Here is a 56,240-nt window from a genome sequence, read left to right as displayed (position 1 = left end):
TAAAAGTCGATCCTCTCCTCTGTAGTCAATTATTACTTTGCACTAATCCATATAAGAAATGAATCAGGTTTGACAATATGAAAATCGTATCGGTGATCAACTATAAGGGCGGGGTCGGAAAGACCTCGTTGACTGCAAATCTTGCAGCAGAACTTGCTTGGCAAGCGAAACGAGTTCTCATGCTTGATCTTGATCCCCAGACGAGCCTGACTTTTTCTTTTATTTCACCTAGTATTTGGGAAAAGAATTTTTCAGAGAAAAAAACAATTAAAACGTGGCTCGAATCTTTTGATGGACCTAAACCCATCAATTTGGACACACTAATACATACGCCGACACGGGCACGTGCAGCGCTTAGGGGACGAGGGAAATTAGATATTATTAGCTCGCACCTGGGCCTCATTAATGTCGATCTAGAATTGGCGACAAAATTAGGTGGTGGCACTATCGCGCAGGTCAAAAAGAACTTCATAAATCTTCATCGAATGCTTTCAGTCGGTCTAAGAACGATTAATCCATCAGCATACGATGTAGTTCTAATTGATTGCCCTCCAAATTTTAATATCATTACCAAAATGGCAATTATTGCTTGTGACTTTATCCTCGTTCCTGCCCGACCGGATTTTCTTTCAACTATGGGTATTGACTACTTGATACGGAACGTAAATGGGCTGATAAAAGATTACAACGATTTTGCCAATATGACGCATGGTGATAAATTTGACGTAATTGATCCCAAGATACTCGGCGTCATATTCACGATGATCCAAGAATACGGAGGCGGACCGATGGCGGCGCATACGCAATTTATGAATCGGGTGAGGAGCATGAGTGGAATTTCCGCGTTTCCAAGCTATATTAAACGAAATGACACGCTATTTGCTGATGCTCCCGAGTTGGGGGTTCCGGTGGTTCTAAACGGCTATGATTCAGGGACTCATCAGAGCGTTGTGGATGGCCTTGAGAACGTTACGGCTGACTTCAAGAAACTTTTAGGGATATGAAAGGCGACAACCCCTTTGATGGGACGGTTGAACAAACTGCCCGCCTACTTAGAGCGTTAGCCACCCTTGTCGAGAAATCCAGCCCAGAGGAGATAGCTACGCTTCTGAAGGGCAAAGCATTGCTTGCAATTGTAGAGAAAACGTCTATTCCTCGTTCGAATGCTGTTTCGCCCAGTTTGCCATCCCCAGCATTTTCTGATCTACATGAAGTAGCGCAAACACTGCAAACGCTCAATTCGCGGGAAGAAGGCTTTTCGTTACTGTCGTCGCTTTCACTGTCGCGCCGGCAACTTGAAGGACTAGGACGACTCCTTGGTACCCCCATAATGAAGACAGACAACGTGGATCGTCTTACCCAAAAAATTATTGAGGCAAGTATCGGGTCGAGATTGAATTCAATGGCTATCCGGGGTGACAGTATTGAACCGGCGCCATAACAGGCGGCTCTCATTACTCCTCCGCCGATGAAAATATCCTTTTTGAGTTAGCACCTGCGTTATCCGTACAGTTATTGACAGGACTCCAAGGGGTAAATAGAACCTGAGATAGCTCGATTACTACCGGACTCTCATTCGCTAACTCATTAAGCTTGAGCGGCCTTTTTAACTTATTCGGTTCGGATTTATGCCGAATAGTCCATGTATGAATCCGGGTAGGGAATACAGTGTTTTCCCAAGCTATCCCAATCGTTTCCTCGCCCTTGGGCTCCCTGTAACGGTTAGGCTCATCATTCCATTGCTTGGCCAGCGATATCGGGCTGTCTTTTCGTTTGGCGTTTGGCCCACCCATCAGCATCACGAAACGGTCCCATTCGCCTTTGTCAGCCGCGTCTCTCAACTTTTCTAACTCTTTAGTTACACCCATTTCGCCCATGCGTCGTAGCTCACGCCATAACGTTACAGGCGGCCCACCAATCTGCTGAAACTGGCGTATGCCCCAAGTGCTCGCCCATATCTGCGAGCGGTACCTCCCACACTTCTGCTTCCGAGATTGCCGTTTCAAGCAACTGGTAGCAGGCCAGCGCATAGTCGCTGCCGGGGTTTTGCATTCCGCGTTCCTTTGCCACCTCAACCATGGCATTCAAAATTGAACCGTAATCGTGTTTCTTATCCATTTTCCCGTTCCTTCAATATTCCCCCAGTATTTCAATGGAATCTCTGTGGCGCTCGATATTCTGTTTCCAGCCCTTGATAAGCGCTTCCTGCCGGCGAGGATCATGCGAATGATAATCGGCCACCTTGAATGTTGGATCGGTGATCCACTTCTTATGCCGCGCAATCTGGTTTTCAAAGCTACGTATCCCTTTCGACAGTTGTTCTTCGCTAAGTTCGTGTTGCCGTCTATACCAGCCGCTATGTTTGCCGCCTGTTTTTCTATTTCATATGCGCTAACCATGCACCTTTATGAACCAAGAGGAAGCTCTATGACCACCTCAAGTCCTGACGAATCCCGCACAGCGTTCAGCGTCAGAAGTCCGGCGTGAAGCAGAACGATCTCACGAGCAATCGCAAGACCAAGCCCGCTCCCACCGGAGCGGGAGGATGACGTTCGATAAAAACGCTCAATGGCTTGTTGCCGTTGTTCATCAGGAATCATCGGCACCGCTCTTCAATCCAAGGATGCGTTGATTAACCCCATCTCTGGCGGTAAGAATCGGAACGGGTGTTGAATCCCGCCATCCGCGCAGCATCCGCAGCAATTCCATTCCGTCAAGATCTGGTAGTTCGAGGTAGAGAACCACGAGATCATAGGTGCCGACTGACAATGCTGTTACCGCCTCCGAAGCGTTGCTAACCGGATCGATTCCATATCCCGCAAAGGACAATGCCTGAATCAGCGTATCTCGAAGATCATCGTCATCTTCGATCAGCAAAAGTCTCATAGAAAATACACTCGTTAAAGAACATCTGATTATCACATACCAGGCTGTGCTCTTTTAGCTGTACTTGGTCCTCACCAGATGGTGCTTACTCCATTGGTCAGAGGCTGCCGCGCATCATTTCATCGGCTGAGCCCCAGTCGAGCTATCCAGTCATTTGTGACTTGTAAGAACTTTTTAAGGTTAGGTTCATTATGCTTTTACTAATTTACCGGGATTGCCTCGGTAGTACAGATTTGATCAATGGCTACATTCCCCATGAGGTGACTATGGACCGGAATCACGAGAATTGGCGTTCATTCTGGACGCTTGAGATAACTTCCCGAACGGCAGTACATCAATCCGGCGTCATAGCCCGAGTAACCCGCTCGCCAGATAATGCAAAAGTTGTCAGTATTTTCATTGAAAATACTGACAATTTGGATTTATCCCGCTGGGATTTGGGGGATATTTCCAGGCAAGCAATAGCATTATTACCGGAAAGAAGTTTTGAACGTGCTTGAAGGCGTATGAAGGGCATTTTCGTAGTGCAAGAATTATCCGGACAGATAGGCCGTCACCGTGCTTATTGATCCGATCAGAAAATACTATGAATCTCGTCATTCTGGGCTTGACCCGGAATCAGTCCAAACCAATAATGGCGCGCTTTGAACGTCACTAAGATATGCACTCCGGAGTACGAGTTGATTGTGAGCGAGCCGATGTGCTTAATCTTCTGAGCAATGTGTTGCCTGCAGTACGAATTGTGCTGGGGATCATGCTGTTTTCGTGTATATCAGCAATGCTTCACGCAGCTTCTTTCACGGTTCAGCCAGAATCTGCAAAAGAGGAATTTTCCATCACCGAACAACAGGCGATTGCACTGTTCTATCAGCGCAACCTCGGCTTGATCGCAGCCAGCCTCAACATCGATAACGCCAGGGCCCGGGAAATCATCGCCGCAGCGATTCCCAATCCGGTATTCAGTTTTACAGTTCACGAACTGGCCCCAAAGGCATTCGCGCCGGAAAGCCGTCACCTGGCAGTCCCCGCGTATTTACCGCAGATTCAGCAGCTTATAGAAACGGCCGGGAAACGGCGTTTACGGATAGAAAGCAGCGAGCTGGCTGCCGAGGCTGTGAACTTCGACGTGCAAGACGTTGCACGCGTGCTCACAAACACCGTGCGGCGCAGTTTTTACAATCTCCTGTTGGCCCAGAAGACGATCAAGGTTGCACGGGATAACCTCGAGCATTACCGGGAAATTCTGAGGGTAAACGAAATACGGCTCAAGGTAGGCGATGTTGCGGAGATGGATTTCGTTCGTATCGAGGTTGAAAGCCTCAAGGTTCAAAGCGATCAGGATCAGGCAAGGGCTGCATTGAATCAGGCGCGGGCCGACCTGCTATTGCTGCTGGGCTGGCCTGAAAGCAGCGTAGAAATCAATGCCGTCGAAACCTGGCCTCAAGCAACGCCTGAGATTGCGCTGGCGAGGCAGGATCAATTGGTTGAACGTGCGCTGGAACGGCGTCCGGATATGCGCGCTGCAAGGGTACGCATCGCCCAGGCGCGAAAAGTGCTCACACTCGCCCAACGGCAGGTCATTCCCGATGTGACAATAAGCGCGTTCTACGATCAGGATCAGGGTAACCAGTTTCCGCGTACTGGCGGCGTGGGTATCAGCATACCAATCCCTTTGTTCTACCAGCAAAAAGGTGAAATTTCCCAGGCTCGCGTAGGCTTGACTTCCAGCGAACTGGCATTAAGGCAGGCCGAGTATGACGTGCGCGCGGAAGTCATGAAGGCCTCGGCAGCCTGGCAAAGCGCCGACGCCATAGCACGACGCTTTGAAACTTCCGTGGTCAAAAAAATCGAGGCATTGCGCAAGGCACAGGAAATTGCTTATCAAAAAGGGGCAGTGGGAGTGCTGGATCTGATCGATGCTGAGCGAAGCTATCGGGCAATCATGCTGGATTATTATGCCGCGCTGGCAAACCGCAGCAAAGCCTGGGCGGATTTGCTGATGGCATATGGTGAGGAAACCGGAAATTCCCACCGTAATTCTTCGGACCGGGACGACTGGCGATACGCTCGTCCCCAACGGGTAAATCCTGGCAAGTAGTCAGACCGTTTCCTATCAGAAGCCAATTCATGTGCCCTTTCCTGACCTTCAGTCTGCCTCTTGCATGGCGCTGTTATGAAACTGGTATGCAGGGTTTGAACTATTGAAATGAACGTGAAGTTACGCCTTACCATTCAACTCTCGGCAGGACTATTGAGTCTGTCGCTGCTGGCCTGTCAACAACAAAACAATGGCGAACCGCCACAGGCACGCGTTCTTCCTCCTGCGGACGAAGTGGTACTCCGGTCGGAATCACCCAAGCGTCAATATATTGAGGAAGCAATTGTCGAACCAGTCCAGCGCCCATTGATGGATCCCGTCACGGGCAAGATTACCTACGACGAAGTTCGTACTGCTCGTGTCTCCTCGCCCATTGCCGGACGGGTAATCGGCGCCATTACCCCGTTGGGAACATCGGTTCGCGCAGGCGATACACTGGCGGTCCTGGATAGCCCGGACCTGGGAGAGGCGCAATCTGCTTACGCGGCGGCCATGGCGGATCTGAATCTCGCCGAGAGGAATTTTCAGCGATTACAGGAGTTGTATGATAACGGCATTGCGCCGCGCAAGGAGTACGAGCAGGCCGAAGATAATCTGACACGCATGCGCAGCGAGGCCGAACGGGCCAGACTCAAGCTTGCAAACCTGGGGGCGCGTCCGGGACGAATGGATAACCGCTTTTCCCTGCACGCACCCATTCCGGGAACGGTCACGGAACGCACTATCAATCCCGGGATGGAAGTCAGGCCGGACCTTGCTGCACCGCTGTTTGTCATTTCCGACCTACGACAGTTATGGGTGCAGATGGATATTTTCGAGAAGGATATCGGCCTGATTCATGTGGGTACCAAAATTCTGCTTAAGGTGCCGGCGTATCCCAACGAGAATTTTATCGCGACCGTCAGCTACATCAGTCAGGTGGTGGACGAAACTTCGCGTACTGTGAAAGTACGCTGCATCCTGCCCAATACGGACGGCCGCCTGCTGCCTTCCATGTTCGCTGCCATTGAAGTGCAAAGCGACCCGGGCGATCTGGCAATCGTCGTGCCACTGACGTCATTATTTACCGAGAACGAGTCCGACTGGGTGTACGTGAATATTGGCGATTATCACTACCGCCAGCGCCCGGTTAAAGTAGGTTTACGCCTCAAGGACCGCGCGGTAATTCTCGAGGGTTTGAAGCCTGGCGAACACTTTGTCGTACACGGCGCGCTGTTGTTGCGCACCGAGCAGGACACCGAGCATCAAACCGGGGAAAGCCACCCGTGACTTATAAAATCATTGCGTTCTGCCTGCAGCAGCGCCTGCTGGTCCTTATCGCTGCGGGATTGCTGGCGGCCATCGGCCTGTTATCGTTCGAGCGCCTGCCAATACAGCCCTTCCCCGACGTTCAGAATGTTTTCGTACAGGTCGTGACGCAATATCCGGGCCAGGCGCCGGAAGAGGTGGAGAAACTGATCACGCTGCCGATCGAAAAGGAAATGAACGGATTGCCTGACCTGATCAACATACGTTCAGTATCCATTTTCGGCTTGTCGGTGGTTACCCTGACCTTTGATGACGCTGCAGAGGATTATTTTTCACGGCAGCAAGTGCTGGAGCGGTTGAAATCAGTTAGCCTGCCAGCGGATACCAGGCCTCTGCTCGGGCCCCTGTCAACCGGTATAGGCGAAATCTATCGTTACCGTATCCAGGCGCCTGGCGTTCCCCTCGTGGAACAGCGCGCGCTGCAGGATTGGGTGATCGAACGCACGCTCCGGTCTGTCCACGGTGTGGCCGATGTGGTGGCCTTCGGCGGCGGCATCAAGGAATACCAGGTTCAGGTGGACCCAAACAAGCTCAAGAATTACAAGCTGACGATTACCGACGTCTATGCGGCCATTAACGCCAACAACGCCAGTATCGGTGGCGGCTATATCGACCACGGCAGCGAAGCATTGGTGGTTCGTGGCGCCGGGCTGCTGAGATCACTGGAAGAAATCGGCAATATCGTTATCGCCAGCAACCAGGAGGGCGTGCCTGTTTTTGTCAAGAATGTTGCCGAGGTAGTCATTGGCCCTGCGCCGCACACTGGGCTGGTCGGTTTCAACGAGTACGACAATGTGGTTGAAGGCATTGTCCTCCTTATCAAGGGCAAGGATGCCAATGAAGTATTGAAAGGCGTCAAGGCCAAAATCGAGTTTCTTAATGGCCACGGACTGCCGCCCGGTATCAAGATCATTCCCTTTTACGACCGAACTGAACTGGTGCGGCACACCGTTCATACGGTCGAACACAATATGTTGCTCGGCGCAACACTCGTGCTGGCGATACTGGTTATTTTCCTTCGCCGGTTCTGGGCTGCGGTAGTGGTAATCATCGTCATTCCGATGTCCTTGCTGTTTGCGTTTATCCTGATTGAAACCTGGCACATCTCCGCCAATCTCATTTCGCTTGGCGCGATCGACTTCGGTCTTATTGTGGATGCGGCGATCGTGCTGGTCGAAGCTGTCATGGTCAAGGTAACGCTGGAGATGCGCCAGCACGCTACTGTGGCGCACATGCGGCAATCGATGCTCATCACCGCGGCGGAGATGTCCCGACCCATGCTTTTTTCCCAAGCGGTCGTGATTGTCGCTTTTCTGCCGATTTTTACCTTTCAGCGCGTTGAGGCGAAAATCTTCTCTCCGATGGCCTATACGCTCAGTTTCGCCATGCTGGGCTCCCTCATCATTAGCCTGACCCTGATACCCGTACTATTGAGTTATATGCTGGGGCCAAAGCTCGCGGAGACGCATAATCCCCTGGTGCACACCATGGAACAGCGCTACCACAAATTCCTGGAAGCGGTATTGGCGAAGCCCAGGAAATTATTTGCGACCGCCGGCATCGCGCTGGCTTTGTCACTGGCTTCTGCGCCGCTGATCGGCACCGAATTCATGCCCAAGCTCGATGAGGGGAATATATGGCTGACCATCACCTTGCCCACGCCTGTTTCATTGGACAGGGCAAAACGGCTGGAGGAAAAGATACGGGCAAGCATACTCGAATTCCCCGAGGTCAAGTCGGTGCTCACACAACTTGGGCGCCCGGAGGATGGCACCGATCCCAAAGGTTTTAATAACCTGGAACTTCTCATCGATCTCAAGCCGAAGGAAACTTGGCGGTATGGCAAGAAAGACGATCTGGTCAAGGCCATGAATAAGCGCCTGCAAGTGTTCCCTGGCCTGCTGCTTAATTTCTCCCAGGTGATTCAAGACAATGTCGAAGAGGCGATTTCCGGCGTCAAGGGCGAAATCGCCATCAAGATTTTTGGTCAGGACCTAAAAATCCTCCAGGAGAAAGCCAACCAGATAACAGGAATTCTGAGAACTATAAGAGGTGCCACCGATGTGGCTGCTGAACAGCAATCAGGACTGGCTCAGCTCGTTATCTCCATAGACCGGACTAAAATTGCCCGCTATGGTATTAATATTTCCAACATAGAAGATGTAATCGCCATGGCCGTCGGCGGCAAGGCGGCAACGCAAATTCTTGAAGGAGAGCGCCGCTTCGATGTCACCGTGCGGCTGACGGCGGTGACGCGTGATTCCGTGGGAGCGATTGAAGACATAATCGTTCTCTCGCCTAATGGCGGTCGCATTCCACTGGCCGAGCTGGCTGAAATCAAGGTCAATCAGGGTGCTTCTCGTATCAGCCGGGAGGATAATATGCGACGTATCGCCATCAAATGTAACCTGATTGGACGCGATCAAGGGAGTTTCGTAGCAGAGGCGCAAAAAAAAGTCGCGCAGCAGGTTCAACTCGCGCCAGGTTACGACATTGTCTGGAGCGGCCAGTTCGAGAATCAGCAGCGCGCGATGAAACGACTGTCGTTTATTGTGCCCGTCAGTCTGATCCTGATTTTCCTGTTGCTGTTCTGGACATTCCGGTCAGCCAAGCATGCATCGCTCATTGTCATGAATGTACCGTTCGCGCTGATTGGCGGCCTGATCGCCCTCCTGCTGACAGGCATTCACTTAAGCGTGTCGGCAGCGGTAGGTTTTGTTGCCTTATTTGGCATCGCCGTGCAAAATGGAGTGATCCTGATATCCAAGGTCAACCTGCTCAGGCGGGAGGGGCTTCCTCCACATGAAGCCGTTCTGCAAGGCTCCATCAGCCGCCTGCGACCTGTCGTGATGACGGCCCTCGTGGCAATGCTGGGGCTATTGCCTGCCGCGCTTTCCACCAGCGTGGGGGCGGAAGCTGTCAAACCTTTCGCGACGGTCATTATTGGTGGACTCATGAGTTCCACCATTCTTACCCTGACCATGCTTCCTGCGCTCTACTCGAATTTTGAAGAATAACCACAACACACTGCCCTCATGAAAGAAATCCGCGCATACATTGAACCCTTCATGTTATCCAAGGTAACGCAGGCGTTACTTGAAATTCCGGATTTCCCAGGCATGAGTGTCTCGGATTGCTATGGCTTTGGCAGAGAGCGGATTGCTGATAGCAGTTTCGATCCTTATATGCCGAAAAAACGCATCGAAATTTTTGCTTCCGATGAGCAGGTGGACGATATTTTCAGCACGGTTATGCACGCCGCCAATACCTATCAGGACGGCGCAGGCAAAATTTATATCATAGACGTGGGCAGAAGTGGGAACATCAGCAGCGGAGAACGTCATCAGGAAGATTCCCCTTCCTGACAGAAGTAACGATCATCAAAAAGATGCTGTTTTCATGTTTTTAATCCATTATCTGTAGTAGTTCAGATTTGCTGACCGTATCGCCCACCTGCGCCACCTTGTTGCACATATGACTCGTCGCTGCAAGCCCTCTAAAAAAAGAAACCGACCTGCTACAAATCATCTGCGGGAACGCGCTCCTGCGCTCCAATGTCTTGATTAGCGTAAGAGCCAGCCATCTGGCGGCAGCTCTCGGCGCACTCGCGGCAGATTTTGATACACTCTTCCATGTCACCCACCTGTTCACAACTCCTGGCACAAGCTTCACAGGCTTCGGCGCAGACTCCACAGAGTTGGCTGCTTAAAGTGGAATTGCTCAGCATGAAATTGGCCGAGGTCTGACAGATCTCGGCACAGTTCACCATGAGCCGCATATGCTCCGGGGAAACATGCTTGCCACCTGACTCCAGGCAATGGGTCATCGCTTCGTGCAGGCATGTTTGATGGCAGCGATTACACCTGTCGATGCATGACTGCATTTTGGAATCGAAAGTATGGGTCATGCGAAGCCTCCTTTAAATTGGTAAATAAGCTAAATCCTGATCCTGCTTCTATGGAAAATCCGTGCGATGACAAACAGACATATCGGGATTAGGCGCCGGAACAAACACGCCAGAGCTCTGATCAGGCGTTTGGAAGATGAAGCAAAGTAACTGGGCTACCAAGAGCTATACCTCAAAACGGAGTACAGCAGGAATTTCTATGAGCAGCTTGGTTGGAAAGTTTTTGAGATAATTTCAGGAATGACCTCCGGTATCGTTCCTGATGAACAAGACTCTCCCCGTGCATTGCTTGATCGTACCGTACACTAGCTTAAGTCCAGCCTGCCTCTTTACCGGCTTCTTTCACTATCATGTTGTATCTCTATCTCTTTCTCGCCGCGTTTCTGGCATTTTCACTTAGCGCGTTTTGTGGAGGGGGTGCCGGATTATTGCTGATTCCAATCCTTGGCTATTCTCTTCCAGTAAATCAAGTTCCAGCAGCACTTACTCTCGGAGCCGCAACAAGCTCATTTTCCAGAATCTGGATATTTTTTAAAGCCATTCGTTGGGATATGGCTAAACTGTTTTTGCCAACAGCTATGGTAGGAGTGGTTTTAGGCGTAGAAATGCTAAGTTATCTGGAGCCGATGTATTTAGAGTTGTGCATGAGCATATTTCTTATCTCTAATCTTCCCTGGCTTTTTAGAAAACAGGAACAAAAGCACGCCGTATTGTTTCCTATTCCATCATGGCAGCTCAGAATGGTCGGTTTTTTGACTGGTTTTGTTTCTGGTTTGACCGGTGCGGTGGGTGTCCTGTTTAACCGTTTTTATTTTCGCTACGGTCTGGACAATCATGAAATTATTGCAACCCGTGCTGCGAATGAAGTCTTATTGCATTTAATCAAGCTTTATCTTTATGCCGCATTGGGTTTGTTTCAGCTAAAAACCATAGGAATCGGCCTGATAGTCGCGCTATCCGCCGTTCTATCCTCTAGCTTCATGAAATTCGTCTTGCCTAGGGTATCTAGAGGGCTATTCATGCGGGTTGGCTACAGTGCCATGGTGATCTCTGGCATATTGATGCTGAACAGTGCGGTTGTTCATATCAAACTTGCAAATGATCCTCATCTTAGAGTGATTTTTCTGGCTGAAGAACTAGGTGCCAGATTGACCTGGAAGAAGTTGATCTATTCGGTAGAGTTTGATTACAACAAAGGATTAGAGTTCGAAAGAGTTGTTCCCCTGTCATCTCTTTCGATCGAACGACAACGCTACGTCCAATCCTTGCAGGACGGAGCCGCAAAAATTGTTATCGAAAAAGTGTATACCTTGACAACAATATCCTATGAGGTCAATTATTTTGATGAGCAAAATCGTTGGATTAAGAAAATCGAATTCGATTGAGAGCATCAGCAGGGCGACTGAGTAATGCTGCAGCCAAGGGTTCTCCTCAAGCTCCTCCGAATAGCAAACAGAACAAACAAAGTAAGACGGCCTTCAGAAAACCGCTTGCATTTCTTGGAAGTGAGGATAGAAGTATTTCGATCGACTGAGCAATGCTCATTTTGAAACCAGATCCTGACTCAGTCGGTTTTTTTGTTTCTGCCTTTTCTTAATCAGCTGCTTTTCGTACTTCGGAGCGCAGCGCAAAGCCGATGCTAGGGCCTTCAGGGTTTATCCAGAATACGGTGTTTTCTGGAAAGCCCATGAGCAATTCTTGATGGAAATGGCGCTTCAAAAGATCGTGGGGATAATTGCTGGAAAAATTTCTTACTCGTTTGACATGTCCTGTATGCGTTCTCGTATAGACGGCGTAATTAGGCATAACTCCTTCCCAGTTGTATCGAAGCTTCTATTTTGACGGCGGTTTATTGCAGTATTAATGCAGATGGTGAAGCTTCACGGGGTCAACATTTGAAATTAACGATTGGGCATAGCTTGACTGGCGCGCTGGGGAAAGGAAACGATCTGTCCGATGGTGCTGAATAAGGTGGTAATTCAAGGCGATCTCGGCGGCGGCGCTAGCTAACAGGGAGGATTTCGGCGAAAACGGTTTGAAGCTTTGATCTAACAAAGAGTAGATTGAGTCACATTATGAATGCGAACACCTGGTAATACCTGGTAGAGGGGACTCGGATAGCAAGGCAATGGGTAAAGCATTTCAACAATCTACCAGTGCTGAATGCTTTGTCGGACGAGAAAAAGCCTCCAAAAGAGGAGGCTGTGACAAAAGGACTATCTACTTAAAAGGTTATTTGCTTCTTGCGGCTCCGAATAACCGTGCCTATCAGTCCCAAGCCGGCCAACAGCATCGCAACGGACTCGGGTTCAGGAACAGTAGTGACCTCAAAGCCAGTGAAACCTATCTCCGCTGAACCGGTGTATGGGTTACTAACGATCCCGTGGTCAAAATCTATAGCGGTTCCTACAAACCATCCGGGTAATGTTGAATTCGATCCGTTCGTAAAACTCAGAATTGTACCTTCTGCCGGTGGATCGAAACTGGATTGACTAGAGTCGATTGCCAAAAAAATATCCGGACCCGAAGGATTTGGGTTTTCCAGGAATCCGACTTTTTCCGGCACCAACTGTGTTACCGAAAATACTGCTGTCCTGCGTTCTTGCATGTTCTCGGTTAGAGATATTGTGTACCTGTTAATTTCAAATCCTGCATTAAAAATTCTTGTTTCTCCACTAGCCATGGTGACATCATCTGCGGCATTGCTTGGTTGAAGAATCACCCTATTATTATTGTTTTTGTCGAGTACTACGAGGTCCGATAGTACACGTGGAAATACACTATTGTTTTTGACCTCTATAAACGGTCCCGCCATTGCCGATGACCCAGCAGTTATCATGCCCCCCAGCACCAGCAGGGGGATAAATAGTCTTTTCACAGTGTCCTCCTTTAGAGAAATTAAGGAAAGAATTGTCCTTGCTCGCCTTTTGGTGCTGCGGTTGATCTAATCCTCAATATTTCCTGAGCAAGGACTATCTACAGAACGAGAGTTAATCAAGATTTTGATCGCTCTCAGAGTTATTAATAGCAGATAAAGGCCAGTTCATTTTGTAATCATTTTCCCGGGTGAGCTACATGGTGCCTCGAAAGCCTCAACCGCAATGACCTGCCATAGCTCCCATTCTCACTCCGGATTAGCTTCATGCAATGCTCGCAAGGCATGTAACTGGGCAACCACAGCGGCGCCTTCGCCTACAGCGGCAGCGACCCGTTTGGTTGAGTTGGCACGTACATCGCCAATGGCGAATACCCCTTGTATCGAAGTTTCGAGCGGTAGGGGTTGACGGCCATTTTCCGAATACGCCGACTGCTCATGGTCGGCAGACGAGAGATCCAGGCCAGTACAGACAAACCCCTTGTCATTTAATTTAACACCGCAATTCTCAAGCCACAGGGTGTTCGGATCAGCCCCCACGAAAAGGAAAATATGCTGGGTTGATTTCGTTTGTATACTGCCGTTTTGGTGATGGCGCCAATGAACGGCGCTCACTCCTTCTTCTTCACTGCCTTCGATGGCAACGATCTCGGATTGCGTATGCAAGGTAACGTTCGCCAGGGACCCGATACGGTCGATGAGATATTTCGACATGCTTCTTGCCAGATCAGCTCCGCGAATCAAGTGATGTACATGCGCCGCGTGGCTCGCCAGGAATACTATGGCTTGTCCAGCCGAATTGCCGCCTCCGACCAACACCACTTCTTCCTGCCGGCATAGCGCGGCCTCAATCGGCGAAGCCCAGTAATGGATGCCGCGACCTTCGTATTTATCGAGTTCGGGTATGGCGGGACGGCGATATTTTGCACCTGTGGCGATAACCACCGTTTTTGCAGAAACCTTGACACCACAATCCAGTTTGAGCGCGAGTGGAAAGCGGGTGCAATCAAGTGACGTCACTTCGACGGGGACCACCATTTCGGCACCAAATTTCTGTGCCTGAACATAAGCGCGTCCCGCGAGCGCCTGACCGGAGATACCAGTCGGGAAACCAAGGTAATTTTCGATTCTTGCACTTGCGCCCGCCTGGCCGCCGAATGCATGGGTGTCGAGCACAAGTACGGAGAGGCCTTCCGATGCAGCATATACCGCGGCGGCAAGACCAGCGGGACCAGCGCCAACGATCACGACGTCGTAGACACGGTCCGCGTTCAGATTGATGTATAAGCCGAGGCGATGCGCAAGCTCCCTTTCGCTCGGGCATTTAAGGACCGTTCCATCGGGACAGACAACCAGCGGCAATTCATTTGAACGCGGCCGGTGTAGCTTCATCACATCTTCTGCAACACTATCGAGTGCCGGATCCAGTACCAGATGGGGATGACCATTCCTTGAAAGAAATCCCTGCAACCGCACCATATCCGCCCCGCCGGGAGGACCGATCAGTAGCGGGCCGCCTCCGCCGATTTCGATCAGTCCCACGCGTCTCAGGATCAGAGCCCTCATGATGCGTTCTCCAACCTCAGCCTCGGCCACAACCACTGCCCGCAAGGAGGGCGGATCTATCATCAATGCCTCGACCACCTCAAGGGCACGCCCATAGGCAAGAGGAGGATGGCCCGACAGCTGGCTAACTTCGCCCGTGAAGTCGCCCGGTCCGCCTTCAATTATGGGAATCTCGATGCCGAGGCCATTTTTGCGTGTGATCAGAATGCGTCCGCGCAGCAAAACGAACATGCCGGTCCCGCGCCTGCCGGGTTCGAATAATAGCTCACCCGGCTGCCAGGTGCGCACCGTGCCAAAGTGCCGCAGCCGGGTAATTTCATCCGGGGCAAGCTTGGGAAATATCTGCTCGCGGCGCGACGCCAGGCTTGGCGGCAATGGAAAATTCGCCGTGTCGAGTGGGGCGTCGCTCGCTTGATCAGCCCCTGGTGGGAGCAAGCTGTCAGGGATTTTTTTCATCGTGATACCGGATCCTTCTTGAGAACCATGATCCATGGTTATCCGCCAGTTTTACTGTGTCATAAGAAGCATTATAGTCCGTGACCTATGCGCCGTTTTGCTTGCGTCGCCCGTCCGCGTTCCATAAGATAGCCACCCCGAGGATCGCTGATACTATTGAAGCGATAAACACTGCGATCTTGGCTGCGGCAAAATCAGTCAGTGTGGGGAATGCCTGGCTCGCGATAAACAGCGACATGGTGAAGCCGATCCCTGCAAGCGCCCCGGCTCCGGTTAATTGCCGCCATGAGTATTCGCCAGGCTTGGTGGCAATTCCAAGCCGCACAGCGATAGCCGATACCGACACCAGTCCCAGGGGCTTGCCGATCACCAATCCGAAGATAATCGCAAGCATAAGAGGTTCGTGGCCCATGAGGGTATCCGGGATAACCGCGACTCCTGCATTGGCCAAGGCGAACAGCGGCAGCACAAGATAGCTCGACCTGGCACCGGCATTGCGCAGCAGGCGATCGGCGGGCGATTCCAGGCGGTCATGGATTGCGTCGAGCGCCCGCAGCGCCGGAAGCGAAGGGCCATGCCGCAAGACCTCACCGCTACGTCGCGCCTCGGTAGTCAGGATCGCATCCGCCTGGACCATCATCGTCGCCAGATTCGGGGGCGGTCTTGTCGGAATGAATAGCGCCAGGATCACGCCCGCCATAGTGGCGTGAAGTCCGCTTGCGAGCACACAGGCCCAAAGCAGGACGCCCAGAAAGACATAGGGTGTGACACTGTAAATGTGGAAGCGGTTGAGGAGAGCCAGCACCCCGATAATGACCGCAGCGCCCACAAGATAGCCGAAGTTCATCGTGCCGGAGTAAAAGATTGCCACGACGACGATTGCTCCAATATCGTCGACGATAGCTGCAGCTGTCAGGAAGATGCGCAGCTCAGCCGGGACGCGGTTTCCCATCATCACGATCAGCGCCACGGCAAACGCCGTGTCGGTTGTCATCGGAACCCCCCATCCATGCGACCAGGCTCCCACGGGAATCAATAGCAGGTAAAGGATCGCCGGCACCACCATGCCGCCGATGGCCGCAGCAACCGGCAAGGCCCCTGATCGTACGCTGGCGAGGTGGCCGACTGTAAATTCGCGCTTGATTTCCAGCCCCACGACTAGAAAGAAGATCATGAGCAGACCGTCATTGATCCAATGGAGTAAGGACATCTTGAACTCGGCGCTACCGAGTGAAACACCCAGATACAGCTCCCACAGTGCCGTGAAGGAGGGCCCAAGGCCGGAATTCGTAAGAACCACAGCAAGGATCGTTGCCAGTAAGAGCAGGATACCCGCGGAAGGCGCCCAGTCGGCAAAGTCGAGGGCGACACCCCGCAATCGGTTCCCTGGCGAACCGAGCATCGCATCGGCGAAAGAGTTTTCATCCCATGGGTCATCATAGCGCCGACCATTGATAAAGAATGTCGGCGTGACCAAAGCGTGACTGACCTGGGCGCTCTTTACGTCCATCTGGACACGCGCTTTAGCGCGCTCATCGGCTTCTCTGGCTTTAACAGGATCTGGCAAGGGCACCCCCAGATCGTGGGCAACCGCAATCAAATCCTCCTCTGTCAACGTCTCAGAACGTGTCATCAACGCGATGTGGGCATTCCAAAAGCTTTTGGTATCTTTCGTATGCTCCACTAGCTCGGCAGCGCGGAGAGCGATATCGCTTCCAGCTAGAGGGTAATGCCGAAATACATAACGAAGGCGATCGCCCAGCTGATCACGAACCTGAGCGATTCTTTCATTCGCAGCACGGCAATATTGGCATGCGTAGCTTCCGTACTCCACCAAGGTTATTTCGGCGTTCGCTGGCCCGAGCGTATGGTCGTAGTCGTTATCGACCGGACGATCGAGCTTGCTGCTTAATTTCACCTCTGACACTGAATGGCCTCACTCAATGGACAATATTCGCAATTACTTCGTCTTTGGCTGAGTAGCTAATGAAAAATATTATAGTAGTAGCTCCGGAAAATCGGACGCCATGGCGTGCTCAAGAGATTCAAGGCCGGGTAGAGCCGATAAGCATTAGCCCCCGATTTATCGCATCTCTACACCTTTATTCGTTTAGTGCGGATCACGCCCTGCCAACATCCTCATCCTGCTTCTTCTCTGAGGAATCGACCTGGTCATCGTTAATACCTCGCCTGTTCACTATCATACCTACAAAATCTTCCTGCAATTTTCCCTGCTACACTTGAAAATAGTTACCGGCTCTGGTTGACGATGAATTTTCGGCATTTCTTTTGCGGTTTAACTCACCGCTATTGTTCGTCCGGTGCCAGAAAAAATTAATCGCACGACAAAGATAATCAGGATTTTATGCCGTCGAACAAAAAGCCAAGCAAGTTAGAGAGTGTGAGCCGCGCGTTGCGAACCTTGAGCGCCGGCAATCGTACCCTGCTGCGTTCGTCAGACGAGCAGGAGCTTCTTCGCGAAATGTGCCGGGTCATCACTGAGCAAGGCGGTTATCGCCTTGCCTGTGTCGGATATGCACAAAATGATGAGAACAAATCCATCCAATGGATGGAATGCGCCGGAATGGATAAGGAGCACCTTCAAGCGCTGCTTCCTTCCTGGGCCGCTTCAGATGTTGACCGGACTGCGTTCAGTACCGCAATCAGCACAGGCAAACCCAGCATAGTAAGGCGCATCCTTGCCGATCCCGCCCACACCACTCCAGTCCACGCCCGGCTAATGGAGTTTGCAAGAACGAGAGGGTACGCCTCGGTGACAGCGTTTCCACTTCAGCTAGAGGGAGAAATACTGGGCGCGATCGTAATAGCAGCCGCCGACCCTGATGGATTCGATGACGAAGAACTCAAGCTACTTAACGAGCTGGCCGACGATCTCGCCTATGGGATCACCGGCTTGCGAATGCAGATCGAGCACCACAAAGCTCAAGAGGCCATTGCTCACCTTGCATACCACGACTCCCTTACTGACCTGCCGAACCACACCTACTTGCATAAGCATCTGGAAGAAGCAATACAGCTTGCCAAGCTTCAACATCACCCTTTGGCACTGCTCTATTTTGAAGTCGGGCAGTTCCATGAAATCAATGAAATCCTCGGCCACCGCTCCGGAGACCAACTGGTCCAACAACTGGCACAGCGTCTAGCCCAGGTTGCCAAGCCCGACGAGTTTTTGGCGCGTATAGGCGAAGCTGCGTTTGCCTTGTTGCTCCCGATCACTGGGGCGGATGGCGCAGCCAGAGAAGCGCAGCGGTTTCTTGAAGTTTTGCATGAACCAGTGGAGATATCGGGGCTGACGCTAGCCCCGCCAGTGTCCGCTGGAATTGCATTGTTTCCAGGGCATGGAACCGACGCCGAAGCCCTGCTACGAAGAGCAAACGCCGCAGTGGACAAAGCGAAGCCTGCAAGAGGACGTTATGCCTTCTATCAGGGACAGGAACAGGAAAATGCGCGTCGGCTTAAGCTGGTGGGCGAGCTGCAGCGAGCGATCGAAAGGAATGAACTGTGCCTCTATTGCCAGCCGAAGGTAGCCCTCGCCTCACGCCAATTATCTGGCGCGGAGACCCTGGTGCGCTGGGAACACTCCTTGCATGGTTCTATCAACCCCGGCGAATTTATCAAGCTCGCGGAACAAGCCTCGCTAATTACACCTCTTACAACCTGGGTGTTAGAGGCGGCATTCCGCCAAGGCTACGTTTGGCACGAGGCAGGACTGCGCAGGCCATTGTCGGTAAATCTGTCGGTGCATGATTTACGTGATGCGAGGCTGATCGAACGAATACAGGGTCTATTCTCTACCTGGGGCCTTCCGCCAGAACTTATTCAATTTGAAATTACCGAGAGCGCGTTGATGGAGGACCCCAAAACTGCGCTGGATACGCTGGCCTGCCTGAAGGAACTTGGTGTCGAGCTTTATATTGATGACTATGGGACCGGGTATTCCAGCCTCAGCTATTTGCAGAAACTGCCTGTGGACTGGATCAAAATTGATCAATCGTTCGTCATGCCGATGGTGGAAAGCGGTGATTCTGCACTGATCGTGCGATCAACGATCGAATTGGGCCATAACCTGGGGCTACGCGTAGTCGCGGAAGGTGTTGAGAGCCAGGCGCTGTGGGATCAGCTTGCTGCTTGGGGGTGCGACGTGGCGCAAGGCTTTTTTGTCGGGAAACCGATGCCGACGGACACATTTGATGATTGGGAAACGCGGTGGTTTCGGGCACAGACCTGAGGTCGCGAGTTTCCACCTTCCCATCCTGGCTGCAAGTACACCCGCTTACTTTTATGTCAGCGCGGGTACCGCGAACGTAGTTCGCCGCGTTCGCCAGACAAGAAGGTGAGTGGACCCTCGCAGGTCGAGGACCATTACTGCGCCGTGTAGCCGCCATCGACGGCAAGGCACTGTCCAGTGAGATAATTGGCTTTATCGCTGGCGAGGAATATGATAGTTTGGGCGATCTCTTCAGTACTGGCCGCACGCTTCGCGGGGATCGTGGAAAGAAAGCGGGCCTTAGCTTCCTTATTGCCGCTAACGAAGCGTTCGAGCATCTCCGTAGCCACCGGACCAGGCGCCACGGCATTGACTCGCACCCCGGCAGCCGCACCTTCGAGCGCGGCGGTCTTGGTGAGCCCCTCAACGGCATGCTTGCTGGCCACGTAAACCGAGGCACCGGCCACGCCTACCTGGCCCGCGATCGACGAAAGGTTGATGATCGAACCGGACTCTTGGGCGAGCATGATCCGCATCTCGTGCTTGATGGATAGCAGCGTGCCAAGCACGTTGGTAGCAAAGATAGTCTCATAGTTGTCGGTCGACTGGTCGACGATAGGAGCGATCTGGCCTTCGATGCCGGCATTGTTGACCGCCACGTCGATCCGTCCGAAGCGAGCCATGGCTTGCTCTACCAGCGTGCGGACTTCGGCTTCGAAGCGCACGTCGGCACGCAGAAACTCCGCTTCCGCGCCGAGTGCACGTAGTTCGGCGGCTAGGATTTGCCCGGCCTCTTCGTGACGGCCGTTGATAACCAAGCGGGCCTTTTCCTTCGCGAAGGCAACAGCGGTGGCACGCCCGATACCCGTGAGTGCGCCAGTGATGAGGACGACGGGGTGATCCATATCAATACTCCATAGGATGAAAGTACGTTGTCGATTAAAACTTCGTAACAGGCTCTAGTCGCCTTGCAACCCGATACGACAAGTTCGCCAAATGTTTCAACGCTTTCTTGCATATCGCATGCGCCTAGATCTGATTATTGTGAACACGCCCTAGATAAAAGCCAGCGCGATTTATCATTCGGGCACACCCGTTCGCCCCCTCGCCGGCACCGATGCAAGCCATCATATTTACTACTACAGTATATAAATAGGATTATGTCAATTCCGAGAAGTCTTCATTCAGGAATGCCGTTTGGAGTCCACATTGTATGAATGAAAGACAATCTTCAATAAATTAACCATGCGGGAAGTGCCTGACTTGATTGCCTGTGAAGAATGCGATGCGGTTTACCGCAGATTACCGCTAGGCCGCAGCGAAGTCGCATTCTGCCGTCGTTGCGGCGCCGAGTTGGAACGCGACAGGCGTACTCAGCGCAAGCATGTTTTACCACTGGCGATCGCCGGTTTGTGTATGTACCTCATTGCAAACGTCTTTCCAATCCTTGAACTGGAACTGCGGAGTGGTTTGTTCAGCCACGCAACGCTTATAGGCTCGGTCCGTTCCTTGAGAGGTGAGGGGATGCTCTTCGTGGCATTGCTGGTGTTGGCTACAACAATTCTGTTTCCCTTGATTCAACTTCTGGCTTTGATTTATTTGCTTACCTTCCCAATCAGATTTAGAAGATCTGGACACCCAACAACGTTTAATTTATCGGGCCGCCTGATCCAGGTCTTGCGGCCATGGATAATGGTGGAGGTATTTCTGCTCGGTGTCATCGTTGCGTTCGTCAAACTGACGAGTATGGCAACCGTACTGCCTGGCATTGCGTTGTGGGCATTTGGTGCTCTTGCTTTCCTGCTGACCGCGGTGTTTTCGTTTGACCCGCGCTGTCTCTATATCAGCAGATGTGGTTACAAGAAACAAGGGAAATAGAGCGTGGCAGCAAATAGAACCATTCAACCAGCCAGCCAGTCGCCGGCGAGCGGAGTGCCCGTAAAGACTGCGGCGAAGCTGGGCATGGTGTCATGTCCTCATTGTGCGACCTTATGGGAAGATGTAAAGGCTCATGACCGCTGCGGGCGCTGCGGTGCAGGATTGCACCTGCGTAAACCTGATAGTCTCCGCCGCACCTGGGCTTTAGTGATCGCCGCCTACATAATGTATGTCCCGGCCAATATATTACCGGTCATGATCACTGTTCCTTTCCTCGGAAAGGAACAGCAAGATACGATCATGAGCGGCATCATTTATTTCTGGAATTCCGGTTCCTGGGGATTAGCGCTTATTGTTTTTACTGCGAGCTTTCTCGTGCCTTTATTCAAGCTGGCAGTTCTTACTCAGCTATTGATCGCAGTACAAGATCGCAGTAAGCGGCACATCTTGCTACGCGCGAAACTTTATCGCGTTGTAGCGGTAATTGGCCGCTGGTCGATGCTGGATGTTTTTGTAGTAACGCTGATGACCGGACTCATACAGATCAAGGGCTTTGCCACGGTGCACCCGGGGGCGGGTATCGCTGCCTTTGCCGCAGTGGTGGTACTGACTATGCTTGCTTCAATCAGCTTTGATCCCCGTTTGATGTGGGACGTGGCTGAACATGAGTCCAGAGGATCACATGAATCAAGACGAGGCAAGTGATCCCGCGCAAGGCGTTCCTTTGCCAAAGAAGGTGGGCCAGCGAAACTGGGTCTCCTCGTTGATCTGGCTGGTTCCGATACTTGCCGCGGTTATCGGGGTTTCGCTCCTGGTTCAGGCCTGGATTCAGCGCGGCCCCGAGATCACCATTACATTCCTCTCCGGCGAAGGACTCGAGGCTGGCAAAACCAAGGTCAAGTATAAAGAAGTCGAGATCGGCACAGTTCAGTCAATCGCGCTTAGTGAAGATCGCACTCACGTTTCGGTAACCGTGCGATTGAAGAAGGAAGCCCAAAGTTTCACCGCAGCCGACAGCCGTTTCTGGGTCGTACGTACACGTATCTCAGGTTTGCAAGTGTCCGGGCTTGCTACCTTGCTATTGGGCCCTTACATTGGGGCCGATGCGGGCATTTCAACCGAACAGACAAACAAATTTGTGGGACTTGAGACGCCGCCAATAGTCACCCACGATGTTTCCGGAAAGCAGTATTTTTTACATGCGGCTGATATCGGGTCGTTGGATATAGGTTCGCCTGTCTATTTCCGTCGGATCAAAGTGGGGCAAGTAACCGCATATGATCTGGATGAAAATGGCAAAGGCATTATCATGCGTATATTCATTAACTCGCCTTATGACAGATTTGTGGGTATCAATACACGCTTCTGGCATGCCAGCGGCTTCGACATGCAACTTAATGCCGATGGGCTAAAGATCAAGTCGCAATCACTGACCACTGTTCTGTTTGGTGGTCTTTCCTTCCAATCCCCCGATGACAATACCGGCACTCGCGCCAAAGAGGACACGGCCTTTATCCTGGCTGAAAATCAGACTGAAGCATTAAAGGAGCCGGATGGCGACGCGCAAATAATATTGCTTGATTTCAAACAATCCCTGCGTGGTCTAAGGCCGGGTGCAGAAGTGAGTTTCCGAGGGCTGGTATTGGGACAGGTTAAATCGATAGGCATTGATTATGACCCCAAGCTGCGCGAATTCACTATGCCAGTCCTGGTTCAGGTTTATCCGGAGCGTCTGGGGCGGAGATATGCACAGTTTCGAAAAGAACCAACGTATACAGCCCAACAGCGTTTGCAGTTCATGATCGATCGCGGCTTGCGCGCGCAGTTGCGAAGCGCCGATCTCCTTACCGGACAACTTTATATTGCCTTCGATTTCTTTCCTGGCGTTGTCACAAAAAAAGGAGACGTTTCGAAGCGCAAAGCCGATGTAGCTGCTTCCCAGGCGCTGTTGGCAATACCCACCATTCCCAATACGGCAGAGGAAACTCAAACGCAGATTTCGGAGATAGCGCGAAAGTTGAACAAGGTACCTTTCGATCAAATTGGCAGCGAATTACAGGAGTCGTTAAAAACCCTCCAAAGGACGCTGAACAGCGCCGGACAGCTGACGGAGACATTGAATAATGATGTGGCGCCCGAAATAGCCGTGGCAATGAAGGACGTGCACGAGACTCTAAATGCTGCGGGGCGCACATTGTCCGAAGAAGCACCTCTGCAGCAGGATTTACGTCAGACATTGCAGGAATTATCGCGCGCGGCGATTTCACTCAGGGTTGTGACGGATTATCTGGAGCGTCATCCTGAATCGATAATTCGCGGCAAGCGGGAAGATAAACAATGACGAGCCTGGGGCGAAGCGCATTTTTTATGATGATAGCATTATTAACCGCTGGCTGTGCATCAATTCCGGAGACGCGATTTTATACGCTGTCGATCGGATCGGGGTACCCCGAGATGAAGGCCCTGCCAAGAGATCTGTCCACCCCAATTTTCATTGACGTATTGCCAGTCAATGTTCCAGAACGGCTTGCGCGCCCGCAATTGGTTATACGTTCCAGAGATTCTGGTCCGGAAACACAGCTTTTCATCCTTGAACAAGATCGCTGGTCATCGCCCTTCAACTATGAACTGCGAGATGCGTTCGCCTCCGGTATTGCTAACTTGACCGGGGCCGTAAACAGAGCACGGGGGAGCCGTGCCCCCGATCAAATCGTCTACAGAATCGCAATTGAGCTTAGCCAGTTCGATGCAATAATCGATGACAGCATAAAGGCGAGATTCAGTTGGACGGTTACGCGTTCTACCGATGCTCGTAGCGCCGCATGTTATGCGGTGATTACGGAGCCTGTTGCCGCGGGTGTCGAAGGTGTTGTAGAAGGCGTGCAACGCGCAGTAGCAAGCGTAGTCACAGACATTTCTAAGAACGTGATTGAGCTGGATATGGGCCGTGTTCCAACGTGCGCGGTGCAGAAAAAAGCGCTTTGACTTTGCGCCTTGACTTTGATGTGGCCGCTGCTCTGTTACAACTCTTCCCCATTAGAGAGACTACTTAGAGGGACTGGTGGAGGTTGCGACGGCCAAGCGGTTCTGGTGCCTGGCCGTCAAGACTCCATGAATATCGAGCTAATTGATATAGACCTGCATTCCTCTGGCGTTGCAGATGAAGCTTCCGTTTATGCTTTAACCCTTACCATGATGCCTGTTCTTCTCACGCATCTGTTTCATCTGTTCTTGCTGGGCATCAGTTAATATCTGGTTAATAGCATGGCGCGTTCTCGTGCGCTCAGTTACCAATTCGGCTACCAGATTTCCTCGTTCACGCGCCAGTTCTTGTACTCGACCATCGTCAACCTGGATGTTTCTTGCCAGTTCCCGTAATTCCCTTCGATTTGTTCGTATTTTTTCCCTTATAGCTGCTGTTTGCGGTCTTGATTTTTCCATAATCGCTCCAATCGATGCGCGTTGTTCCGTAGTAAGTTGGAGGCGCTCGGCCATTTTGTCCCAGAATGCCTTTTTACCTTCCATACCTTGCCCCTCGGATCGAGAGCCTGCACCGTGATGGCAGCTCGATGATGCATGTTTCTGATAAGCATCAGAGTGTGAATCAGCCAAAACAATGCCACTTGCTAATAACCCGCTGATGATCAATGAAAGTTTCATGATTGTTTTCATTTAGCCAACTCCTCTTGATAGTGATGTTTGAGAATGCGCGCCGTGAATGTGCACGGCTTGGATAAGAATAAGATCAAGCAATGTCAATTAGGGTTATGGGAATGTAAAGTTATGTAAAGAAACCAGAAGTTCCTGTATTTGATTGCTTTGATTTGGCAATATTCGTAGAAGGCAAATGCACCACATTCGGAAACAAGATTCTGACCTGGGGAAATGATGGCGCGCATATTACTGGCGGATGACGATATTGAATTGAGTGGGATGCTGGTGGATTACTTCACTGACGAGGGCTTCGACGTCGATGTGGCTTATGACGACGTCACGGCGTTGAACAAGATATCGGTGAACCGGTATGACCTGTTGATACTTGATGTGATGATGCCGCATCGGAATGGTTTCGATGTATTACGTGAGCTGCGCATGCAATCTCTGCTTCCCGTATTGATGCTGACGGCGAGGGGGAACGACATCGATAGTATTGTCGGTCTTGAGCTCGGGGCGGATGATTATCTGGCGAAACCGTCCAATCCCCGTGTAATGGTGGCACGGATTCGCGCAATTTTAAGAAGAGCAGAGATACAAGGTGATCGGCGCAATGGAAGCGGTGAGCCTGACAAGATTATATTGGACGATCTTGTTATGCATATTGGTTCACGTACGGTTACCTGCGGCAACAACCCGGTATTTGTGACGAGCACGGAATTCAGCTTGCTGGATGTGCTGTTGCGGGAAGCCGGCAATGTCGTATCGAAGGCAGATTTGTCCGAGCGCGCACTTGGCCGGAAATTGAGCCGTTATGACCGCAGCCTGGACGTGCATGTAAGCAGTCTTCGTAAAAAACTGGGGTCGATGCCGGATGGGCAGGAACGCATCAAGACGGTGCGGAGTGTCGGTTATATTTATTCACGAAACTGACATGCACAGCCTTTTCTGGAAAATATTCCTGTCTTTCTGGTTCACGCTGATCATTTTCACTGCGCTACTTCTGTTTGCTGCTTCCAGCTATCTCGAACATAATCGGGTACAGCAGGATGCCGGGAACATGCGTGAGCGTCTATCGGGATATTTTGATCAGGGGCGAACGGCCGCAAGGGAGAAGGGTGTTGAAGGCCTCAAGGAATGGCTCGACTACCTGGATCGGAGTGAAGCAATTCCTATTTTCCTGATCGATGAGACAGGTCGCGATCTGCTCGATCGGGAAATTCCTCCTGATATCGCATCGAGGCTGGAGCGGAGGCGACAGCACTCCAATCGCATGAACAGGAGAGGATATCCGCACCATCAGCCCATAGGCCTTGCGGACGGAAGTCTTTATTACATGGTTCCCGATTTCCAAAGCATTACCTTGCGGAGGATATTGCAGCGCCCGCGAGTAATTGCGCTTCCCGTAGCTATCGCTGCGCTGCTAAGCGCGTTGATCTGCTTGCTGCTTAGTCGCTACCTCACTTTTCCGCTCGAACGTTTACGGTATGCTGCGCAGCATATCGCAAACGGCGATCTGGCACAGCGCGTTGTTCCCTCCATGGCTGGCCGGCGCGACGAGATCGGGGAACTGGCAAGTGCATTTGACAAGATGACCGAGCGACTCGAGAGGGTATTTGGCGCGCAGCGGCAATTGCTGAGCGATGCCTCACATGAGCTTCGTTCTCCTCTCGCAAGGCTACAGGCTGCGTTGGAGCTTGCGCGGCAGCGGTCAGCCGGGCAGGCTGAAAAGGAATTGAACCGCATGGAGACGGAAATAGAACGCTTGAATGAACTCATCGGCCGTCTACTCGAACTCTCCCGCCTGGAAGCAGGGGTGGATTCCGCTCATGCCCAAAAGGTGAGCATACGGGAACTACTTGAAGAACTTGTGGAGGATGCGCAATTCGAGGCATCAGCGATGGGCTGCCGGATAGAATTGGGGGATACTTTCTCAGCAGTCGTATGGGCAAATCCCGGGCTTCTGCACAGTGCGATAGAAAACGTTGTACGCAATGCCATCAAATATACAAAACCTGCTACGGCAGTTGAAATAAGCATGCTGGCAGATACAACCTGTCGTAATGGAATTGTTGTTCAGGTTCGGGATCACGGACCTGGTGCACCTGAAGACATGCTGCCCCATCTTTTTCAACCCTTCGTCAGGTTGGAAGAAGCCCGGGATCGCTCGACAGGTGGACATGGACTTGGGCTCGCCATTGCTGATCGGGCTGTTCGGCTATATGGCGGAAAAATCGTAGCGAGAAACGAATCGGATGAAGGACTCAGTATTCAGATTCACTTGCCGTCCATGAGGCCCGATGAAAATTTCAATCAAGACAGTGGCAGGAATATGCTGCATGCAAAAGAATAAGGTGTAGTAGTCGCGGCTTCATCTGACAGTTATCCGACTTTCATGATTTCTCCTCCAGTGCGTCGCGGAGGTTTTCAATAGCGCCTTCGAGTAGCTTCAATCCATCTACTAGCTGCTCCTCGTTGACTTCCATATCCAGGAAGTTAACAACTTCCTCAGCCGCTCTCCTGAGTTTGTCATTAGCATCACTAGCATTCGACCCATTATGAGAAGCAACGTGTCTTATCATATGCTCGTGAGGATCAATCTCCTGAGCTGGCATTTCGCAATAATCCAGCGCCTTCTGCCATGGATTGCTTGCGTTGCTGAGTTCGCCAATATCGACACCAAGACGTTCCGCTATCGCATGAGCCAGTTTATCAGCCCATTCGGTAGCATCGTCCCGCTCGCTCACAAGCTCCCACATTTCACGCTCGTTGTTTTCACGCTCGCTGTTCTGTGTTTGCAGTGTCGGACCGTTCTCCACCCGTTCTTGATAATGCTCGTGCGCGACTCCCAATGCATTTGTGATGGCATCTTGCCACCAGTCCATGCTCTGGTCCTCCTGATCAGAAGAGTTCTCGGCGTGGAATGGTTCAGGTGCAATTGAATGCACTGGGGGCAGCGGGACGTCGGCAATGACAGCCCGGATAAAGCGAGCCGCCTGTGCAGGGGCGCTCTCTGGATGGCATGGATAATCTGTCTCGTTGTTCACTTCAACAGTTTTTGACTCCGTCTCAAGAGCGTCGGCTACGTATCGCAAAGCTTCTTTATCGAATCCAGCTGGTATGTTCATTCCATTTCCTCGTAATCAAGAAAGCGACGCCTCCGCAGACTCTGCATTCGTAGTGTTCGCCGCTTATATCCAGGCGTTCGCTCTCTCTTTCCTATTTGGGCGACTCCAAAATTCCCTATCGATCTTACCTGCATTTTTGTATCCGGATACCCTGGAGGACTCATCTCGCCTCTCCATTGCGGCTTTACCGCAGGTTCCCACTATATTTTAGTAAAAATGCGGGCATATGAGCGTGCCGGTGCGAAGGTGTCTTCAAAGAGTTGGTCGTCGCCAATGCATTTTCAAAAGGTTAAAATAAAGGGATTCTTCCGTCTATTGTGAAAATCGGTCGAAATTTTACCATCGCAACGAGCCTTCCCGAGTCATGCTATCCGCTGAACCTGTCGCCATCTTCACCCGGTCTTGGTCGCTCTATGATCTGATCACGGAGCACAACTACATGTTTCACCGGGAGATCTATGCCGGGGTTGGGGAGCTTTTGAGGTCGCGTGCTGATCGGGGAGAGTATCGCCTGCTGGATCTCGGCTGTGGCAACGCCCGCTATCTTGCGCCTTGCCTGAAACGCTCTCCTCCTTTGGTATACGAGGGCGTGGATTTGTCCGAGGCTGCGTTGACGGAGGCGAGGGAGCACCTCGCAGGATTGCCAGGAGAAACCAGTCTGATCCAGGGAGAGCTCCTGCAAACCATCGAGTCTGTGAATCAGGCGTGGGACGTTATTTTCTCCGGGTTTGCAATCCATCATCTGAGTCTGGATGAAAAGGCGCGGTTTTTCCAGGCAGCGGGACGCTGCCTCTCAAAAGAAGGCGGACTGATACTGGTGGATGTGGTGCGTGAAGAAAATGAGGCTCGGGAGGATTTTTTGAAAGGTTATCTCAATTTCATGCGGGAAAAATGGACGAGCGTGCCGCCGGAGCAACTGGAAGAAGCATGCGCGCACGTTCGCGACCACGATTATCCTGAGTGCCTTTCCACCCTACGGGGAATGGCCGGGGAAGCGGGGCTTCGTTCTACCCGGCTGATCAGTCGCCATGCCCAGCATCATACACTTCTGTTTTCGCGAAACGACTGATAGCAGTTATAAGCAGCTATACCAGGATACCAAGCTCCATGTTGCAGAAGTTGACCCTCCTGTTCCCCCTCTGGATGATTCTCTCGGGGCTGTTTGCCTTGTATGCACCGGAATCACTGGCTTCGTTCAACCAGGGTCCTCTGATGGTTGCGGTTCTTGCCTGTATTATGCTGGGCATGGGGCTTACACTATCCGTAGAGGATTTTCGCCGCATCGCGCGGAGCCCGCGAGCGGTGGCCATCGGCTTCGCGGCGCAATATTCCATCATGCCTTTGACGGCCTGGATAGTAGCCCAGGCGTTGAGCCTGCCTCCTCATTTCGCGGTAGGACTCATCCTGGTGGGGTGCGCTCCGGGTGGTACCGCTTCAAACCTGATCAGCTACATCGCCGGTGCCGATGTCGCACTTTCAGTCGTCATGACGGTCTGCTCCACGCTTGCAGCCGTTGTGCTCACACCCTTGCTGACCCAGCTTTTCGCGGGCGCTCTCGTGCCGGTCGATGCCTGGCTGTTGTTCAAGCAGACCTTTCAAGTCGTGATTATCCCTGTCTTTCTGGGCGTGCTGCTCAACCGGTGGGCACCTCGCCTGGTCATGCGGGTTCTGCCCGTCGCTCCGCTGCTTTCAGTGGCGGGCGTGGTTTTTATCTGCACAGTGATATTTGCCGCCAATGCAGAGGCTATTCTTGCCTATAGCGGAGAACTTATCCTGGCGACTGCGCTATTGCATGGGGCAGGCTTTCTGTTCGGTTATTACTTTGCCCGCTTGTTTGGCTATTATGGTAACAGTGCACGCACGATTGCAATCGAGGTGGGGATGCAAAACTCAGGACTTGCCGTCGTGCTGGCCAAACAGGCTTTTCCATTGTTGCCGCTTGCACCCGTCGTTGGGGCGGTTTCCGCCGTAATGCATTCGCTATTGGGCAGTGTGCTCGCGGCATTGTGGCGTCAAAACCCCGCTCCAACCCAGGAAGGGTTCATTCCGCCTGTACCGCTGACAATCTCCGTGCATCAGGAGGAATAGTGCTATTTTCGTGACGTGCAGGAAATTGCAGTAATATAGTGCTCATCGAGCGTAGACAGAGCGAGCTGAGGGGACTGTGATAGATGGATAGCGGCTTTGTAACGACCAGCATCCTCGTTCTGGCAGGTTTCTTTCTACTGGTCGTATGGTTCTTCCGAAAAATGGCGCGGGGAGAAATCGGCATGGGCAGGCACGTCGCGCTCCTGGTGCTGCTCGCAGCCATGTTGCTCGTGCCTTTCGCCATGAATTTTTCCGCTCATGTGATATCCGGTATTGGGCATCGTTCCGGCCACTCGGAAGAGGCGTCTTCTCAGCAGGGTGATTATTAGCTGGCGGCGATTTACTTTCGTATCGCAACTGAGATGGTCCCCGTGACGAACCGACGAACCGATATGCCCCGTACCACAAAAGTCTGGCCGTTGCTGACGGGGACAATCCGCGCCGGGAGTGCGGGCGATCAGCAGTCCTGGACACACAGCTGGACATATGTCGCTCTTCATCGAGCTTCAAAAGGGACCGCCAGTCATCCTGTGTGGAGACGCCGCTGATCTGAAAGAGAATCTGGTGGAGGAAATCGCGCCAGGGTACTGCTGGCAGGATAACGAGTCCCTGGCGCTGGCCAGCATCCGCAAGTTAAAGGCGCTGGAGAGCAGGGAAAAGGGTCAACTCTGGCCTAATCACGATATGGATTTTTTCCTGAGCTTGCCGCGTTTCCCGGCCTGGAGAGATTGAAAAAGACGATTCACGGACCGTGGCAAGTGATTTCTGATGTTTTTTCCTGAGCCTTTTGCTTACTTCGAGGAGTGGGCGCGATTCTCAGCGTTTACAACCTGCCCTTCACGTGTGGCAAATTCACGTTTCGCCTGCTCTACGGCCATTTGCCGGTGGATGGCAGCTGCCCTGATATTCTCATCCACATTTGCTTCGTATTTGTGAAGGAGGGCCGCAGTATGCGACTTCAAATCCTGTGCCTGGCGTCCATAGAGATAACCCTTCTCTTCATAATGCTCGAGTAATTTTTTTTGCTCATCAGCCTTGGTTTGCATTTCCTTGGCCGCGTTCTCAAAATACTTGCTCAACGCATCATGATCACCGGGAGTCCTGGCGTTCTGCGCCATCCTGCGAATATTCGTGCTCTGGACGGCCTCATGCGGGCTCATTTGCACACATGCAGCCAGTAAACCGAAGGATAAAACCGCGAAAATTCTCCTTGTTGTCACGTTGCGCTTTCCTTTAAAATCAATGAGGTTAATGCCAAAAGATAGCGAAAAGATTACAAAAAACAATGGAGTACAAAAAACAGGGAGGTAGGATAGATCGCAATTCCGGGGCAACTTCGCCTGAAATTGGGAAGTAAAATTGGATCAAGACAAAATCGAGGCGGATCAGACCTCGATTATTCTTTATTTGTGAAGAAATTATAAGGAATCATAGCTATTTTGTCAACTATTTTATGTTTAAAGTGTCTTAAGACAAGACACAGGCTGTCAGTGGTTTATAATGAAGCCGGTAATTCTTATGACGGGGGTGAAGGAGGTATATCAGATGCTAAATACGATAGGTGAACGGCAGAAGCAATTGCTTAAGCTTTTGCGTGGAAGCAGGCCAGGCCTGAGTGTGGATGAACTTTCAAAAGGGCTGGAGATTACAAGAAATGCAGTTCGGCAACATCTCTCTTCTCTGGAGGGAGCAGGTCTGGTAACGGCTGGAAGTACGCGTCCATCAGGAGGCGGAAGACCTCAACAGCTTTACGTTCTTACCGAACTTGGCAAGGAGAGTTTTCCCCGCCAGTATTCCTGGCTGGCACAGCTGGTATTGGCCTCGGTTCGGCGCGAAGAAGGCGTCGAGGACATGGGTAAGCGCTTGTCTGAAATCGGTGCAGGTATCGCAGAGCAGATACGTGGTCAATATCCGGACTTGAATACAAAGGAGGAAAAAATCGACAAGCTGACAGAGGTAATGGATCAGCTTGGCTACAACGCGAAAAGTGCTACCTTGCCAGACGGAGAAAAGGTGATTGAAGCGGATAATTGTGTGTTTCACCAGATGGCCGCAAAAGACATGGAGATTTGTCACCTGGACCGTGGACTAATGGAAGCTTTTACCGACAGCAAGGTTGAGCAACATGAATGCATGGCTCGTGGGGGAGAATTATGTCGATTCAGGTTTGTATCCAAAAAGGAGTAGTTTCTACTCCTTTTTTTTTGCCCCCATTTTCTGTTTTCTTTTTTATTTAATCTTGTTGTTCTTTCACCGGTAACAGTAACGCCGATTCCACGAGTACATCCACACCGTTTTCCCCCATTATCGCCCTGGCAGGTATTTTTTCTCCGGCCCGCCATCTTGCCACTGCCTTATGCTTTGATTCACCGTTTACCAGAAATATTATCCTTCGCGAACGATTTAAACGTGCTGCACTCAAGGATACGCGCTGTGGCGGCCGCTTGGGGGAGTTGAATACTGCAAGCGTATCGGGCGAATCCGTCGCCATTCCCCAATCGTTACCCGGGAACAGGCTTGCGGTATGACCATCTGCTCCCAATCCGAGCAGCGTCAAGTCGAAATAACCTACACCGCGCAGTGTTTGTGCATACGCTTCCGCAGCTTTATCTGCGCGGGGACCATTGGGGATGGTATGAATCTGGGCCGGAGGAATGGGCACATGGCTGAGCCATGCTTCTTCTGCCATATGGGAATTCAGTTCTTCCTGAGTGGGCGGCAGGCAGCGTTCGTCTCCATAATAGACGTGCCAGAGAGACCAATCCGCTGGCGCGCTGCATAATCTCCGATAGATTTCGCGAGGCGATTCACCCCCGGCAAGGACAAGGTTAAAGCGCCCACGCTGCTGAATGGCAGAGGCGGCGCTATCCAGGATAGCAGCCACGGCCGCATCCTGGAGGGTTGCCAGATCGGCATATTCATGCCATCTGTATTGTTGGAGGTCAGCTGATTCCATCGGGCAGAGATTCCTTTGTTATTTTGATGTAATCATGATGAACATTGACGGCGGGTTGCTTCGTCATTCCGGGCGGATGGCCCATCTTCCGCTGCCCAGGAAAAATATCGCAAGACCCGAAAATAAATAAAACCCTTGCAATTCAAGCGCCCAACCCCCCGTCTTGGTGAACGTAAATAACTGCTCAGAGTGGGCCAACACAAGCGCAAAAATCATGTTACCAACGATCAGCAAACCGCCGAGACGCGAGAAAAAACCGAAGATCACCATTAGCGCCGCGACGACTTCACCGAGATAGACTCCGTAGGCCAGTACCGGTGGTAAATCGATACCCGTCAGTTGCTTGCTGATGAAATCAAGGGATTCCGGATTAAGTATTTTGTGCAACCCGTGAAATAGTATCAATACCCCTACAGTCAGGCGCAGAATCAATTTGCCTAAATCATCATTTCGGAGGAAGTTTTGCATAAGTGTCCTTGAGAAGTTGTATATCGAAGGGCCCAGGGCGTTCGCTTCTTGTTTGCCCGGACTCATCGCTTCACGGAATTATTGCGGAACTGTTCCGGCTGTAACTATTGTATGGCCATATTCCAGATAACCTGCCCAGCATATCATGACTGGAAGCCGGATCGGCAGGTGACAGGACAAACGAACAGTTTTTGCGGTATCGGGTAGCTCCCGGGTCATCATTATTTCGCGGAATTTCAGCCAACTCCAATGAGTGGTCAGTAAAAAACTCGGGGAGGTATCTTGAGGGACTGGAGCAGGGCTGCTTGCCGTCCGTGAGGACGGACGGACAGGAAAAGCGGGAGTTATGGCTATGCTGCTATGTCGCTATGGAATTTCTCCGTATGCTCTTACCTTCCGCCTCTTATTATTATTTCGATAAAACAGTTGGGCCATAGGATTCAACAACGCTCAACTTTTTAGTTTTTGACGTAGGGTGATTTTTTTCCTTAAGCGTCAAAGCAATTTGACGGTGAGAGGCCGCTTCTCTTGCATCTGCCTTTGCAGCTTCTTCATATTTTCTTACCAGGGCTTCAGTATGCGCTTGCAGGTCCTGCGCCTTTTTTCCGTACAGGTAGCTTTTTTCCTCGTAATGCGCAAGCATCATCTCCAGTTCCTTTACCTTCGCCCGCGACTTTCTTGCTTCCTCCTCATAGTATTTGGCAACCGTCTCATGTTTTTTCATGAGCTCGTCTTCGAAATATCTCTCGACTGCCTCGTGTGCATTTGAGTTCTGCTCATCATTCTGCGTAATGGTCCCGGTGATCCGGGTATCAGTATCAGAATGGTCAGCCGCCTGGGTGATTGGCGTTAGTAAAATCAATACGGTAAACAGGGTGCAAGTCTGTCTCATTGTTTTACCGGGAACGGGAATATCAAGTGGATGTTGCTTTTAACAGGCGAAAAAATAGCAGCCATTGTTTAATGCTAGTTTATGTAAGCCACTTCGTCAATTTTTTTATGTTTAAAGTGGTTCCTGCGGAGAAGAGTACAGGCTGTACCTGTGCTCAGGGCAACAAGGGTAGATAGGGGATAGACCCGAATGCCCACATCAGTTGTTCGAATGAAATGTGCGCATCCAACAGCAAGAGCGCACGGGATTTTACTGAAGGGAATGCTACGAGGAGGGACGCTGATGCAATATGGAGAAAAATTCCCTCAACATTGCATCAGCGCGTTTGTGGCTATTTTGGGAAAAGTATCAGCGAATTTCTGTAAGTGCTACGGGTTTTTGTAAGGTGGCTACTTTGTAACTGTTTTCATCAATAGTTGCGATGGAATAGCTGTTTTCTTTAACAGTGGTGATACCCGCAGCATTAAGCGCAGCAAAAACCAGCGCAACAGTCAGGCTCATAGAATAGAAAATGCCAAGTGCTCTACCGTTAATCATCATACCCTCCCGAAATCGATAGCGAAAAAGGTTACTTTTAAAGCTACTTTTGTTACTTTCTACTACGTTTGTGAAGCATGTGTGAAGAATATGTGAAGAATTTACGTTTGTAAAGCGTTTTTTGATAAAAAGCTGCTTTGGTTGAGTTCTATCAATCTTGCGGTAATTTCCGTTTTTCGATCAGTTGAAGAATGATTTACCTGGCATGGATCTTTCTGCTTGATCAGAAAGGCGTTTATTGCGACGCTGCTCCAGAGTTGCGTAGGAACCGATTTTATTGAGGGATGTGCAGCGAGTTTTGTTACGGTTTAAATTCCGCAACAATTTAGAAAGAGAGGGGAAATATCCTCGGAACCGAGGGGTGAGGTAACCTGAACGTATGAAATATTGGGACAATATACAGAGGTTCATCCATACATTGCCGTTTCTGATTACATTATTCTGAGATTAACTCAGGCAGGAACAGATCCTATGCAAGTCGGAAATCGTGCTCAGCTTTTGAAGGCTGCTACTGTGGGTGAAGCCGTTCTCTTTACCACGAAGGAGGTTGGCAAAGGGTCAGGGCTGGGGCTGAGCCAAGTGTACGGGACGATCAAGCAATTCGGTGGGGATATGGTAATTGAGACGGCGATGGGCAAAGGCACTGCTATTTCCCTATTCGTGCCAGCTCTGGAAGGGGATACGAATGAAGGTTCCGGGGGCTTGGCAGGCGGAAATGAGAAGGCATTGGTGGTGGATGATCAGGCGGATGTTCTGGATATCACCATTGAATTGTTCCGGAACATGGGCTACGACGTGCTATCCGCAAACACTGGTGAAAATGCACTGGAAATCCTCAAAAAGACGCCGGATATCGATGTTCTATTCAGTGATGTTGTCATGCCAGGGATGAGCGGTACTGAGCTTGCCCGGGAGGCACGTAGCCTTCTTCCCAATATCAAAGTGATCCTGGCTTCGGGCTATACCTTTCCCGCATCAAGGACAGAAAATCCTCCCGTGGAAGACTTTAGATTTATAAGGAAGCCTTATCGTATTTCAGAAATAGCCAAAGTACTCCGAATGGCGGATTAGCGTAATTTCCCCCCCTCAAGGATGCTATCCTGGTTGAAAAGTTTCCCCAAGCCACCAATTCGCTATGGATCGAAGGAAAGCTTTGATCGCATTTGAATTTTGCAGGATTGTTTCACGCATGCGAAACAATCCATAAACCACTTGCTAACCTTCCTTTGTCCATTTCCCTCATCGACCTTTTAGCTGCTGTTGCTCCAGGCGTAAATACCGCAACCTTCAACTTTAAAGCTATGACTCAACGCGAACGCCCTTCCCGGGGTCTAAGAGTTTGATCGTATAGCTACTCCTTCTTTATCGCATGTCCGCCGAACTCATTGCGCAGCGCGGACAGCAGCTTGTCGGAGAACGAATCAGAATCACGCGATTGCAATCGTTGCAATAACGACAAGGTAATGACAGGCGCGGCGACGTTCAGGTTTATGGCCTCGGTTACTGTCCAGCGTCCTTCTCCAGAATCGGCAACATAGGGAGCAATGCCGTCGAGGCCCGGGTTTTTTCCCAGCGCAGCAGCAGTCAGATCGAGCAGCCAGGATTGAACCACGCTGCCATAGCGCCAGATTTCCGCCACCTGGTGCAAGTCCAGCTTGAATTCTTCCTTATGGTGCATGATCGCAAAACCTTCGCCGTAAGCCTGCATTATTCCGTACTCGATACCATTGTGGACCATTTTGGTAAAATGACCCGCGCCGCATGGACCAACGTGACCCCATCCTTTATTTGGGCCGGGAGCAAGAGTTTCAAAGAGGGGTCGTAGGCGTGCCACCACGGCATCCTCGCCGCCCACCATCATACTGTAGCCGTTTTCAAGGCCCCAGACACCGCCACTGGTGCCCGCATCGACATAGTGAATCTTGTGTGTTTTGAGCATTTCTGCCCGGCGCAGAGTATCCTTGTAATCCGAGTTTCCGCCATCGATGATAATGTCATCAGCCTCCAGCAGCGGTATCAAAATGCCGAGGGTTTCATCCACCGGTTTTCCTGACGGAATCATCAGCCAGATGATGCGCTGCGGCTTCAATTTGCTAACCAGATCCTCCACCGAGGAGGCGGCGACGAGGCCTTTTTCTTCCAGCTGCTTCATCGTATCAGTGCTGCGAGCGTAACCCGCCACCTGGTGTCCCGCCTGCATCAGCCGTTGCGACATTGCGCCTCCCATTCGTCCCAATCCAATCATTCCCAGCTCCATGATCCCTCCCTTGGTAATTGTTCTCTGCTGAATAATAATCTTGAACCGGTTCAGGCTGTCTGGTCGCTGGTAGTGAGAATCTCCTGGCGCTTTTTCTTCAGTGAGGCAAGCAGCTTGTCGTAGGATGCAGCGAACGAATCCACCCCATCATTTTGGAGTTTTTCGGTAACTGCGTTGAGATCGATTCCCAGATTTTTAAGCTGTGTGACGTCAGCTTCAGCTTGTGCGAGTCCTTTTCCAAGAGTTTCGCTAGCCCGCCCATGATCCCGGAATGCTTCCAGCGTTTTGAGTGGCAGCGTATTGACGGTATCGGGGCCGATCAATTCCTCGACGTACAACACATCCGAATATGCGGGATTTTTGGTGCTGGTGCTGGCCCACAATGGCCGCTGAACATGCACGCCTTTTTTGCGCCAGGAATCAAATGGCTCTCCGTAAAATGTCTCACGGAAGCGTTGATAGGCAAGCTTGGCATTGGCAATGGCAATTTTCCCGCGCAAGGCGAGCGCTTCCTGGGTCCCGATCTTTTCCAGCATGGGATCGATTACGTTATCCACCCGACTGACGAAAAACGAGGCGACCGAAACAGGCCATATCTTGTTTCCGCCGGGTGAATAGGCGTCACGGCGTTCAAGTCCCGTGATGTACGCACGTGCCACGGCCTCATAGTGGCGCAGAGAGAACATCAGGGTGACATTGACGTTGATGCCTTCGCTTATCAGTTGCTCGATTGCTGGAATTCCCTCGTGGGTACCGGGAATTTTAATCATGAGGTTGGGCCGCTCCACGGCTTGCCATAGGCGCTTGGCTTCCGCGATACTGCCTCCGGTATCACGTGCCAGGTGGGGTGATACCTCAAGGCTGACGTATCCGTCTCCACCATGAGTTTCATCATATACGGGCCGCAACACATCTGCGGCCATGCGAATATCTTCGATAGCCAGCGCCTCGAACAGGGTCTTTTCGGTTTGTTTTTCATTGGCCCGCAATAGCTGGCGCAGCGCATCGTCGTAAGCATCGCTATGCCCGATTGCCTGCTCGAAAATAGTGGGATTGCTTGTCAGGCCATGCAGCTTGTCCTCGGTTACCAGGCGCTGCAGTTGCCCGCTCTTGATGAGATCGCGGCTGATCGAATCCAGCCAGACGGATTGTCCGCATTGCAATAGCTGTTCCAATGGGTTCATGTGTTGTCCTCCGAAAGCGTAGCGCCGCTACAGTGAGCGGCGGAGTGGATTACGTCATGGATTCGGAAATCAGTACTCCATGACTGGGGCGCGCTAATCTTGCTATTTTTTGCGTGCGTGCAGGGATTGTAATGAGTTCCCTAAGTAAAGCACAAAGTTAGGACAACGCAATTGCTTCACCATTCAAATTTATTTTCGGGACAAGCTTTTGGAGAACTAGCGTATAAACCGGTCTATAGAAAAAGATAATGTCAAAAGTGATTTTTCCATTCCCGGATGGCGGCAAATACGCTGACACGATCGTTTAGCGGTTTCCCTGCATGGCTGCTGGCGCTCTCGATGATTTCCGCTTCAGTACAGCGCAGGAACGGATTGGTCGCTTTTTCCAGTTCAATGGTGGAGGGCAGGGTGGGCAAGCCTTCGTTACGCAATTTTTCGGCTTCCACTTCGCGTTTTGCCAATGCTTGATTGCCGGGTTCGACTGTTCTTGCGAAGCGGATATTGCTGAGTGTGTATTCATGGCCGCAATAGATCAGGGTGTCCTTGGGTAAATCCGCCAGTTTTTCCAGCGAGTCGACCATTTGCTGCGCTGTACCTTCGAACAACCGTCCGCACCCGCAGCCAAACAGTGTATCACCACAAAAGAGTATGTTTGCGCCATAATAGGCGATATGTCCGGAGGTGTGACCAGGGATATCGAGCACCCGGAAGCTGAGTGAGAATTCCGGAAGATATACACTGCCTTCTTCGTTTTCTATATCACTGCATTCCTTGAGACGATGGGTGAGCGTCGGAATCGATTCTTTCGCCGGGCCAAAGACTGGTACGGCAAATTCCCTTAACAGTTCAGCATTTCCGCCCACGTGATCGGGATGGTGATGAGTATTGAGAATGGCGATGAGCTTCAGCTTTTCGCGGCTCAAATAATCCAGAACAGGGGACGCATCGCCAGGGTCTATAACGGCAGCATGATAATGATCGCGGATAAGCCAGATGTAATTGTCCTTGAAGGCGTGAATCGGAACGATATAGGGGATAGTGGTCATGATAGGCGCTATTCAGGTATTTTAGGGCGGCTGGCAGCCGGGACGTGCCCGAAGGGCGAGTATAAGTCAGGCGGATATTTCTGCTGATTCATGAGCTGAGTGATTTTACATAGTTGAATCATAGACATTCCTGATTGAACGCCAGTTGACGTTAAATATGCAAACCAAAAGTATAGTCGAGTGGTTTGAAACCTGCCTGGGTCAGTATCTGCTGGAACGGGAGCAAAACTATTTCGATAGGGCGGTGGCAAATGTGTTTGGCTATAACGCCATGCAGATCGGGTTTCCGCAATACGATTTCCTGCACACAAGCCGCATCCCACTCAAGTTTTGTACGGCCCCTGAAAAAGGAGCTGACGTTCTTGCCGCTCCTGACTTTCTACCGATCGAAACGAACAGCACCGATCTCGTGCTCATGCCCCATATGCTCGAGTTCAGCTCCAATCCTCATCAGATACTCCGTGAGGTGCAGCGGGTATTGATGCCGGAAGGTAACCTGATTGTTTCCGGTTTCAATCCCCGCAGCCTTTGGGGCATAAGAGGTTTGTTCGGCTCGCCGCGGGAGGGGAGTTTTCCGTGGCGGGGCAATTTCATCGCGTTGCCGCGGCTCAAGGACTGGCTGACATTATTGGATTTTGAAATCACGGAAGACTGCTTATGCTGTTACGCGCCCCCATTCAGCCAGGAGAAATGGCTGAAGCGTTTTCATTTCATGGAAGAGGCAGGAGACCGCTGGTGGCGCTTCTCCGGGGGCGTCTATTTCCTCACGGCGGTGAAGCGTGTTCATGGCATGCGTGTTATCAAGCCTGAGTGGAAAGAGGCGAGGGCCAGGAGGAGAGCAATGTCGCCGATTGCACGCAAGATCAAAGACACAGCCGCCGCGAATGAGCCGCGCAGGGCTGCGCGCAGTAGAACTTTACCGCGAGGCGAGAAATGAAAGCGAAACCAGCCGAGGTAGTCGAAATATTTACCGATGGAGCCTGCAAGGGGAATCCGGGGGTGGGCGGGTGGGGCGCCTTGCTGCAGTACAACGGGCATAAACGCGAATTATTCGGTGGAGAAAAAATGACTACCAATAATCGCATGGAGCTGCTCGCTGTCATTCGAGCGCTGGAAGCGCTGACCAAGTCGTGTGAAGTACGCCTGCACACCGACTCATTGTATGTACAGAAGGGTATCAGCGAGTGGATACACGCCTGGAAAAAGCGCGATTGGCGTACCGCTGACAAAAAGCCGGTAAAAAATGATGACTTATGGAAAGAACTCGATCTGCTAACCCAGCGCCACAGAATAGAATGGCTATGGGTGCGGGGGCATTCGGGCCATGAGGGCAACGAATATGCCGATATGCTTGCCAACCGGGGCGTGCAGACGGCCCTGCGGGGTGTTTCCGCAAATTAGACGGGCAGCAGTGATTTTCTGTAAGACGAAGAGGGAAGAGTTAAACCGGGGCGATTATCTGCAATAGAAGGGAAGGTCGGGCTGATGCGTCAGATTTTTATAGATACGGAAACGACGGGACTCGAGCCTAAGCTCGGTCATAGAATTATCGAAATCGGAGCGGTGGAAATGATGAGCCGGCGATTGACAGGACGCCGCTTTCACCATTATCTCAATCCCGAACGCGAGATCGAGGAAGGCGCCTTGCAGGTGCATGGAATAACCGCCGAATTTCTTCAGGACAAACGAAAATTCACTGAGGTCGTGCACGAGCTGCTTGAATTCATCGATGGTGCCGAGCTGATCATGCACAATGCAGCGTTCGACGTCGCATTCCTTGACCATGAGCTAGGGCTTGCCAGCTTGCCGGCTCTCTGCGAATGTTGCCGCTCGGTTACCGATACGCTGAAAATGGCGAAAGAGCTGTTTCCCGGTAAAAGGAACAGCCTTGATGCACTGTGTGAGCGGTACGAGGTGGATAACTCGCGGCGCGCGCTGCACGGTGCGCTGCTGGATGCGGAGTTGCTCGCGGAAGTTTATCTTGCGATGACACGCGGCCAGGAGAGCCTGCTCATGGAACTCGAAGCGCCATCGCCGCTTGATCTCGATATCAGCCTGCATGATTTGCAACTCGTCGTCCTGGCCGCCAGCGCCGAAGAACTGGAAGCGCACGCCCGTCAACTGGAAATGATCGAGAAGGAAAGCAAGGGCAAATGCCTGTGGATGCGGCTTGATCCGGTGGAAGTTTAGCTCGTATGGTGCATACACTCCTCTGGCGGCGAAGGGAGGCAGCATGAAAATGCCTCTGAGGTGTTTGGCTGAGTGGATTTGCTCAAGGAACGGACACCTTAGTAAATTTTCGGCGCATCGCCCCTTTACCCCGCTGTTTGTTATCGTGCCGGGGTCAGCACTGGAAGATATTCAGGAGAAATTCGTCAGCACCCGCAGCCTCCAGGCAAGCGCCTGATCTGGGACCTCTCCTCCAATTGGTCTGAAACCAAGATTCCAAAAGCGGTTTACATGATACCGACCTCATTTCACGCTCTTGTATGCAATATCCCAACCAGATCAACTGTCGGAATTCCTTACACTTTTTGAAACATGAAGGGGGTTACAGCAAATCAACTAATTGATACTTAAAGTGTTTAAATGGGGGCACGTTTTTTGCTTTATTCTTTTATGCACCACATTTGCTCTGGCTTTTTATGTGGCTGCAATGCATGAGTGCTAAGTTGATCTTTGAGAGGTGAAACAGTACGAACTGACATTGACCCCATCAGATCTTTAAATCGAGGAGATAACAATGCAAATCAACAAATTGGCTACAGCCTTCATTTTGTTTGCTGCGTCAACAGTAGGTCACGCTTCTACTCCGGCGCAAAATTTCGACTTGAATTACAGCGGGAATATTGCTTTTCACAATGACGTGATTGAGGTTCCATTTACGATCCCTGTGCCTTCCAGTGTACAGGTGTGGACGGATTCTTATCACAATGGAGCAAACTTTGACCCCATCGTCGGTATATGGAATATGAGCACTGGCAAATTGGTAGCTCAGAACGACGATAATCCCACAGTTGCGCCTGGGCAAACCTCTTTTGACTCGGGCTTGACCTTTGATAGCTTGGGAGCCGGTCCTTATATGATGACGATTACTCGATTCAGTAACTTTGCAAGCGGCGATTCACTCAGCGCTGGGTTCCAATTTAATCATGAAACGCCTATACCAGTGAGTGGAGGTACCTTTTGGTCAGCTCATATTTCCGGTTCTACTCCTCCCATTCCCGAACCTGAAACCTATGCCATGCTACTGGCTGGTTTGGGCCTGCTGGGCTTTGTTGCACGAAGAGGAAAGCAGAAGCCAACCGCTTAACCTAATTCATCTGCATTTTATTTAGATAGCCCCGCACTTTAGCGGGGCTTTTTGTTGCCTGATTTGCCCAATGGCAAATCTGCAGCAGAAAGCTTTAACCCGCCCCCAGTCGCTAACGTGCTGCGCGTGTCCGCGCCCGATGGAGCGAAGCTGCTGAACATGTTTGATCACAGCCTGTCAGAAAAGCTCAAGCTGATCGTTTGGTTTTCGCTCTCCCGTTTTTGCTTCCCGGTACTTTCCCTTCGATTTTTCGCTCATGGGTGATTGGACAGCCACTGGATTGACAGAAGGACTGACAGAAGGCGGTCGGAAACGCGAACTATCCAGTCCCTTGAATCGGCTTGAATGCGCACTGAGCCCAAGGCGTTCCACCGTTTTGTCGAATCGCTGCCGAATCAGGTCGGCCCAGATACCCTCGCCGCGCATGCGCTTGCCGAAGCTCGAATCGTAATCCTTGCCACCCCGTATGTCGCGCACCCGGTTCATGACCCGGGCAGCGCGATCAGGAAAATGTGCTTCCAGCCACTGCCTGAACAGCGGGCTGATCTCCCAGGGCAGGCGCAACATGACATAGCCTGCATTGATTGCTCCGGCTTCTGCTGCTGCCGTCAGTACTCGCTCCAGATCGGGCTCGGTGACAAACGGAATCACTGGCGCAATGCTGACGCCGACCGGAATTCCGGCATCGGTCAGCGTGCGAATCGTATGTAGACGGCGTGCCGGAGCGGTTGCCCGGGGTTCGAGCGTGCGTGCAACCGCGGGATCGAGAGTGGTGATTGTCACCGCGGCCACAGCCAATCGTCTGGAAGCCATGTCGGAGAGCAAATCGATATCGCGCTCCATCAGCGATGACTTGGAAATCAGCGCGACCGGATGTTCGCACTCACGCAGCACTTCCAGCACACGCCGTGTCAGCCGCAAGTCGCGCTCGCAGGGCTGGTATGCGTCTGTATTGACGCCAAGCGCAATTGGTTCCGGCACATAGGATTGTTTTGCAAGCTCCCGTCTCAAAAGCTCCGGCGCATTGACCTTGGCGAATATTTTGCTTTCGAAATCCAGTCCAGGCGACAGGCCCAGGTAACTGTGCGTGGGACGCGCGAAGCAGTAGATGCAACCATGCTCGCATCCGCGATAAGGATTGAGCGAAATGCTGAAAGGCACATCCGGCGATTGATTGCGGCTCAGTATGGTTTTGGCATGTTCCTCGATGATCTGGGTCTTCCATGTCAAGCCTGTATCCGGCTCGTCATTTTCAGCTTTGTCTCTGTCGCCGGTTCCGATGATACCGCTGTTTCCCCAGCCATCATCGATGTCTTCACGCGTCCATTGCTCGTACCGCCCCTGAAGGTTGGATACCGCTCCTCTCCCTTTTTTTGCTTTCAAGGGCAGCTGCACAAATGGCGGCTCAGCTTTCATGTGTGAATCAGCATCCGACATGGGAATGCCATAGAAATAGACGTTGTATGGCCATGGTCAGGAAGCGATGAAATCAGGCTCGATCGCCCGTATACGCTGATCGCCAGCATACGCTATTCGCTTGCGTTTGGTTTATCGTTTCCGAGGAGCATTGATTTTAGTCCGAGATAGCGCGGAGGTGGCTCGGGGATGGGCTCAGGAGTGAATTTTGCCAGCTCTTCTTCGAGTTGCGTATTGCGCTGCTCCAGGGCAACCTTGTCTTCCTCCAGTTTGCTCACTTGTCGGCGCAGACGGGTACTCACCCATTGATTCTTGATGAAGCTAGGCCACGAGAGCAATACTGAAATGGTTGCTCCTATGCCCGCCGCAATCACCAGCATCATGGCGAGCGAACTATCGAAGCTCCATATGCCAAACGTCACTGTCACATTCGTATCGTTCTGCAGAGCGAATGCGATAGCGAGAATGGCGAGAGCAATAGCGAATATCAAATAATATTGCATGATTTTTTCCCGCAATGGTTGGTCGGTCGGGGATCGGCGGAAACAGCAATAAGCTTAACACTAAACATATTATGTCGAGACAGCCAATTCATCATTCATGGCGCTACGTCCCGGAAGTCACCACATCAGGTTTATACATGCTATCTTTGAAGAGGAGCGGCAGTCAGTTGCTGCCGAATTTTTTCCCTTTCCTGATTAAGCATAATGGATATGACGGCAGACAGCGAGAATGCCGGCCAGCGAACAAAATGCCAAAAGAGTATCGGCAGAGGTTGCATGCTGAAGACGCGATCCCAGGGTTCGCAGTAATTCGTCGCAGTAGTTCGTAATAGCCAGGAGGAATTACCCGGACAACATGAAACCTATCATCCTTGCGCTGCTGCTTTTTTGAGGAGTGACAGGTCCGGTATACGCCCAGGCTGCACCAGGTTCCAGCACGAAACCTGGCGCGGCTCGCCGCATTCGATGGAGGCTAACCAGGAGAATATTTCATGGCTATTCCGTTTGATCGTGGGTATTACAAGCAGCCATTTGTCAAACTGGTATCGGAGTACCCTGGCGAGGACGTTTATCCTGTAGATGACTTTCGGACGGAATGGGGTCCGATTTTTCATCGGGGACGACTGGATGGAAGCGCGCGCGTACTTATCTTGGGGCAGGATCCGGCGCAGCATGAGGCAATCGTGCGCCGGGTTCTTGTCGGTACGGCCGGAAAACGCGCACAAGGATTCCTCAAGCGGCTCGGTATCATCCGAAGCTACGTCTTCATCAATACTTTCCTCTACAGCGTATATGGCCAGGGGGGAGGGGCCCGTCATATCGCAAACTCGTTGATCACCGCTTACCGCAACCGGTGGATTGGGGCGATTCTTCATGGCAGCCCGATCGAGGCTGTAATCGCATTTGGTGGACTTGCTCATACCGCCTGGCAGGATTGGCTTGCTTCACCCGCCGCAGCCGAGTTCGGCTCTTCGCCGCCCTTCCAGCATTTGACGCACCCTACCTGGTCGCAGAGTTCCGCTCGCACCCGCGCAGAGCAGGAAGCCGCAACGACGAAAATGCTTGAGAACTGGAACGATGGGTTGCGGGCACTCAAGCCGGCTATACAGAATCCGGATGTGGCGGGCGGACTGGAATTGTATGGCAGCGCATTTGGCCCGGACGACCTTCCGGACATCCCGCCGGATGATCTCCCACCCGGCCTGCCTTCATGGATGCGCACTGAAGAGGGCTGGGCAGATCGGAAAGGCGAAACCGTGTTGGACAAGCGCCGCACCATTGTAGTGCGTGTGCCCAAAGGGGTGCTGCCGACTCAAACGTAGCCTCTAGCATTTAATCTGGCATTAAACATACTACGATTTAGCCTTTCGTTCGTTGAATACATATTCCTTCACCATATGAGCCTGATCATTGCCGGCAGGATCGTTCCATTGACCAAGGATCGGAAGGTTGCCCAAAGCGAGAATGCAAGCTTCCAGGGCAGGGTATGGATCGGCGATGATGGCCGTATTGCTGCGGTAACCAGGGGCGCAGCGGGTGCAGCGACTATAGCGAATTCAGCGCGCTCTGCTGAATTCGATAATGCTCCCGCGGTTGATGTGGGTAATGATCTCGTCATCCCCGCATTTATCGACCTGCATAGCCATCTCGCCTACGCGACGCTTCCCCTCTGGACCGAGCCCAATCGCACCATACCATTCCAGCATCATGATATCTGGCCTACGCGGCCCACCTACGCGGCCCACCTACGCGGAAAGCATCACCTGGCCGACTTATGCATTTATCGAGGCTGCCCCGGCAGAATTGCTCGCCTACGCGGAAATTCGCGCGCTGGTTGGCGGCACGACCAGCATCCAAGGGTCTCCACCCAGCAACCGTCCATTGGACGGCTGGCTGGTACGAAATATAGAGGATGAAACACTCGGGGGAGAAATCGGACGTCATCAGGTACTCGCCTCGACACTCACCCTCAAACCCGAGCAGCTTGGCCAGCGTGCTATCAGCATGCGGCAGGGTGCAACCTTCATTTACCATTGCGCGGAGGGTCGTCCCGGCTCGATCGTCCAGCGCGAGTACCGCGCTGCCCACACTGCGGGATGCCTGCAGCGCAGGCTGGTCGCCATTCATACCAATGCTGTCGCCTCCGCTTCATACAATACCTGGAGCGATCCGGGTGCAATAGTCTGGTCCCCATTCTCGAATCTGTGGCTATATGGCACGACCACTGATGTTCCGGCAGCATTGGGACAAGGGATCAGTCTCTGCATAGGATCGGACTGGGGCCCATCCGGGACACGAAACGTACTCGGTGAATTGAAGGTCGCTTCCCTGGTAAGCGAAGCGAAAGGATGGGACTTCTCTCCCTTCGATCTCGTCAAAATGATTACTGCCAATCCGGGGGATGTGCTGGCCGAAGCATGGCAGCGGCAGGCGGGGCGACTGCAACCTGGAGCACTGGGGGATTTGGTTGTAATTGCATCCCCTACCGAAGGAGCTTCCCAGCCCGACCCCTTCAAAACCATTCTTCGCGCTACCGAAACGGATGTGCGCCTGGTGGCGGTGAATGGAAAGCCGCTTTATGGAACTGAGCAACTCATGCAGCAGGCGAGTTCAGCGCAAACGAGCAGGATATCCGTAAATGGCGAAACGCGGCGTCTTGCCCTCACCCGATTTGAGGGTAATGATGAGCCGTGGTCTTATAAGGATGTTCTAAAACGGCTGGAAGAAGTTCGGGATGACCCCAAGAGGGCGATCGAGAGCGCGCGGCGTCTTGCGTTTGCCGCCATTCGCACCGGTGCACCGCCGCCATTACGCCTTGCACTGGATATGCCCACCGGTCGGGTGCCTGTAGGCGGTTTGCCGAAAGATTTATCGAAGATCATTGTTCCGCCCATCCAGCCGCTTGTGCATGACGAAGCATTCTTCGTCTCGATTCCAGAGCTAGGGTTTCACGAGGGGTTGCTCAATGGACTCAGTGAGTTTTACAGCTGATTTTCAGGGTTGATTCTCATGGATGATCAGCACGCTGCTGCCTCTCTTCTTCAGGCCCAGACAGGGCAGCTTCTAAGCGATTTCCTGTTTGGTGAATCTCCAGACGGCGAACCGAGGAGGAGGGAAAGGGGGAGGGAAAGGGGAAGGGGACGGCGGCCTGACTTTCGCATTCCCAAAGCACGGGTGCTGGATGGTGGAGAACGTTTACAGATTATCGATACGCTGATTGCCGTGATCGGCGGTGTCTATTGTCATCTTCCGCAGAAACGCGCCGCCTACGCGTTTGATCCGGTACAGGCATTGCAGCTGCTGCGCGCGCAAGTGGCCGCGTTATCTGAAGGAGGGTTTCATCTGGCGCTGACCTCGATCATCTCGGGTTTGCGGGATGCGCACACACGCTACTCAGGGCCTGCCGCAAAACAGGGAGCGGTCGCAGCGCTGCCTTTCCTGGTGGAGCAGTATGGTCCTTATGACGCCCCCACCTTTGTCGTATCAAAAGTATCAGCACCCGAGCTCGTAAAGGATGCCAGATTTAAATCAGGTGTAATTCTGGAGACCTGGAACAGCATACCCTTTGCTCGTGCCGTTGATCTGCACGCGGACCGGGAAACCGGTGGTCGCCCGGATGCGCGGCGTGCAAGAGCCCTGGAATCTCTTACTTTCCGCGCATTGGAGTGCGGGCCGCCACCGGATGAGATGGCGGTGGATATCGCTTACCGCGCTTCACTCCGAGGAACGCTACGGGAGACACGAATCCCATGGCGGGTCGTTCAGCCCGAGCGCGCCCAAATCAACCATCAGCCGGGTTCGCGAGCATCGCGCTATATTGCCGCTGATCCGGCGGCGGAAGCTGTGCGCCGCACGAAGAAGCTCATGTTTTCAGGAAATGTATGGGAGGCGGATCGCGGCGGCACTGCCATCGCCCGCGACGAGAAGTGGGTAAAGTGGATAAGGACCCGGTTTCAGGATGCACTGGCAGCGCGTATCGTCAAAAACAGCTCATCTGGTGACCTGGGCTATTTGCGTATCTGGAGCTTCGATGTCGAGGATGACGACGCATTCATCGCCGAGATAATGCGCTTGCTGGATATATTGCCTGACAACGGCCTCATTCTTGACCTGCGGGGTAATCCCGGCGGGCTGATCTGGGCGGCGGAGCGTTTGTTGCAGCTCTTTACGCCAAACACCATAAGACCGGCACGCTTCAGCCTGCTCGCTTCCCCCATGACGCGGGCCGTGGCGTCCAGTCCCTTCAACCGCATGGAGTTTGAAGCGTGGCTGCCTTCGCTTGAGGCAGCAATCGCAACAGGCGAGCCTTACTCACAATCCCTGCCGTTGACTGATCCTGCCTGGTGTAACGATATCGGCCAGCGATACAGCGGGCCTGTCGTATGTGTTGTCGATCCAAATACTTATTCATCGGGCGACCTGTTCGCCGCGGGTTTCGTGGATAATGAAATAGGCTTGGTGGTTTGCGTGGGAGAAGCTACCGGTGCAGGTGGGGCGAATGTCTGGACGCATTTTGACTTGCGGGAAGTCCTGCGGGGAACACCCTTTGAACTGAACGCACTTCCCCCGGACGTGGGGTACACTCTCGCAATCCGCCGGGCGCTGCGCTCTGGCGCTGCTGATGGGTTGCCGATCGAAGACCTGGGCGTTCCCGGAATCGCGTATGAAATGACACTTGACGATTTGCTATACGAAAACCGGGACTTGATCGCATTTTGTGCCGGCCTTCTTTCCGGAATCCCGCGCACGGCGATGAAAGTGCAGATTGACGAGCGTACCGTGAGCATAACAACAAGAGGGTTGGATGAACTGGAAACGTACATGAACGGACGTCCGTTTGAAGCAGTGCGCCGCATCAGCGATGGAGTACTTCAACTGCCCTGGCCTGATGCGGAAACAATCGAGTTTGTTGGCCGTCGCAATGACCAAATCTGCCAGCGGCGAAGGCTGGTGTTAAATGACGGCTGAGGTGGCGTATTCCCAAGGAGGGACTGGAGAAGTCCCCACAACCACGCAAACCACGCAACTGGAAATCCTCGACTGGGAAAGTGTTCTAGCTGCGGATGCCGCGACCGTAGGCGGCAAGGCATGGCATCTGGCACGATTGAAGCAACTGGGCCTGCCGGTGCCGGAGGGACTGGTTATCCCGGTTGAGTGGCGAACGCTGTATGACGATGAGGGCAATGAGGCCAATGAGGAACTCGCTCCCGAATTGTCGGCTGCATTGCAGGAGGCTCTTGCTGCCCGTGGCTGGTTGAATCAGCCGTTGGCAGTACGCTCTTCGGCTGCCGGTGAAGACTCAGCCACGGCCTCGTTCGCGGGTATTTACCGCACCTGTCTGAATGTATGCGGTATCGAACAGGTACAGCTCGCCGTGCGGGATGTGTGGGCCTCGTTATCCTCTCCCACCGCTATTGCTTACCGTCAAAGACTGGGCCAGGATGCATCCATGCCAGGCATGGCAGTAATCGTCATGCCGCTGCTGCCCACCATTGCTTCCGGCATCGCTTTCACCTGTGACCCGATTACCGGACGTGACGACAGGCTTGTCATCCATGCGCAATGGGGGTTGGGCGAATCGCTGGTCGAGGGGCAGGCAACGGGCGATGAATATGTTTTTGGCGAAGATTTGCTCGATGATCATTGGGTATTACTGCACGAGCAGATCGGCAGCAAGGCGGTCAAGGCAGTCGCGCGGCCGGAAGGCGGAACGGCAATGGTCGCGACATCCGCCGCCGAAGCAACAGGGCCTGTTCTTTCGTCCGATCAAGCGTTAGCCCTGGCTGAACTGCTGCGCGACGCGGCGGTGGCCCTGGACTTCACCCATCCATTCTATGATCTGGAATGGGTATGGGACGGCGAACAGTTCTGGTTGACGCAGGCCCGGCCAGTCACTGCCCGGCCCCATTACACCTACCCCGCGCTGCAAACGCAGCCCACCTACTGGACGCGCGGCAACACCTGCGAAGTAGTTCCCGAGCCGCTATCACCGATTGACTGGTGCAACGCTCGAAAGCTTGTTAACGAACTGCTCACGCAGGGCTACATTCTGGCGGGTTATCCATTGCTGCCAGGATTGCAGCGTGCGGGGCTGTTCCATGGCCGTCTTTATTTACAGCTTTCCCTGTTGCAGTGGGAAGTTTTCGATGCATTAGGGGTGATTCCCCAACTGACGAATTCGCTGATTGGTGGCAGGCAGCCGGAAATCACCCTGCCGTCCACAAGTCCTGCCAACGGCTTTGCACGTTTGGGAAGGGCGGTGCGTTATATGCTGCGCTCTCCAGGGCAGCGTCGCCGCGGCCAGCGGGCTGTAGAGCGCGCCATGGTCGAGGCGGCCCAATGGCGCAAGCAGCCGCTTCCCGAGGATGCGGCAGGGCTGCGCGCTGAAATTCTCCGTCATTTTCACGTCGCCCGCAGTGCGGTCGATCTGTTTTTCTTGCAGGGCTCAGGCGGCGGAAGCCTGGCAATGCTGGTCGAGCAGTTGGACAAGTGTTTTCCGGGTGAAGGATATGCATTGGCTACCGCTTTGCTCGCCGGTGGAGAGCCGAGTGTCACCGCACGCCAGTCGTATGAGTTGATGGCTCTGGCGCGTTTGTGGCGGGAAAACAAGGAGAGCATGGAAGCTTCCAACCATCCTCTGCATACGGAGAACCCCAAGTTTCAGGATGCCTTCAATGAGTTTCTTGAGCGTTACGGGCATCGTGGATTGTATGAAAGTTACTTCCGGAATCCGAGATGGCGGGAGGCGCCGGAGTATTTACTATCGCAACTGGAGCAACTGGCCGAGGTGGATGAAGCGGCGTTGCAGGCTCGGCAGAAAGCAGCTGTGGCTGAAGCGCGGGCGCGCATCCGATCCGGCGTCCCGTTCTGGAAACGCGCATTTATCCTGAAATTGGCAAAAGCAGCGACGCAGGAATGCAACCAGCGTGAAGCTGCACGCAGCGCCCTGACGGCACTGATGGAGCCGGCACGCCGTCTGCTGCTCGCAACCGGACGTTATCTGGTTGAACGTGGAGTGCTGGTGCAGGAAGCGGATATTTCTCAACTCATGCTCTCCGAGATATTGCGTGTGCTGGATGGCGATATTCCCGAGGGCGGAGTAAAGGCTCGCGTGAGCGAACGGAACAGGCTTTTCGAACAATGGTCGCAGGAAACAGCACCGGATGTTCTGGTCGAGGCATCAAGGTATTCAAGGCAGGGCTGGCAGGCACATGAGTCCGCCGCAGCCGCAGCCGCAGCCACAGCCACAGCCACAGCCACAGCCACAGCCTCAAATAACTCACGTCGCTACCATGGTATACCGACCGGCACAGGCTTGGCGAGAGGTAAAGCGCGCCTTTTGCTCCACCCGTCCGACGGCTACAAATTGCAACAGGGTGATATTCTGGTTGCTCCCTCCACCGATCCCGGCTGGACGCCGCTTTTTCTAAGAGCGACAGGATTGGTTGTAGAGACGGGCGGTTATCTTTCGCACGGAGCAATCGTTGCCCGTGAGTTTGCTATCCCTGCGGTCGTTAACCTGGCAGGAGTGTTGGCCGAACTGCAGGATGGGGATAGGGTGGAAGTCGATGGCATGAGTGGCGTGGTGACGTTGCTTGAACGAAATGGACAGTAACGGACCACCATGACATCTGGCACCGAGTCAGAACTCCTGCTCTGGGATGCTTCTGAAAATCCCCCACGGCTGAATGTGCGTGGCAACTGGACACTCGAAAACTATGCCGCGCTGGGCGAGCAGATCGCCCTGCTTCGGCACCGTTCAGGGGGTCTGGCCGCAGCACGGCGCAACGTAGAGCTGGGTGGGCTTGCGGCACTGGACACCGCGGGTGCCGCACGCCTTTACGAACTGCTCGGTGCAGAACTTGCCGGAGAGCTTGCCGCTTCCAGTCCGGCATTGAGCCGCGAACGGAGCGCGCTGCTGCTAACGGTGGCTAACGCGATGGGAGCTGCCGGCAAGGTATCCCAAAAGCGGCAGCGTGGCGCCTTTATCGATATATTCGGTCACGCCGGAGTTGCGCTGGATATCTTCCGGCAGGAAATACTGGCACTGCTGGGCTTCATGGGTTTCACGCTCGATGCGCTGGCCCGCGGCCTGCTGCATCCGGCACGCTGGCGCATGACATCGATCGTGGCGCAAATCCACGAAACCGGCCTGAATGCCGTACCCATCATCGCCCTGCTCAATTTCATGGTGGGCGCCGTGATCGCCTTTCTGGGCGCAACCGTGCTGGCCAATTTCGGAGCAAGCATCTACACCGTCAATCTCGTGACCTTCGCCTTCCTGCGGGAGCTGGGCGTCCTGCTTACCGCCATCCTCATGGCCGGCCGCACCGCAAGCACGTTCACCGCTCAGCTTGGCTCCATGAAGATCAACGAGGAGATCGACGCAACCCGCGTGCTGGGCCTGAACCCCGCCAACCTGCTGGTGCTGCCGCGCGTGCTGGCATTGTTCGTATCCCTGCCCATCCTCACCTTCGTGGGGATGCTCTCGGGAATCCTGGGCGGCGCTCTGGTCTGCGCTCTGCAACTGGATATCTCACTGGCAATGTTCCTCACCATTTTCCAGGATCAGATCGAGCTGCGGCATTTCCTGGTGGGCATGTCCAAGGCGCCCGTATTCGCCTTCGTGATCGGGGTCATCGGCTGCCTCGAAGGGCTCAAAGTCAGCGGCAGCGCATTGTCCGTGGGACAGCATACGACAGCCAGTGTGGTACATTCCATATTCGTCGTCATTTTTCTGGACGCAATGGCGGCCCTATTTTTCATGGAGATGGGATGGTGACGGACGAGGCGCTGTTTCCGCGGAAAGCCGGGTTGGCGAATCCTGACAGCCAGGCAACCGGCGCTTCGGCGCGGAGCCGTGAAGCGATTATCCAGGTGCGGGGCCTGACCAATCGTTTTGGCAAACAACTCGTACACGACAAGCTGGACCTGGACGTCCATCGCGGTGAGATCCTCGGCGTCATCGGTGGATCCGGTTCGGGCAAATCGGTCCTGCTGCGCTCCATCGTTGGTCTGCAAACACCCGCTGCGGGCAGCGTGCGTATTCTCGGCACGGATCTGCTCCAGCTCGCGCCCGAGCAGCGTGCGCCACTGGAGCAGCGCTTCGGTGTGCTTTTCCAGCGCGGGGCGTTGTTTTCCTCTCTGACTGTCGTGGAAAACATCGCGCTCCCGCTCATCGAAAATGCCGGCCTCACCCGGGCCGATGCCGAGCACCTGGCGATCGTGAAGCTGGCGCTCGCCGGCTTGCCGGCGAATGCGGCCACGAAATACCCATCCTCCCTATCAGGCGGCATGATCAAGCGGGCGGCGTTGGCGCGCGCGCTTGCGCTGGACCCCGATATCCTCTTTCTCGACGAGCCCACCGCCGGGCTCGATCCCATCGGTGCGGCGGAATTCGACCAGCTCATCATCACCTTGCGCGATGCGCTGGGCCTCACGGTCTTTATCGTGACCCACGACCTTGATACGCTCTATACGATCTGCGACCGCGTTGCGGTGTTGTCGCAGAAACGTGTTCTCGTAGCGGGCCCGCTCGAAACGGTCGAAGCCGCCGAGGATGAATGGGTGCAGGAGTATTTTCACGGACCGCGCGGACGCGCCGCCAGCCATGCGGCAGAGACGAGCGATACGATGGTCAGGGCCAGGGAGATAAGGAGATAACCGATGGAACCGCGCGCGCACCATGTACTGATCGGATTCTTTACCGTTATGACGGTAACGCTCGCACTGCTGTTCACCCTGTGGCTGAGCAAGGCCTCGGGCGACTCCATGCAGCGCTACTACACCGTGGTCTTCAATGAAGCAGTCAGGGGTCTCTCCATAGGCAGCGCCGTTCAATACAGCGGCATCACGGTCGGTGACGTGATCAATCTCGCGCTGGACCCGCGAGACCCCCGCAAAGTGATTGCGCGAGTGCGCGTGCAGGGCAACACGCCGATCAAAGAGGACACCCAGGCACGGCTCGCGCTAACAGGCATCACCGGCAATTCGGTGATCGAATTCAGTGGCGGATCGCCCGACAGCCCCGATCTCGTGGCAAAGGATGACCACAAGGAACCGGTCATCGTGGCCACCCCATCGCCCATCGCCAAGCTGCTGGAGCACAGCGACAACATGATGGCGGATGTCACCCAGCTGGTGATGCGCGCCAAAGAGATTCTTTCCCCGGAAAATGCCCAGCGGCTGAGCAGGATGCTGAAGAACCTGGAGCAGACGACCGGGGTGATCGCCAGCCAGAAAGATAACGTGCGGGGAATCGTGGCCGAACTGGCCGCCGCCAGCGCACAGGCGAATTCCACGCTGCGGGAAGCTACGCAACTGATAGCGGCAACGAACACCCTCGTGAGCGAGAAGGGCGCTCCAACTCTTGGCAACCTCGATCGCGCCACAGCTTCTTTGGCGAAAGTCAGCGCATCGGTGGATCAGTTGCTGCTGGAGAATCAGGCCGCTTTGAGCGGAGGCATGCAGGGCATGAACGAACTGGGACCTGCCCTGCAGGAACTACGCTACACCATGTCTGCACTGGCAAGAACCGTACGCCGGCTCGATGAGAATCCTGCTGCCTACCTCACAGGGCGGGAAAAAATCGAGGAGCTTGAGCCATGAACCTCACCCTGGGTGCGAGCTATTTCCCTCTGCACTTGCTCCGTCGTTTCGGGATAGCGACGGTACTTCTCTTCGTGTCCTCATGCTCGATATTGCCTGCGACCGAAAACCTGGAAATCTATCAACTGCCTGCTGCCGAGTCTGCCTCCCGTTCGTCCGGCGACTCCCTGCCCTGGACGCTGCGCCTTGCAACACCCTACAGCAGCTATATCACGGACAGCCCGCGTGTGCTGGCGCTGCGCCAGGGTAACCAGCTCAGTTCGTACAAGGGCATCCGCTGGAGTGATCCCGCGCCGGTTCTGCTGCGCAACCGGCTGGTAGCGGCTTTCCGGGCAGATGGCAGGTTCAATTCCGTCAGCAACGGCAACAGCAGCAACAATCTTGCTACCGACCTGGAACTTGGGGGCGACCTGAGTGCATTCCAGGTGGAGTACACAAATGACGGACCGCAGGCCACCATCCGCTTTTACGCCACCCTGTCGCAGCCGCTGCGCAATCGCATCGTGGCAGCGCGCAGCTTCGAAGTCAGCGAACCCGTGCAAAGCCGGGGTACATCGGAAATCATTACGGCTTTCGGCCTGAGCGCCGACAGACTCGCCGCGGAGATTATCGACTGGACAACGCGGCAGGGCATGGCCTTGCAAACCGGGGCAAAAGAATGAGCCTATGAGCCAAATAGTCCGGCATCAAACAGGAATAACAACACTCAGGCATTTCTACTGTGTCACCTGGAAATGTCCCCTGGATTTCCTGACGGAGCCCGTTTCGCCCCGCTCATTGCCTTGAGATAGGCAATAATTTCACCCGCAACCTTTTCCCTGTTCGAAATTTCTTCCGCAAGCGCCGGCATGTGGGTGTTGTATCGAATGGTTTGCGGCGCCAATATCCAGCGCTTGAGGTATTCGGGCTTGATGTACTCCACCACGCTTTTCGGATAATTGAGCTCCGGTGCCTTGCCGCCCCCATCCCCGTTTATCGTGTGGCATGC

The 56,240-nt window shown here is 52.9% G+C and carries 57 protein-coding genes (1 of these 57 only partly in view); 33 read left to right on the top strand and 24 right to left on the bottom strand.

Annotated features, from left to right (window positions below; genetic code table 11):
• The first annotated feature begins 77 nt into the window (after positions 1-77).
• Positions 78-1,004, top strand: coding sequence for a ParA family protein (locus tag ACZ5BW_RS08770; protein ID WP_464539014.1), 927 nt, complete (start codon positions 78-80; stop codon positions 1,002-1,004).
• Entirely contained in the window at positions 1,001-1,441 is a 441-nt protein-coding gene (locus tag ACZ5BW_RS08765) for a hypothetical protein (RefSeq protein WP_464539012.1), read from the top strand. The genes ACZ5BW_RS08770 and ACZ5BW_RS08765 overlap by 4 nt, the downstream gene beginning before the upstream one ends.
• 13 nt (positions 1,442-1,454) lie before the next feature.
• On the opposite strand, the gene ACZ5BW_RS08760 is transcribed toward ACZ5BW_RS08765, so the two are convergent.
• From ACZ5BW_RS08760 to ACZ5BW_RS08745, 4 genes are all read right to left on the bottom strand, one after another.
• Positions 1,455-1,877, bottom strand: a complete 423-nt coding sequence (locus ACZ5BW_RS08760; protein WP_464539010.1) for a hypothetical protein — start codon at positions 1,875-1,877, stop codon at positions 1,455-1,457.
• A gap of 10 nt (positions 1,878-1,887) precedes the next feature.
• Positions 1,888-2,118, bottom strand: a complete 231-nt coding sequence (locus ACZ5BW_RS08755) for a hypothetical protein (protein WP_464539008.1) — start codon at positions 2,116-2,118, stop codon at positions 1,888-1,890.
• Positions 2,119-2,405: 287 nt separating this feature from the next.
• Positions 2,406-2,600 carry an ATP-binding protein gene (locus tag ACZ5BW_RS08750; protein WP_464539006.1) on the bottom strand — a complete coding sequence of 65 codons (195 nt, stop codon included), beginning with the start codon at positions 2,598-2,600 and terminating at the stop codon, positions 2,406-2,408.
• A complete protein-coding gene (locus ACZ5BW_RS08745; RefSeq protein ID WP_464539004.1) occupies positions 2,590-2,886 on the bottom strand; it encodes a response regulator in 297 nt (98 codons plus the stop codon). Before ACZ5BW_RS08745 ends, ACZ5BW_RS08750 begins: the two co-directional genes overlap by 11 nt.
• Before the next feature lie 191 nt (positions 2,887-3,077).
• On the opposite strand from ACZ5BW_RS08745, the gene ACZ5BW_RS08740 reads away from it, so the two are divergent.
• From ACZ5BW_RS08740 to ACZ5BW_RS08720, 5 genes are all read left to right on the top strand, one after another.
• Complete coding sequence (locus ACZ5BW_RS08740; protein WP_464539002.1) at positions 3,078-3,386, top strand: hypothetical protein; 309 nt, start codon at positions 3,078-3,080, stop codon at positions 3,384-3,386.
• 200 nt (positions 3,387-3,586) lie between these two features.
• Entirely contained in the window at positions 3,587-4,984 is a 1,398-nt protein-coding gene (locus tag ACZ5BW_RS08735) for a TolC family protein (protein WP_464539000.1), read from the top strand.
• A gap of 108 nt (positions 4,985-5,092) precedes the next feature.
• Entirely contained in the window at positions 5,093-6,253 is a 1,161-nt protein-coding gene (locus tag ACZ5BW_RS08730) for an efflux RND transporter periplasmic adaptor subunit (RefSeq protein ID WP_464538998.1), read from the top strand.
• Positions 6,250-9,309: an efflux RND transporter permease subunit gene (locus ACZ5BW_RS08725; RefSeq protein ID WP_464538996.1), complete on the top strand. Its 3,060-nt coding sequence runs from the start codon at positions 6,250-6,252 to the stop codon at positions 9,307-9,309. Before ACZ5BW_RS08730 ends, ACZ5BW_RS08725 begins: the two co-directional genes overlap by 4 nt.
• Positions 9,310-9,360: 51 nt before the next feature.
• Positions 9,361-9,657, top strand: coding sequence for a P-II family nitrogen regulator (locus tag ACZ5BW_RS08720; protein ID WP_464538994.1), 297 nt, complete (start codon positions 9,361-9,363; stop codon positions 9,655-9,657).
• 152 nt (positions 9,658-9,809) lie between these two features.
• Here ACZ5BW_RS08720 and ACZ5BW_RS08715 read toward each other — a convergent pair whose 3' ends face one another.
• The gene (locus ACZ5BW_RS08715) at positions 9,810-10,199 is read right to left on the bottom strand and encodes a four-helix bundle copper-binding protein (protein ID WP_464538992.1); all 390 of its coding nucleotides are present in this window, start codon (positions 10,197-10,199) and stop codon (positions 9,810-9,812) included.
• Positions 10,200-10,549: 350 nt separating this feature from the next.
• Here ACZ5BW_RS08715 and ACZ5BW_RS08710 point away from each other — a divergent pair, with 350 nt between their 5' ends.
• Positions 10,550-11,584, top strand: coding sequence for a sulfite exporter TauE/SafE family protein (locus ACZ5BW_RS08710; protein WP_464538990.1), 1,035 nt, complete (start codon positions 10,550-10,552; stop codon positions 11,582-11,584).
• A gap of 208 nt (positions 11,585-11,792) precedes the next feature.
• On the opposite strand, the gene ACZ5BW_RS08705 is transcribed toward ACZ5BW_RS08710, so the two are convergent.
• The 4 genes from ACZ5BW_RS08705 to nhaA form a co-directional block, all read right to left on the bottom strand.
• Positions 11,793-12,005 carry a hypothetical protein gene (locus tag ACZ5BW_RS08705; protein ID WP_464538988.1) on the bottom strand — a complete coding sequence of 71 codons (213 nt, stop codon included), beginning with the start codon at positions 12,003-12,005 and terminating at the stop codon, positions 11,793-11,795.
• 418 nt (positions 12,006-12,423) lie between these two features.
• A complete protein-coding gene (locus ACZ5BW_RS08700) occupies positions 12,424-13,077 on the bottom strand; it encodes a PEP-CTERM sorting domain-containing protein (RefSeq protein ID WP_464538986.1) in 654 nt (217 codons plus the stop codon).
• Positions 13,078-13,323: 246 nt separating this feature from the next.
• A complete protein-coding gene (locus tag ACZ5BW_RS08695; protein ID WP_464538984.1) occupies positions 13,324-15,096 on the bottom strand; it encodes an FAD-dependent oxidoreductase in 1,773 nt (590 codons plus the stop codon).
• A gap of 85 nt (positions 15,097-15,181) precedes the next feature.
• A complete protein-coding gene (gene nhaA, locus ACZ5BW_RS08690) occupies positions 15,182-17,023 on the bottom strand; it encodes a Na+/H+ antiporter NhaA (protein WP_464538982.1) in 1,842 nt (613 codons plus the stop codon).
• 438 nt (positions 17,024-17,461) lie between these two features.
• Between nhaA and ACZ5BW_RS08685 the strand changes: the two genes are divergently transcribed.
• The gene (locus ACZ5BW_RS08685) at positions 17,462-19,345 is read left to right on the top strand and encodes a putative bifunctional diguanylate cyclase/phosphodiesterase (protein WP_464538980.1); all 1,884 of its coding nucleotides are present in this window, start codon (positions 17,462-17,464) and stop codon (positions 19,343-19,345) included.
• A gap of 134 nt (positions 19,346-19,479) precedes the next feature.
• Here ACZ5BW_RS08685 and ACZ5BW_RS08680 read toward each other — a convergent pair whose 3' ends face one another.
• Entirely contained in the window at positions 19,480-20,229 is a 750-nt protein-coding gene (locus tag ACZ5BW_RS08680) for an SDR family NAD(P)-dependent oxidoreductase (protein ID WP_464538978.1), read from the bottom strand.
• A gap of 340 nt (positions 20,230-20,569) precedes the next feature.
• Here ACZ5BW_RS08680 and ACZ5BW_RS08675 point away from each other — a divergent pair, with 340 nt between their 5' ends.
• The 4 genes from ACZ5BW_RS08675 to ACZ5BW_RS08660 are packed head-to-tail and all read left to right on the top strand — an operon-like array spanning position 20,570 to position 24,187.
• Positions 20,570-21,202, top strand: coding sequence for a paraquat-inducible protein A (locus ACZ5BW_RS08675; RefSeq protein ID WP_464538976.1), 633 nt, complete (start codon positions 20,570-20,572; stop codon positions 21,200-21,202).
• A gap of 3 nt (positions 21,203-21,205) precedes the next feature.
• Positions 21,206-21,907, top strand: coding sequence for a paraquat-inducible protein A (locus ACZ5BW_RS08670; RefSeq protein ID WP_464538974.1), 702 nt, complete (start codon positions 21,206-21,208; stop codon positions 21,905-21,907).
• Positions 21,885-23,543, top strand: coding sequence for a PqiB family protein (locus ACZ5BW_RS08665; RefSeq protein WP_464538972.1), 1,659 nt, complete (start codon positions 21,885-21,887; stop codon positions 23,541-23,543). Before ACZ5BW_RS08670 ends, ACZ5BW_RS08665 begins: the two co-directional genes overlap by 23 nt.
• Positions 23,540-24,187 (top strand): PqiC family protein, encoded by a 648-nt coding sequence (locus ACZ5BW_RS08660; RefSeq protein WP_464538970.1) that lies wholly within the window; start codon positions 23,540-23,542, stop codon positions 24,185-24,187. Before ACZ5BW_RS08665 ends, ACZ5BW_RS08660 begins: the two co-directional genes overlap by 4 nt.
• A 195-nt stretch (positions 24,188-24,382) precedes the next feature.
• On the opposite strand, the gene ACZ5BW_RS08655 is transcribed toward ACZ5BW_RS08660, so the two are convergent.
• Positions 24,383-24,874, bottom strand: coding sequence for a Spy/CpxP family protein refolding chaperone (locus tag ACZ5BW_RS08655; protein WP_464538968.1), 492 nt, complete (start codon positions 24,872-24,874; stop codon positions 24,383-24,385).
• 213 nt (positions 24,875-25,087) lie between these two features.
• Between ACZ5BW_RS08655 and ACZ5BW_RS08650 the strand changes: the two genes are divergently transcribed.
• Together ACZ5BW_RS08650 and ACZ5BW_RS08645 are read left to right on the top strand one after the other, a co-directional pair.
• Positions 25,088-25,789, top strand: a complete 702-nt coding sequence (locus tag ACZ5BW_RS08650) for a response regulator (protein ID WP_464538966.1) — start codon at positions 25,088-25,090, stop codon at positions 25,787-25,789.
• Position 25,790: 1 nt separating this feature from the next.
• Positions 25,791-27,209 carry an ATP-binding protein gene (locus ACZ5BW_RS08645; RefSeq protein WP_464538964.1) on the top strand — a complete coding sequence of 473 codons (1,419 nt, stop codon included), beginning with the start codon at positions 25,791-25,793 and terminating at the stop codon, positions 27,207-27,209.
• A 40-nt stretch (positions 27,210-27,249) separates the two neighbouring features.
• Here the strand turns inward: ACZ5BW_RS08645 and ACZ5BW_RS08640 are convergent, their stop codons facing one another.
• Complete coding sequence (locus tag ACZ5BW_RS08640; protein ID WP_464538962.1) at positions 27,250-27,984, bottom strand: hypothetical protein; 735 nt, start codon at positions 27,982-27,984, stop codon at positions 27,250-27,252.
• Positions 27,985-28,348: 364 nt separating this feature from the next.
• On the opposite strand from ACZ5BW_RS08640, the gene ACZ5BW_RS08635 reads away from it, so the two are divergent.
• The 4 genes from ACZ5BW_RS08635 (at position 28,349) to ACZ5BW_RS08620 (ending at position 30,804) form a co-directional block, all read left to right on the top strand.
• Positions 28,349-29,053: a class I SAM-dependent methyltransferase gene (locus tag ACZ5BW_RS08635; protein WP_464538960.1), complete on the top strand. Its 705-nt coding sequence runs from the start codon at positions 28,349-28,351 to the stop codon at positions 29,051-29,053.
• A gap of 38 nt (positions 29,054-29,091) precedes the next feature.
• On the top strand, positions 29,092-30,072 hold the full coding sequence (locus ACZ5BW_RS08630; protein ID WP_464538958.1) for a bile acid:sodium symporter family protein: 981 nt from the start codon (positions 29,092-29,094) through the stop codon (positions 30,070-30,072).
• Between the two features lie 83 nt (positions 30,073-30,155).
• Entirely contained in the window at positions 30,156-30,401 is a 246-nt protein-coding gene (locus ACZ5BW_RS08625) for a hypothetical protein (protein WP_464538956.1), read from the top strand.
• A 157-nt stretch (positions 30,402-30,558) separates the two neighbouring features.
• Positions 30,559-30,804, top strand: a complete 246-nt coding sequence (locus tag ACZ5BW_RS08620) for a hypothetical protein (protein WP_464538954.1) — start codon at positions 30,559-30,561, stop codon at positions 30,802-30,804.
• Positions 30,805-30,863: 59 nt separating this feature from the next.
• Here ACZ5BW_RS08620 and ACZ5BW_RS08615 read toward each other — a convergent pair whose 3' ends face one another.
• Complete coding sequence (locus ACZ5BW_RS08615; RefSeq protein ID WP_464538952.1) at positions 30,864-31,292, bottom strand: hypothetical protein; 429 nt, start codon at positions 31,290-31,292, stop codon at positions 30,864-30,866.
• Between the two features lie 325 nt (positions 31,293-31,617).
• Here ACZ5BW_RS08615 and ACZ5BW_RS08610 point away from each other — a divergent pair, with 325 nt between their 5' ends.
• Positions 31,618-32,259 carry a helix-turn-helix transcriptional regulator gene (locus ACZ5BW_RS08610; RefSeq protein WP_464538950.1) on the top strand — a complete coding sequence of 214 codons (642 nt, stop codon included), beginning with the start codon at positions 31,618-31,620 and terminating at the stop codon, positions 32,257-32,259.
• A 46-nt stretch (positions 32,260-32,305) separates the two neighbouring features.
• Here ACZ5BW_RS08610 and pgl read toward each other — a convergent pair whose 3' ends face one another.
• The 4 genes from pgl to ACZ5BW_RS08590 form a co-directional block, all read right to left on the bottom strand.
• Positions 32,306-33,028: a 6-phosphogluconolactonase gene (pgl, locus tag ACZ5BW_RS08605; RefSeq protein ID WP_464538948.1), complete on the bottom strand. Its 723-nt coding sequence runs from the start codon at positions 33,026-33,028 to the stop codon at positions 32,306-32,308.
• Between the two features lie 63 nt (positions 33,029-33,091).
• Positions 33,092-33,562, bottom strand: coding sequence for a DoxX family protein (locus tag ACZ5BW_RS08600; RefSeq protein WP_464538946.1), 471 nt, complete (start codon positions 33,560-33,562; stop codon positions 33,092-33,094).
• Between the two features lie 343 nt (positions 33,563-33,905).
• A complete protein-coding gene (locus tag ACZ5BW_RS08595; protein WP_464538944.1) occupies positions 33,906-34,220 on the bottom strand; it encodes a hypothetical protein in 315 nt (104 codons plus the stop codon).
• Between the two features lie 516 nt (positions 34,221-34,736).
• The gene (locus tag ACZ5BW_RS08590; RefSeq protein WP_464538942.1) at positions 34,737-34,928 is read right to left on the bottom strand and encodes a hypothetical protein; all 192 of its coding nucleotides are present in this window, start codon (positions 34,926-34,928) and stop codon (positions 34,737-34,739) included.
• Between the two features lie 468 nt (positions 34,929-35,396).
• Between ACZ5BW_RS08590 and ACZ5BW_RS08585 the strand changes: the two genes are divergently transcribed.
• Positions 35,397-35,996, top strand: a complete 600-nt coding sequence (locus tag ACZ5BW_RS08585; RefSeq protein WP_464538940.1) for a response regulator — start codon at positions 35,397-35,399, stop codon at positions 35,994-35,996.
• A gap of 280 nt (positions 35,997-36,276) precedes the next feature.
• Here ACZ5BW_RS08585 and gnd read toward each other — a convergent pair whose 3' ends face one another.
• The 3 genes from gnd to gloB all read right to left on the bottom strand — a co-directional run bounded on the left by gnd (position 36,277) and on the right by gloB (position 39,412).
• Positions 36,277-37,182 (bottom strand): phosphogluconate dehydrogenase (NAD(+)-dependent, decarboxylating), encoded by a 906-nt coding sequence (gene gnd, locus ACZ5BW_RS08580; RefSeq protein WP_464538938.1) that lies wholly within the window; start codon positions 37,180-37,182, stop codon positions 36,277-36,279.
• A gap of 50 nt (positions 37,183-37,232) precedes the next feature.
• Positions 37,233-38,366, bottom strand: coding sequence for a transaldolase (gene tal, locus ACZ5BW_RS08575; RefSeq protein WP_464538936.1), 1,134 nt, complete (start codon positions 38,364-38,366; stop codon positions 37,233-37,235).
• 251 nt (positions 38,367-38,617) lie between these two features.
• On the bottom strand, positions 38,618-39,412 hold the full coding sequence (gene gloB / locus ACZ5BW_RS08570; protein WP_464538934.1) for a hydroxyacylglutathione hydrolase: 795 nt from the start codon (positions 39,410-39,412) through the stop codon (positions 38,618-38,620).
• A gap of 157 nt (positions 39,413-39,569) precedes the next feature.
• Here gloB and ACZ5BW_RS08565 point away from each other — a divergent pair, with 157 nt between their 5' ends.
• The 4 genes from ACZ5BW_RS08565 to ACZ5BW_RS08550 all read left to right on the top strand — a co-directional run bounded on the left by ACZ5BW_RS08565 (position 39,570) and on the right by ACZ5BW_RS08550 (position 42,725).
• Positions 39,570-40,349, top strand: a complete 780-nt coding sequence (locus ACZ5BW_RS08565; RefSeq protein WP_464538932.1) for a class I SAM-dependent methyltransferase — start codon at positions 39,570-39,572, stop codon at positions 40,347-40,349.
• Positions 40,346-40,813, top strand: coding sequence for a ribonuclease HI (gene rnhA, locus ACZ5BW_RS08560; RefSeq protein WP_464538930.1), 468 nt, complete (start codon positions 40,346-40,348; stop codon positions 40,811-40,813). Before ACZ5BW_RS08565 ends, rnhA begins: the two co-directional genes overlap by 4 nt.
• Before the next feature lie 84 nt (positions 40,814-40,897).
• Positions 40,898-41,602 (top strand): DNA polymerase III subunit epsilon, encoded by a 705-nt coding sequence (gene dnaQ / locus ACZ5BW_RS08555; protein ID WP_464538928.1) that lies wholly within the window; start codon positions 40,898-40,900, stop codon positions 41,600-41,602.
• 553 nt (positions 41,603-42,155) lie between these two features.
• A complete protein-coding gene (locus ACZ5BW_RS08550) occupies positions 42,156-42,725 on the top strand; it encodes a DVUA0089 family protein (protein ID WP_464538926.1) in 570 nt (189 codons plus the stop codon).
• A 177-nt stretch (positions 42,726-42,902) separates the two neighbouring features.
• Here ACZ5BW_RS08550 and ACZ5BW_RS08545 read toward each other — a convergent pair whose 3' ends face one another.
• Positions 42,903-44,108, bottom strand: a complete 1,206-nt coding sequence (locus tag ACZ5BW_RS08545) for a PA0069 family radical SAM protein (protein WP_464538924.1) — start codon at positions 44,106-44,108, stop codon at positions 42,903-42,905.
• 146 nt (positions 44,109-44,254) lie between these two features.
• Positions 44,255-44,644 (bottom strand): LapA family protein, encoded by a 390-nt coding sequence (locus ACZ5BW_RS08540; RefSeq protein ID WP_464538922.1) that lies wholly within the window; start codon positions 44,642-44,644, stop codon positions 44,255-44,257.
• 491 nt (positions 44,645-45,135) lie between these two features.
• Between ACZ5BW_RS08540 and ACZ5BW_RS08535 the strand changes: the two genes are divergently transcribed.
• Positions 45,136-45,966 carry a uracil-DNA glycosylase family protein gene (locus ACZ5BW_RS08535; protein WP_464538920.1) on the top strand — a complete coding sequence of 277 codons (831 nt, stop codon included), beginning with the start codon at positions 45,136-45,138 and terminating at the stop codon, positions 45,964-45,966.
• Positions 45,967-46,200: 234 nt separating this feature from the next.
• On the opposite strand, the gene ACZ5BW_RS08530 is transcribed toward ACZ5BW_RS08535, so the two are convergent.
• Positions 46,201-46,353, bottom strand: coding sequence for a hypothetical protein (locus tag ACZ5BW_RS08530; RefSeq protein WP_464538918.1), 153 nt, complete (start codon positions 46,351-46,353; stop codon positions 46,201-46,203).
• On the opposite strand from ACZ5BW_RS08530, the gene ACZ5BW_RS08525 reads away from it, so the two are divergent.
• From ACZ5BW_RS08525 to ACZ5BW_RS08495, 7 genes are read left to right on the top strand one after another with little or no spacing between them, the layout of a single operon-like run.
• Complete coding sequence (locus ACZ5BW_RS08525) at positions 46,352-47,635, top strand: amidohydrolase family protein (protein ID WP_464538916.1); 1,284 nt, start codon at positions 46,352-46,354, stop codon at positions 47,633-47,635. The two genes, ACZ5BW_RS08530 and ACZ5BW_RS08525, sit on opposite strands and share 2 nt — an antisense overlap.
• An 18-nt stretch (positions 47,636-47,653) precedes the next feature.
• Positions 47,654-49,612 (top strand): S41 family peptidase, encoded by a 1,959-nt coding sequence (locus tag ACZ5BW_RS08520; RefSeq protein ID WP_464538914.1) that lies wholly within the window; start codon positions 47,654-47,656, stop codon positions 49,610-49,612.
• The gene (locus ACZ5BW_RS08515) at positions 49,602-52,259 is read left to right on the top strand and encodes a PEP/pyruvate-binding domain-containing protein (RefSeq protein ID WP_464538912.1); all 2,658 of its coding nucleotides are present in this window, start codon (positions 49,602-49,604) and stop codon (positions 52,257-52,259) included. Before ACZ5BW_RS08520 ends, ACZ5BW_RS08515 begins: the two co-directional genes overlap by 11 nt.
• Before the next feature lie 9 nt (positions 52,260-52,268).
• The gene (locus ACZ5BW_RS08510) at positions 52,269-53,426 is read left to right on the top strand and encodes an MlaE family ABC transporter permease (protein ID WP_464538910.1); all 1,158 of its coding nucleotides are present in this window, start codon (positions 52,269-52,271) and stop codon (positions 53,424-53,426) included.
• Positions 53,420-54,307 (top strand): ABC transporter ATP-binding protein, encoded by an 888-nt coding sequence (locus ACZ5BW_RS08505; RefSeq protein ID WP_464538908.1) that lies wholly within the window; start codon positions 53,420-53,422, stop codon positions 54,305-54,307. The genes ACZ5BW_RS08510 and ACZ5BW_RS08505 overlap by 7 nt, the downstream gene beginning before the upstream one ends.
• A gap of 3 nt (positions 54,308-54,310) precedes the next feature.
• Positions 54,311-55,252 carry an MlaD family protein gene (locus ACZ5BW_RS08500; RefSeq protein ID WP_464538906.1) on the top strand — a complete coding sequence of 314 codons (942 nt, stop codon included), beginning with the start codon at positions 54,311-54,313 and terminating at the stop codon, positions 55,250-55,252.
• Complete coding sequence (locus ACZ5BW_RS08495) at positions 55,249-55,914, top strand: ABC-type transport auxiliary lipoprotein family protein (protein ID WP_464538904.1); 666 nt, start codon at positions 55,249-55,251, stop codon at positions 55,912-55,914. The genes ACZ5BW_RS08500 and ACZ5BW_RS08495 overlap by 4 nt, the downstream gene beginning before the upstream one ends.
• Before the next feature lie 62 nt (positions 55,915-55,976).
• On the opposite strand, the gene ACZ5BW_RS08490 is transcribed toward ACZ5BW_RS08495, so the two are convergent.
• Positions 55,977-56,240, bottom strand: partial view of a c-type cytochrome gene (locus ACZ5BW_RS08490; protein WP_464538902.1) — the end only. 642 nt of this gene lie beyond the right edge of the window; 264 of the gene's 906 nt are visible here — the last part of the coding sequence; the start codon falls outside the window, past its right edge; it ends in the stop codon at positions 55,977-55,979.

It is taken from the genome of Nitrosospira sp. TNL300, assembly GCF_055385915.1.
The sequence above is the reverse complement of the archived record's forward strand: the minus strand, read 5'-3'. Positions and strand labels throughout refer to the sequence as shown.

Excerpts from the sequence above, each read along its gene's own strand:
- ACZ5BW_RS08770 (WP_464539014.1), top strand. The coding sequence starts at position 78 with ATGAAAATCGTATCGGTGATCAACTATAAGGGCGGGGTCGGAAAGACC.
- ACZ5BW_RS08765 (WP_464539012.1), top strand. The coding sequence starts at position 1,001 with ATGAAAGGCGACAACCCCTTTGATGGGACGGTTGAACAAACTGCCCGC.
- ACZ5BW_RS08760 (WP_464539010.1), bottom strand. The coding sequence starts at position 1,877 with ATGGGCGAAATGGGTGTAACTAAAGAGTTAGAAAAGTTGAGAGACGCG.
- ACZ5BW_RS08755 (WP_464539008.1), bottom strand. The coding sequence starts at position 2,118 with ATGGATAAGAAACACGATTACGGTTCAATTTTGAATGCCATGGTTGAG.
- ACZ5BW_RS08750 (WP_464539006.1), bottom strand. The coding sequence starts at position 2,600 with ATGATTCCTGATGAACAACGGCAACAAGCCATTGAGCGTTTTTATCGA.
- ACZ5BW_RS08745 (WP_464539004.1), bottom strand. The coding sequence starts at position 2,886 with ATGAGACTTTTGCTGATCGAAGATGACGATGATCTTCGAGATACGCTG.
- ACZ5BW_RS08740 (WP_464539002.1), top strand. The coding sequence starts at position 3,078 with ATGCTTTTACTAATTTACCGGGATTGCCTCGGTAGTACAGATTTGATC.
- ACZ5BW_RS08730 (WP_464538998.1), top strand. The coding sequence starts at position 5,093 with ATGAACGTGAAGTTACGCCTTACCATTCAACTCTCGGCAGGACTATTG.
- ACZ5BW_RS08720 (WP_464538994.1), top strand. The coding sequence starts at position 9,361 with ATGTTATCCAAGGTAACGCAGGCGTTACTTGAAATTCCGGATTTCCCA.
- ACZ5BW_RS08715 (WP_464538992.1), bottom strand. The coding sequence starts at position 10,199 with ATGACCCATACTTTCGATTCCAAAATGCAGTCATGCATCGACAGGTGT.
- ACZ5BW_RS08710 (WP_464538990.1), top strand. The coding sequence starts at position 10,550 with ATGTTGTATCTCTATCTCTTTCTCGCCGCGTTTCTGGCATTTTCACTT.
- ACZ5BW_RS08705 (WP_464538988.1), bottom strand. The coding sequence starts at position 12,005 with ATGCCTAATTACGCCGTCTATACGAGAACGCATACAGGACATGTCAAA.
- ACZ5BW_RS08695 (WP_464538984.1), bottom strand. The coding sequence starts at position 15,096 with ATGAAAAAAATCCCTGACAGCTTGCTCCCACCAGGGGCTGATCAAGCG.
- ACZ5BW_RS08685 (WP_464538980.1), top strand. The coding sequence starts at position 17,462 with ATGCCGTCGAACAAAAAGCCAAGCAAGTTAGAGAGTGTGAGCCGCGCG.
- ACZ5BW_RS08680 (WP_464538978.1), bottom strand. The coding sequence starts at position 20,229 with ATGGATCACCCCGTCGTCCTCATCACTGGCGCACTCACGGGTATCGGG.
- ACZ5BW_RS08675 (WP_464538976.1), top strand. The coding sequence starts at position 20,570 with ATGCGGGAAGTGCCTGACTTGATTGCCTGTGAAGAATGCGATGCGGTT.
- ACZ5BW_RS08665 (WP_464538972.1), top strand. The coding sequence starts at position 21,885 with ATGAATCAAGACGAGGCAAGTGATCCCGCGCAAGGCGTTCCTTTGCCA.
- ACZ5BW_RS08660 (WP_464538970.1), top strand. The coding sequence starts at position 23,540 with ATGACGAGCCTGGGGCGAAGCGCATTTTTTATGATGATAGCATTATTA.
- ACZ5BW_RS08655 (WP_464538968.1), bottom strand. The coding sequence starts at position 24,874 with ATGAAAACAATCATGAAACTTTCATTGATCATCAGCGGGTTATTAGCA.
- ACZ5BW_RS08650 (WP_464538966.1), top strand. The coding sequence starts at position 25,088 with ATGATGGCGCGCATATTACTGGCGGATGACGATATTGAATTGAGTGGG.
- ACZ5BW_RS08645 (WP_464538964.1), top strand. The coding sequence starts at position 25,791 with ATGCACAGCCTTTTCTGGAAAATATTCCTGTCTTTCTGGTTCACGCTG.
- ACZ5BW_RS08640 (WP_464538962.1), bottom strand. The coding sequence starts at position 27,984 with ATGAACATACCAGCTGGATTCGATAAAGAAGCTTTGCGATACGTAGCC.
- ACZ5BW_RS08635 (WP_464538960.1), top strand. The coding sequence starts at position 28,349 with ATGCTATCCGCTGAACCTGTCGCCATCTTCACCCGGTCTTGGTCGCTC.
- ACZ5BW_RS08630 (WP_464538958.1), top strand. The coding sequence starts at position 29,092 with ATGTTGCAGAAGTTGACCCTCCTGTTCCCCCTCTGGATGATTCTCTCG.
- ACZ5BW_RS08625 (WP_464538956.1), top strand. The coding sequence starts at position 30,156 with ATGGATAGCGGCTTTGTAACGACCAGCATCCTCGTTCTGGCAGGTTTC.
- ACZ5BW_RS08620 (WP_464538954.1), top strand. The coding sequence starts at position 30,559 with ATGTCGCTCTTCATCGAGCTTCAAAAGGGACCGCCAGTCATCCTGTGT.
- ACZ5BW_RS08610 (WP_464538950.1), top strand. The coding sequence starts at position 31,618 with ATGCTAAATACGATAGGTGAACGGCAGAAGCAATTGCTTAAGCTTTTG.
- pgl (WP_464538948.1), bottom strand. The coding sequence starts at position 33,028 with ATGGAATCAGCTGACCTCCAACAATACAGATGGCATGAATATGCCGAT.
- ACZ5BW_RS08600 (WP_464538946.1), bottom strand. The coding sequence starts at position 33,562 with ATGAGTCCGGGCAAACAAGAAGCGAACGCCCTGGGCCCTTCGATATAC.
- ACZ5BW_RS08595 (WP_464538944.1), bottom strand. The coding sequence starts at position 34,220 with ATGAAAAAACATGAGACGGTTGCCAAATACTATGAGGAGGAAGCAAGA.
- ACZ5BW_RS08590 (WP_464538942.1), bottom strand. The coding sequence starts at position 34,928 with ATGATGATTAACGGTAGAGCACTTGGCATTTTCTATTCTATGAGCCTG.
- ACZ5BW_RS08585 (WP_464538940.1), top strand. The coding sequence starts at position 35,397 with ATGCAAGTCGGAAATCGTGCTCAGCTTTTGAAGGCTGCTACTGTGGGT.
- gnd (WP_464538938.1), bottom strand. The coding sequence starts at position 37,182 with ATGGAGCTGGGAATGATTGGATTGGGACGAATGGGAGGCGCAATGTCG.
- tal (WP_464538936.1), bottom strand. The coding sequence starts at position 38,366 with ATGAACCCATTGGAACAGCTATTGCAATGCGGACAATCCGTCTGGCTG.
- gloB (WP_464538934.1), bottom strand. The coding sequence starts at position 39,412 with ATGACCACTATCCCCTATATCGTTCCGATTCACGCCTTCAAGGACAAT.
- ACZ5BW_RS08565 (WP_464538932.1), top strand. The coding sequence starts at position 39,570 with ATGCAAACCAAAAGTATAGTCGAGTGGTTTGAAACCTGCCTGGGTCAG.
- rnhA (WP_464538930.1), top strand. The coding sequence starts at position 40,346 with ATGAAAGCGAAACCAGCCGAGGTAGTCGAAATATTTACCGATGGAGCC.
- dnaQ (WP_464538928.1), top strand. The coding sequence starts at position 40,898 with ATGCGTCAGATTTTTATAGATACGGAAACGACGGGACTCGAGCCTAAG.
- ACZ5BW_RS08550 (WP_464538926.1), top strand. The coding sequence starts at position 42,156 with ATGCAAATCAACAAATTGGCTACAGCCTTCATTTTGTTTGCTGCGTCA.
- ACZ5BW_RS08540 (WP_464538922.1), bottom strand. The coding sequence starts at position 44,644 with ATGCAATATTATTTGATATTCGCTATTGCTCTCGCCATTCTCGCTATC.
- ACZ5BW_RS08535 (WP_464538920.1), top strand. The coding sequence starts at position 45,136 with ATGGCTATTCCGTTTGATCGTGGGTATTACAAGCAGCCATTTGTCAAA.
- ACZ5BW_RS08525 (WP_464538916.1), top strand. The coding sequence starts at position 46,352 with ATGATATCTGGCCTACGCGGCCCACCTACGCGGCCCACCTACGCGGAA.
- ACZ5BW_RS08530 (WP_464538918.1), bottom strand. The coding sequence starts at position 46,353 with ATGATGCTGGAATGGTATGGTGCGATTGGGCTCGGTCCAGAGGGGAAG.
- ACZ5BW_RS08520 (WP_464538914.1), top strand. The coding sequence starts at position 47,654 with ATGGATGATCAGCACGCTGCTGCCTCTCTTCTTCAGGCCCAGACAGGG.
- ACZ5BW_RS08515 (WP_464538912.1), top strand. The coding sequence starts at position 49,602 with ATGACGGCTGAGGTGGCGTATTCCCAAGGAGGGACTGGAGAAGTCCCC.
- ACZ5BW_RS08510 (WP_464538910.1), top strand. The coding sequence starts at position 52,269 with ATGACATCTGGCACCGAGTCAGAACTCCTGCTCTGGGATGCTTCTGAA.
- ACZ5BW_RS08505 (WP_464538908.1), top strand. The coding sequence starts at position 53,420 with ATGGTGACGGACGAGGCGCTGTTTCCGCGGAAAGCCGGGTTGGCGAAT.
- ACZ5BW_RS08500 (WP_464538906.1), top strand. The coding sequence starts at position 54,311 with ATGGAACCGCGCGCGCACCATGTACTGATCGGATTCTTTACCGTTATG.
- ACZ5BW_RS08495 (WP_464538904.1), top strand. The coding sequence starts at position 55,249 with ATGAACCTCACCCTGGGTGCGAGCTATTTCCCTCTGCACTTGCTCCGT.